Genomic DNA, 57671 nt, shown 5'->3' with positions numbered 1-57671 from the left:
GGGTCGAAGGTCGACGCGTACCCGGCGATCTCGCCGTACACCTGGTGCGTCCCGCGGGTGCGCGCCGCCTCGCCCTGTTCGAGCACCAGCATGCCGCCGCCCTCGCCGGGGACGTATCCCCGCGCCTCGACGTCGAACGGCAGGTAGGCGCGACGCGGATCGGTGGCGGTGCTGACCTGTCCGCTCGACACGTGCGCCAGCCAGCCCCACGGATCGAACGCGGAATCGACCCCGCCGGTCACCACGAGCGGAGTGCCACGGCGGATCGTGCGCCGGGCGTGCCCGATCGCGTCGAGCCCGCCCGCCTGTTCGGCGACCAGCGCGCTGCTCGGCCCGCGCATACCGTGCCGGATCGAGATCTGGCCGGTGTTCACCGCGTAGAACCACGCGAACGATTCGTACACGCTGACGTGCTGCGAGCCCTTCGACCAAAGTTTCTGGAACTCGCGGTGCGTGAATTCGAAGCCGCCCGACGCGTTCGAGGTGACGACGCCCATGTCGTAGTCGGTCACCGCGGACGGGTCGACCTTGGCGTCCGTCAGCGCCCAGTCGGCCGCCGCGAGTGCGAGCCGGGTGGAGACGTCGGTCTGGGGAAGCAGCCTCGAAGGGATGTGCTCCTTCGCGTCGAAATCGAGGATCTGCCCGGCGAGCCGCGCGGGCAGTGCCGACGATGCGAACCGCGTGAGCTCGCTGATGCCGCCCCGCCCGTCCAGTGTGGCGTCCCAGTACTTGTCGGCGCCGAGCCCGTTCGGGGCCGCGACGCCGATGCCGGTCACGTAGACGTTCATGCCTTCACCCCCGTTCCGGGACGGCGCAACACCATCGCGCTCTGGAAGCCGCCGAATCCGCTGCCGACGGTCAGTACGGTGTCCACCCGCTGTTCCCTGGCGACCAGGGGGACGTAGTCGAGGTCGCACTCCGGGTCGGCGGTGTGCAGGTTCGCGGTCGGCGGGATCACGCCGTGCTCGATCGCCAGTGCGGACGCGGCGATCTCCACCGAACCGATGGCCCCCAGCGAATGCCCGACCATCGACTTGATCGAGCTGATAGGGGTCTTGCGGGCGTGTTCGCCGAGACTCCGCTTGAACGCCGCTGTCTCGTGCCGGTCGTTCTGCTTGGTGCCGGAGCCGTGGGCGTTGATGTACCCGACCGCGGTGCCGTCGACCCTGGACTCGTCCAGCGCCGCCCGGATCGCCTCGGCCATTTCCCGGCCGTCGGTCTTGAGGCCGGTCATGTGGTAGGCGTTGCACCGCGTCGCGTAGCCGGAGATCTCCGCGTAGACGTGCGCGCCGCGCCGCTTGGCCGACTCGTATTCCTCCAGCACGAACATCGCGGCGCTCTCCGCGAGCACGAAACCGTTGCGGGAACCGTCGAACGGCCGGGAGGCGTGTTCCGGATCGTCGTTGTAGGTGGTGGTCGCCTTGATCGCGTCGAAGCAGGCCACCACGATCGGCGTGACCGGGGTGTCCGAGGCGCCGGCCAGCATGACGTCCGCGCTGCCTTCGCGGATCAGCGCGACCGCGTGGCCGACCGAGTCGAGACCGGAGGTGCAGCCGTTGGACACCATCGCCACCGGGCCTTCGGCGCCGACGGTCCAGGCGACCTCGGCGGGCATCACGCTCGGCACCAGGTAGTCGAACATGTGCGGCGACAGGTAGGCGGGGTCCACCTCCCACTTCTCGCCGTCGTTCGACATGACCCGGTATTCGTTCTCCAGGCTGGTGGCGGCCGCGACCGCGCTGCCGAGGGCGACGCCGATCCGGTGCGGGTCGAGCGCGCCGACGTCCAGCCCGCTGTCTCGGACGGCGTCACGCGCGCAGACCACGGCGAACTGGGAAGCCCTGTCCATCCTGCGGATCTCACGCGGGCTCAGGCCCTCGCGCTCCGGGTCGAAGTCGGCTTCACCGGCCACCTGGGAACGGTAAGGCGACGGGTCGAAGAAAGAGATGCGGCGAGTGGCTGTCCGGCCCGCGGTCAGCAGCTCCCAGAATTGCGCCGTATTCGCTCCTCCGGGTGCTCGCACACCGATACCCGTGATCACGACCCGGCGCGTCACCGGGCACCTCCGGCGACCTCGGAAATGGTCGAAAAGAGCATTTCGGCACTTCTCCTGTCACTATTTTCGGGCAACTGTCTTCAGCTGTTCCAGTACCGTCGCGGGGCGGGCATCGGAAATCCGTTTCCGATGCCCGCCCGGGACTCAGCCGACCGTGGTGGTGGAGAGCTTCACCGGCGCGGGCGGTTCGCACAGCAGCGGTCGCAACGTGCCGGGCGGGTCGCCGGGGGTCACGCTGTTGCGCATCCAGCGGAACGACGGGTTGTCGATGCCGGTGCCGCCGGTCGCGGACTGCGCCAAGCCGTTGCTGCCCGCCTTGAGTCCGACCAGCAGCGACGGCAGGTCGAACGGCGTGTTCGCCAGGAACGGGCCGGTCGCCTTGAGCACCAGCACGTTGCCCTTGCGTTCGACGGTCGTCTTGGAGCCGCCGAGACCGCTTCCGCCGAAGAGCGCGTAACCGAGCAGTGTCGTGTTGGCCGGCAGCTTGAACTGCAACTCGACGTCGCGCACGTCGCTCTGGAACGTCGGATTCGGCGTGATCACGGGCGGGTCGAACGCGATGCCGAAGAGACCCTGCGGTGCCACGGAGTTCGGTGCGGTGACCTTGAAAGTGAGGCTGTACGGCATGTTGGCGCTGCCGCCCGGGAACGTCACGAGGCAGCCGTAGTCGACCTTGACCTGTGAGCTCGCGTAGCCCTGCTGGGCGAAGTCGGCCGGTACGGGTGCCGCGGCGCTGGCCCCGGCCGTGGCCGCCGCCGGCACGACCGCCGCGAGCGACATCACCCCGACGGCGACCAGACGGGTCGCCCATTTCGAACCTACGGTCATTCGTCTTCCCTTTCCGTGGCGAATGTTTCGCGGCAGAGTGGCCGTCGATGACCGCCTTCGAGCACTGCCAGGAAGATTTGTAGACGGCGGGAATAGAACGGCGCATGAGCGCCGGTCAACGGGGACTCGGGCGGCCGGAACCGAATTACCCGTGGATTTCCGGGCCGAGCGGGGATCGAGTCGCGATCGAGTGAACGGGCCCATTCTGCGGCGAGACCAGGCCCAGCGAAGGAGGACGCCCGCGTGCTCGATCACCCGCTCACCCAAGACAGTCTTGCCAAGGCGACGGAAGAGGCCGCCGCCATCGCGGCCCGGTACGCCAAGGACGCCGAGACCGACCGGCGGCTCGCCCCGGAGGTCGTGCGTGCCGTGCTCGACGCCGGATACGCACGGCACTTCGTGCCCGCGGCTTGGAACGGTCGCGAAGGCGGCTTTCTCGACCTGGCCCAGGCGGTGGCCGTGCTCGGGGAAGCCTGCGCGTCGACCGCGTGGTTCGCCTCGCTGACCGCGAGCCTCGGCCGCATGACCGCGTTCCTGCCCGCCGAGGGGCAGGCCGAGATCTGGGCAGACGGCCCGGACACGCTCATCGTCGGCGCGCTCATGCCGATCGGCAAGGCCGAACCGGTCGAGGGCGGGTGGCGGTTGTCCGGCACCTGGCCGTTCGTCAGCGCGGTCGACTTCTCCGAGTGGGCGCTGGTGTGCGCGATGGCCGGACCGGAGGCGCGGTTCTTCGCCGTTCCCCGTGCCGCATACCGGATCGAGGACACCTGGTTCCCCGTGGGAATGCGGGGAACCGGCAGCAACACCCTCGTGATCGAAGAGGTCTTCGTGCCGTCGACGCACTCGTTCACCCGCGACCGGCTCGCGGCGGGCAAGGCCGCCGGATCGGCGGCATGCCACGTCACCCCGCTGCGTGCCGCCAACGGACTGACCTTCGCGGCTCCGGTGCTGGGTGCCGCCCGCGGCGCGCTCGCGGCGTGGACCGCGTACATCCGCGAGAAGACCCGGAACGCACCGGCCCGCAACGGAATCACCGGCGGCAGCCCGCAGACCCACGAGCTGACACTGGCCCGCGCGTCGGCCGAGATCGACTCGGCGCAACTGCTCCTCGAACGCGTCGCTCGCGTCGCGGACCAGGGTGCCGTCCCGGCCGCGCACATCGCCAGGAACACCCGCGACTGCGCCTTCGCCGTCGATCTGCTGGTCGACGCGGTGAACCGGCTGTTCCACGCGGCGGGCACCACCGGCCAGTCCTCGGCGAACGCCATCCAGCGGTTCTGGCGCGACGCGAATTCCTCGTCCAGCCACATCGTGCTCCAGTTCGAGCCCGCCGCCTCCGCGTACGCCGGCCACGTACTCAACGAACCCTTGGGAGAGAAATGATCGACGTCGACCGGACGGGCTTCGTCGCCCTGGTCACCATCACCATCGGCGACCCGGAAGCGCACGCTCCGCTGCTGGAACTGCTCGCCCGCGAGGTCGAGCAGTGGGTGCGGTTCCGGCCGGGGTTTGTCTCGGCCAACTACCACGTGAGCACCGACGGTTCCCGGATCATCAACTACGCGCAGTGGGACAGCGAGGAGGACTACCGGGAGTCGTTCAAGGCCAACCCCAACGCCGGCTCCCTGCGGGACGCGATCACCGCGATCGACGGTGTCGAGGGCCTGCAGATGGTCGGGTACACGCTCGTGAAGTCCGTCGCCGCTTCGAAAGTGCCCGCCGACAGCTGATTTCCTTACCTGACAAGGGAACCTGCCACCGAGCCGATAGTGTCGGCACCTCGGGTCGCGCCGGGTCTTCCGCGTGACCGAGTGGACGACACCTGTGATCAGACGGACGACACGTGTGACTGGACGGACGACACGATCGCGGCCGGGTCTCATCGCGAGTCGTCCGTCCAGTCACGTGTGTCGTCCGTCTGATCACACGAGTTGTCCTTCCAGTCACGCGAAGCGCGCTCCGGCAGCCAAGCGTTGCGAAAGCCACTTTCGCAACCTTCAGGGTTGCGAAAGTGGCTTTCGCAACACCCGAAGCCGGCCGGCACGCGAGCAGCCGAACACGGCAGTTTTGCCTTGAACCTCAAGAGAAGTACGTGATGGCCCCCTTCACTGCGCTAGACGCAATGAAGGGGGCCATCACGTACTTCCTCTAGCTCGCCGCCGCGGCCGATCCGAAGAGCTGGTCGTGCTCGACCCGCCGCGACCGGTTGAACAGCTCGCCGTCCTCCCACACGAGCACGTCGTACACCACGCAACTCGGGGCGATCGCGGGCTTTCCGCCAGGGCGAGTGGTGACCACCAGCGCGTACACCGTGGCACGGATCGTGTCGTCGTCCTGCGGTTCGAGGTTCATCATCCCGAACCAGTGCCTGCGCTGGACCGGATCGTCGTCGAACCGTTTATGGAATTCGTGCAGTTCGGCGCTGATGCCCGCGCGGGTGCGGGCGGGTTCCCGGCCGGGGGTGTGCCGGAACTCGCCGTCCTCGGTGAAGGTCTCGGCATAGGCCTCGAACGCGCCCCCGTCGAGCAGCTGCATCTGCCGGGCGTAGAACTGCTGGACCTCCGCGTACAGGTCGGTGCGGGAATACGTGCTGGGCATACGGCTCCTCCTGGTGGCCCGCTTGACTTTTCGCCTCCGTCCACGGTGGACCGGGTGGCTCGACGCCCGCTCGAACCGGGCACGGGCGGCACTTTCCAGGCCTGTTCGACCGCTGGTCGAGCCGTCCGGACGAGCATTCGCCCAGGAGACGGCTACGGAGGGAAAGACATGGCGGACAAGACCCGGCGCGTGGCTCTGGTCACCGGGGCCACCAGCGGCATCGGCCTGGACATCACCCAGCGCCTCGCCCGCTCGGGAATCAGCGTCTACATCTGCTCGCGACATGACGACGCGGTCGCCAAGACGGTCGAGGACCTGCGCGGACAGGGGCTCGACGTCGACGGCGGCAGCTGTGACGTGAGCGTGCCGGACCAGGTACGGCGGCTCGTGGCGAACGCCGTCGAGCGCTACGGCCCGATCGACATCCTCGTCAACAACGCGGGCCGCAACGGCGGCGGGATCACCGCGGAGATCGACGACGAGACCTGGTTCGACGTCATCAACACCAATCTCAACAGCGTGTTCGTGACGACGAAGGAGGTCCTCACCGCGGGCGGGATGCTGAAGCAGGACAGCGGCCGGGTCATCAACATCGCCTCGACCGGCGGCAAGCAGGGCGTACTGCACGGCGCTCCGTACTCGGCGTCGAAACACGGCGTCGTCGGCCTGACCAAGGCGTGGGGCCTGGAGCTCGCGAAGACCGGTGTCACGGTCAACGCGGTGTGCCCCGGTTTCGTCGAGACACCGATGGCCGAGCGCGTCCGCACGCACTACGCGGGCATCTGGGGCGTCGACGAGGAGGAAACCCACGCGCGGATCACCACGCGGGTTCCGATCGGGCGGTACGTGGAGCCACGCGAGGTGTCGGCGATGGTCGAGTACCTGATCGGCGAGGACGCGGGCGCGGTCACCGCGCAGGCGCTCAACGTCTGCGGCGGCCTCGGCAACTACTAGACCGATCCATTTTGGACGGAGAAAGGAGCGTCGATGACCTCCACCGACGAAATCGAGTACGCCGTCGACGGCGATGTGGTGTTCCAGGACGATTTCCGCGCGGGGCTGGACCACGAGGGCGCCGACGCCCGGTGGCGGATCCGCCCGTCGGGCGCGTTACCGCTGGGAGACGGCGTCTTCTGGCATTCGGCGGCCGGCCTGGTCGTCGAGCCGCCGGGCAGCGACCCGGTCACCGGCGACGCCGCGTTCGCCCTTCCGGGTCCCGGCGGGCCCGGCGAGCACATCCGCTGGGCGGCGTTCGCCGAGCGCACCTCCGCGGGCGGGGTGCTGGGCTTCGACGTGCCGCCCGAGGTGCCGCTCACCGCGAAGCTGGAGATGTCCGCGCAGTTCTTCGGACTCGACAAGCACGACCTCGGCGACGACGTCGACCTGGACTCGGATCTCCGCCTCGGGATGGCCGGGATGATCTGCGTGGACATGGAGTCGGGTCTGGTGTTCGACTTCGTCCTGACCCGGCGCCGGGTGTACGCGCTCTACGAGCGGTTGCCCCGGCCGGGGAAGACGCACGCGGTGTTCTCGTACGCCGTCCCGGTGGCCACGCGCGAGCCGGGCCATTTCCACGACTTCGCCGTCCGGCTCGATCCGGCGGCGCGCCAGGTGTGCTGGCTGCTGGACGGGGCCGAGGTGCTCACCGTCGACAAGATCGGACTGCGTTCACTCGACGCCGAGTATCTGAAGAAGAATCAGGACGGCCCCGAGGCGGAGATCCTGCCCAACCAGCTGAGCCTGGGGTTCGGGTTGTTCACCGACGGCGTGTTCGGGCAGGGCGCCCGGCTACGTGCCCGGCGCGCCTCGGTCACTCTCGGCTAGCACGGGTCGGTTTTCGAGAGGTCTTCGGTGAACCGGCTGAACAACCGGGCCAGTTCGGTCCGGTCGTGTTCGGACCAATGCGCGATCGCCTGGCCGAGGAACGCCTGCCGGAACTTGTGGGCTTCCTCGGCCAGTTTGGCGCCGGCGTCGGTGAGCCGCAGCTGGATGCGCCGCCCGTCCGTCTGCGAGGCCACTCGTTCGACGTAGCCGGCCTGGATCGCGCTCCCGACCATCCGGCTGGCGCGGGACGGGTCGAGCCCGATCCGTTCCGCGACCAGTCCCACGGTGACGCCTTCGGTGCCGGCCTCCGCGCCCTCCTCCACCGCGTACAGCACCGGGATCAGGCTCAGGTCGACCTGGGCCGGAGGGTGTTGCTCCGCGATCTTGCCGAGACTCCGCCGGGTCTGGTTGCGCCGCAATCGCCCCAGGGCGTGCTCGATGAGGGCTAGGGACGGGTCGTTCATGGCCATCAGGCTACCTGAACAGATGCGCATTGCAATTTATCTGCGCCGCGCATATATTTGCCGGAGTCACTTACTTGACCAGCGCACTGATACCGGTAGCCGATGGAGGCCCCATGAGCACCACCGAGATCAAGAACGACACGCGGCGCGGGCGTGGGCTCGTCGTCATCGCGGCGATCGTGACGCCCGTGGTGCTCTGGACGCTCGTCACCTACGCGTTCGGTTTCGGCATCACGGTCCCGGAGTCCTTCGGCTCGGACGCCCGCGCGGAACTCGAGCCGGTCGCGGTGGGGGTCACGGTCGTCGCGGCGGTGCTGGCGGGCTGGGCGTCGCTGGCCCTTCTCGAGCGATTCGTCGGCAAGGCGGGGCTGACGGTCTGGACGGTCATCGCCCTCGTCGTCTTCCTCGGGACCCTGCCGTACATGCCCGGATTCACCATCACCGAGCGCCTGCTGCTCGGCCTGATCCACCTTTCGCTGGCCTTGATCCTGATCGTCGGCATGCGCAGGACCAGCCGGTTCGCGCGGTCCGACGGCTGAGAAAGGCGAAGAACGTAACCAGGGGGCAAGAAAGATGAACCAGGACACAGGTCACCCGAAGCGGTGGCGGATCCTCGCGGTGCTGGTCGGCAGTCTGATGGCGGTCATCATCGACACCACGATCCTCAACGTGTCGCTCAAGACGCTGGCCGACCCGGTCGCGGGGCTCGGCGCGACACACAGCGAGCTGGAGTGGGCACTCAGCTCGTACACGCTGGTCTTCGCCGCCCTCCTCTTCAGCTGGGGCGTGCTGGCCGACCGGGCGGGGCGGAAGCGGATCCTGCTGATCGGCCTCGCCCTGTTCGGGCTGGCCTCGCTCGCCTCGGCCTACGCGCAGGACCCCGTCCAGCTGATCGTCGCGCGCAGTGTGATGGGGCTCGGCGCCGCGGCGGTCATGCCGTGCACCCTGGCCATCATCGCCGCGGTCTTCCCGCTACAGGAACGGGCGAAGGCGATCGGTGTCTGGACGGCCGCCATCGGGGTCGCCCTCGCACTGGGCCCGGTCACCGGCGGTCTCCTGCTGGAGAACTTCTGGTGGGGCTCGATCTTCCTGATCAACGTGCCGCTGGTCGCGCTGACGATCCTCGCGGTGGTGCTGGTCGTGCCGGAGTCCCGTGCCCCGTACCGCCGCAAGCTCGACATCGTCGGGATGCTGTTGTCCATCGCCGGTCTCGTGCTGATCGTGTACGGCGTCATCGAGGGTGGTCGTCTGGCGTCCTTCACCGCGCCGCTGGTGTGGGCCCCGATCGCGGCGGGCATCGTCGTGCTGGTGCTGTTCGTGCTGCACGAGAAGCGCATCGACCAGCCCGCCTTCGACATCGGTTTCTTCCGCAAGCCGGCGTTCACCGTCGCGATCGCCGCGGTGGGCTTCGTTTCCTTCGCGATGGCGGGGTTCCTCTTCTTCAGCGCGTTCTATCTCCAGTCGGTGCGGGGATACACCCCGCTGCAGGCGGGAGCGTGCATGCTGGCGCTGGCCTTGGCGATGATGGTCTTCGGGCCGCTCAGCTCGAAGACGGCCGCCCGGTTCGGGCCGAAGATCGTCTGTTCGGCCGCCCTGCTCGTGGTCGCGGCCGCGCTGGGTTCGCTCCTGCTGATCGAGGAGCAGAGCCCGCTGGCGGCGATCCTGCCGGTGTACTTCGTGCTGGGCACGGGGATCGCGAACGTCATGCCGCCCGCGGCGGTGTCGATCATGATGTCCATCCCGAGGGAGAAGGCCGCGGTCGGCTCGGCGATGAACAACACCATGCGCCAGGTCGGAACCGCGCTCGGGGTGGCGATCCTCGGTGCCGTGCTCGGCGCCGTCTACCGGTCCGAGATCGACGGAGACCTCGGCGCGCTCCCGGCGGCGCAGCGTGCCGCGGCGGGCGAGTCGATCGAGGCGACCCTCGCGGTGGCGCAAAAGGCAGGCGGCGGGGCGCCAGGCCTGGTGGATTCGGCCAGGGAGTCCTTCGTCTCCGCGATGCACGTGAGTTCGTTGTGCGCCGCGATCGTCGCGCTGATCGGAGCGGCGGTGGTGTTCCGCTGGTTCCCGGGCAAGCAGCCCGCGGGGAACGCCTGGGGCGGCGGCAACTGGGGCGCGGGCGCCGCGAAACCCGGACAGTCCTGGCAGCCCGCGAGCAAGCCGGACAGCGAAACCGAAAGCGCGCCCGTACAGACCGGAAACCACTGAAATCACCACAACCCAAAGGAGTGTCATGTCCAAAGCGGTCGTCTTCGCCACCTACGGCGGACCCGAGGTACTGGAGACCGTCGAGATCGAGGAGCCGCACGCCGGTGAGGGCGAAGTGCGGGTCCGGGTGCGGGCGGCCGGGGTGCAGCCCTTCGACACCATGGTCCGCCGCGGCGACGTCCAGGGGTACGTCGAGGTGTCCTTTCCCCAGACCACCGGCAACGAGTTCGCCGGCGTGATCGACGAGGTCGGCCCTGGCGTGACCGGCTGGGAAGCCGGTACCGAGGTCATCGCGTTCACCACGATGAACGCCGTCGGCGAGGTGGTGACGGTCAGCGCCGGCGACATGATCGTCAAGCCGGCGGGGATGTCCTGGGAGGACGCCGGGGTCCTGTCCGTCTGCGGGCAGACAGCGCATCTCGCGCTCACCGCGCTGAAGGTCGGCAAGGGTGACACCGTGCTGATCCACGGCGCGGCGGGCGGGGTCGGCACCATGGCCGTGCAACTGGCCCGCGAATGGGGCGCCACGGTCATCGGCACGGCGAGCGAGCGCAACCACGAGTACCTCCGTGAGCTCGGCGCCATCCCGGTCGCCTACGGCCCGGGACTCGTCGACAGGGTCCGCGCTCTCGCGCCGCAGGGTGTCGACGCCGCGCTCGACGCCGCCAGCAAGGACGCCATCGCCCCTTCCCTCGAACTCGTCGAGAACAAGGACCGGGTGGGGACCATCGGCGACTTCATGGGGTCGCGGCAGCACGGTGTCGCCATGCTCGGCGGCACTCGCACAGCGGAGCGGCTGAGCGAACTCGCGGAATTGCACACCGCGGGCAAGCTGCGGATCCACATCCAGGCGTCGTACCCGTTCTCGCGGGCCGCCGAGGCACATCGGGAGGTCGAAACCGGGCACGTGCGGGGCAAGATCGTCCTCGTCGCCGACTGACCACGGACTCGGCCGATCAAGGCCGTGAGGGCCACATCAAGGGACTCCGGGTCGCTCGATGTGGCCCTCGGGGTCGTCCGAGGATTCCTCATTCGACACCTGTTCCAGCGCCGTTCAAGCGGCCGCCAGCACAGTGGGACCACCACGCGCGGTACTCGCTGCGCCGGCCGAGGGAGGAGAAGACAGTTGCCGACCGACCAGAAATGGATCCTCGTATTCGGAGCCACCGGAAAGCAGGGTGGTTCGACCGCCCGCTACCTGTTGGAACGGGGCTGGGCCGTGCACGCCCTCGTGCGGAATCCGGACCATCCGGCGGCCGCGGACCTGCGGGCGAAAGGCGCGACGATCGTTCGCGGCGACATGGACGACGCCGCCTCGCTGCGCGCCGCGATGAACGGCGCTTACGGCGTTTTCAGTGTTCAGACACCACTCGGCGACGCCGGCGTGCCCGGCGAGGAGCGGCACGGACTCCTGGTCGCCGATGTCGCCAAGGAGGCCGGGGTCGAGCACTTCGTGCACAGTTCGGTCGGGGGCGCGGAGCGGCCGGAGGGGCTCCACTGGCGTGAGACCAAGCTTCGGATCGAAGAGCGGATCCGGGAGAACGGGCTTCCCGCGACCTTCCTGCGGCCCGCCTATTTCATGGAGAATCTCGCCAACGACATGTACCCGCCGCGGCTCGTCGGCGACGAACTGGTCTACCGGCGGGGGCTCGCCGACGGCGTGCCACTCCAGATGATCTCGGCGGCGGACAACGGGTTCTTCGCGGCCGACGCGTTCGACGACCCCGGCACCTACCTCGGGAAGAACATCGAACTGGCGGGCGACGAACTCACCGGCGAGCAGATCGCCGAGGTCTTCGAGCGCCACACCGGAATCCCAGCCAGGTTCGAGTCGGTCCCGATCCCGGAACTCGAAGAGACGAACCCGTGGCAGGCACTCGCTTACGACTGGCTCAACCGGATCGGTTACTCGGCGGACATCCCGGCGCTGCGGGTCCAGCACCCCGCGCTGGCGACACTCGAGCACTGGCTGAAAAAGACGGAATGGACGCCCGCCCCCGGCGGGGACTGAACGTCCGGAGTGGCCGGTGATTCCCGGTGCGGTCGACGTCGATGGCGACCGCACCGGGAATCACGCGGTCGACGCGAGCAGATCCCGGTGCAGGCGGCGGATCTCCGCCATCGGCTCCAAACCCAGCTCATCGTTCAGGATCCGGCGCAGATCCTGATACGCCTGCAACGCCTCGGCGCGCCTGCCGCCGTGGTGCAGTTCATTGATCAGCTGGCTGTGGAACCACTCGTTGAGCGGATAGGAGACCACGAGAGAGCGCAGCTCGGGAATCAGGTCGCGACGTTGCCCCCGCGCCCGGTCGGCCTCGATCCGCAATTCGAGTGCACGGATCCGTAATTCCTCCAGGTGGCTGATGTGCCCCCGCAGGACGTCACCGGCATCGACATTCGCCAATGCGGGGCCACGCCACAAGGCAAGGCCCTGCCGGAGAATGCTCCCGGCCTCCTCGGCGTCTCCCTCGCCGAGCAGCTCCCGGCCCTTGGCGACGGATCTTTCGAACACCTTCGTGTCGACCTGTTCCGCCGGCACCTTCAATTCGTAGCCGGGTGGCCGGGTGACCAGCGACGGCTTCTCCTCGCCGGTCTCGCAGGCCTGATCGAACATGCGACGGGTGTGGTAAACGTAGGTTTGCAAGGTGGTCAGCGCACTGCGTGGCGGGTTGTCGTCCCACAGTTCGCGGGTGAGCACGTCTACGCTGCTGACCTCGTTCCGCAGCAGGAGAATGCCGAGTATCTTGCACATCTTCTCCGAACTCGGTTCGAGAATCCTCCCGTCGGGCAGTACGATTTCGAGCGGTCCGAGCAGCCTGAATTGAAGCATACTTCCCCCCCATGGCATTTTCCCCATGAAAATCCCCCAGCACTGGACAATCGCCGCCCCCATTGCGGCCCCGTCGCCAGCGTAGCTTCGTTTACTCGAGCTTTGCAACCGGATGACCCAAACGGCCGCCGGACCTCCGGATTCGTGACCGATTCTCACGTTCTTGATCTTCTTTTCGAAACAGAAGTCGTTTCATAAATCGTTTGCGTGCGCATTCAGAAGCGGTGCGTGATTTCTGCTCAGAGACGCGAGAAGTAGCCGAATCCACTTTGAGGCGCGCTCGAGCAGGTCGCGACGGGATTCGGCGACGCTCGTCGCCATGACCGTAACTTCCAGTGCCACCACGGATGCTCGCCTGCACGAGGTCGCGGACGGGGTTTTCGCCTACATCCAGCCGGACGGCGGCTGGTGCCTGAACAACGCCGGGCTGATCGTTTCCGGCCGCGAGGCCGCGCTGGTCGACACCGCCGCGACCGAAGCGCGGGCGCACCGGCTTCGCGCACAGGTGCTGACCGTCTCGGCCACCGCACCGCGGGTGGTCGTCAACACCCATTCCCACGGAGACCACACGTTCGGGAATTTCGTCTTCCCCGAGGCGGTCGTCGTCGGACATGAGCGCACCCGCACGGAGATGGCCGAGATAGGCCTGCATCTGACCGGGCTGTGGCCGGAGGTGTGCTGGGGCGACATCGAAGTCGTCCTCCCGACTCTGACCTTCCGCGACCGCTTGACGCTGACGGTGGGGCGGACCAGCGCGGAAGTACTGCACCTCGGCGTCGCGCACACCACCAACGACAGCGTGGTCTGGCTGCCGGATCAGCGGGTCGTCTTCACCGGTGACCTGGCGATGTCAGGGGTGACACCGTTCGTGATGATGGGCTCGGTAACGGGATCCCTTGAGGTGACGGCGAAGTTGCGCGCCCTCGGCGCCGAGACCGTCGTGCCGGGGCATGGGCCGGTGTGCGGGCCGGAGATCTTCGACACCACCGAGCGCTACCTGCGCTGGGTCCGTGAAGTCGCCCGAAAGGGCATCGAGGACGGCGTACCCGCGCTGGAGGCCGCCCGAACGGCCGATCTCGGCGAGTTCGCCGGACTGCTCGACAGCGAACGGCTCGTCCCCAATCTCCATCGCGCCTACGCCGAGGAAGCGGGAGCGGAGCAAGGGGCGGCGCTGGACGTCGCGACCATGTTCGGCGAACTGATCGAGTACCACGGTTCCCTCCCCGCCTGCCACGCCTGATCGACGGCGGCCGCCCCGTCACCGGGCCGGCGCCGGAACTCCCGGCCAGACGGTGTAGGTCCGCCGTTGGTACAGCAGCGGAGCCGGCGACAGCACCTCCGCGGCGCCGACGTGACCGATCACGAGGTCGTGGTCGCCCGCCGCGACGATTCGGTCCACTGTGCACTCCGCGTAGGCCCTGATGTTCCCCAGCAGTACCGGGGCGCCGTTGGCGATCGGGGAAGGCCGCCAAGCGAGTCCGGCGAACTTGTCGCCGGGCCGCCCGGCGAACGACTCGGAAACCTCCTACCCGCCGTCGCCGAGGACGTGCATCACGAAACCCTGGGACGACCGCACCGCGTGCAGTGTCCTGGATCGGTGGTCGGCGCACACCAGCAGCAACGGGGGCTCCGCCGAGATCGCGGAGAACGCGTTGCAGGTGAAGCCCTGTGGTACGCCGTCTGCGCCGACGGTCGTCACCACGGCCACCGCGGTCGGGAACGAGCCGAACAAGTCTCGGAAGGTCGCACTGCTGACCGTCACTCCGGATCACCGCTTTCGCCCGGGTCAGTTTCAGGTGGGGCAAGTCTCGGGGTGGCCACTGGAACCGCGCTGGAACCACGCTCGGTTCTAGGGAGGATCTAGTCCGGTTGTAGCGGCCGAGGCGAAACTCGGCTCCACCACGGAGCCATGGTGCGTCGGGGAGAAGGTCAAAGGTGTCGTGTTCGGGTGAGATGGGCGATCACGCGTGATCAGGGACGTAACTCGCGAGTTACGCCTCTGAGCACGCGAGTTACGTTCCCGATCACGCGAGTTACGTCTTCGCGCACCTCGGGCTCGGAAACGGTGCCGCCTTTGCCTTACCTGTCAATATGCGAAGGGGTGGACATGACGATCGTCGAGGACCGGGCCGAGCCGGATGCCGGCTCACGCTTGCCCGATCTGCGCGAGCGGACGGCGGAATTGGCTCGGCTGCGCGAGGACGTGCACGCGGGGCCGAGTGCCAAGGCGACCGAAGCGCAGAAGTCCAAGGGAAAGCTGACCGCTCGCGAGCGGATAGAGCTGTTGTTCGACAAGGGCTCCTTCACCGAAGTGGAGCCGTTGCGACGGCACCGGGCGACCGGATTCGGCCTGGAGAAGAGAAAGCCTCATACGGACGGCGTCGTCACCGGGTGGGGGCTGGTGCACGGGCGCACGGTGTTCGTCTACGCGCACGACTTCCGGATCTTCGGCGGCGCGCTCGGCGAGGCGCACGCGCAGAAGATCCACAAGATCATGGACCTCGCCGAGTCGGCGGGCGCGCCGATCGTCGGGCTGTGCGACGGAGCGGGCGCGCGCATCCAGGAGGGTGTCACCGCGCTTGCCGGGTACGGCGGGATCTTCACCCGGAACGTCCGGAACTCCGGCGTCCTGCCGCAGATCAGCGTGATCATGGGGCCGTGCGCGGGCGGGGCGGCGTACTCGCCGGCACTCACCGACTTCGTGTTCATGGTCCGCGACACCTCGCAGATGTTCATCACCGGTCCGGATGTGGTGCACGCGGTCACCGGAGAGGTGATCAGCCACGACGGGCTCGGCGGCGCGGACGTGCACTCCGGAACCTCCGGAGTGGCCGGATTCGCTTACGACGACGAGGAAAACTGCCTGGAGGACGTCCGCTACCTCCTGTCGATGCTCCCGGCGAACAACCGCGAGCTGCCACCGCGGGTGCCGTCGGCCGATCCGGCGGACCGTCGCGGCGAGGCCTTGCTCGATCTGGTTCCCGCCGATCCGAACCAGGCCTACGACATGCGATCGGTGCTCGGCGAGGTCGTCGATGACGGCGAGTTCTTCGAAGTGCACGAGAACTGGGCGATGAACGTCGTGTGCGCACTGTCACGTTTGGACGGACACGTCGTCGGGATCGTGGCGAACCAGCCCTCGGTGCTGGCCGGCGTACTCGACATCGCCGCGTCCGAGAAGGCCGCGAAGTTCGTGACGATGTGCGACGCGTTCAACATCCCCCTCGTGTCCTTTGTGGACGTACCGGGGTTCCTTCCCGGTGTCGATCAGGAACACGGCGGGATCATCAGGCATGGGGCGAAGCTCTTGTACGCCTACTGCAACGCGACCGTGCCCCGGATCCAGGTGATCGTGCGCAAGGCCTACGGCGGCGCGTACATCGTGATGGACTCCCGGTCGATCGGCACCGACCTGTCGCTGGCCTGGCCGGTCAACGAAATCGCCGTGATGGGTGCCGAGGGCGCGGCGAACGTGGTTTTCCGGCGTGAGATCGAGGCCTCGGCCGACCCCGCGGGCACCAGGCGGGCGCGGGTCGACGAATATCGCGACGAACTCATGCATCCCTACTACGCGGCCGAACGGGGCCTGGTCGACGACGTGATCGATCCCGCGGAGACGAGGCCGCGGCTGATCGCGGCACTCGCGATGCTGCGGGCCAAGCACGTACCGGTGCCGACCCGCAAGCACGGGAACCACCCGCAATGACCGAGATCCGCGTGGTCCGCGGCGACCCGACGCCGACCCGGATCGCGGCCTTGACCATGGCCTTGCTCGCGGTGCCGCGGACGACGACAGAGCCACCGAAGAGCGCCGGTACGGCTCCCTGGTGCCGCGGCGGCGACGTACCGGACTGGGCGTCGAAATCACGACCTGGCTGGAAGACATGAACCACACCAAGGAATCTCGATGACAGTACGCACAGTCTTGATCGCCAACCGCGGCGAGATCGCGGTCCGGGTGGCGCGGGCATGCCGCGACGCCGGCCTCCGCAGCGTCGCCGTCTATGCCGACCCGGACCGCGACGCACCGCATGTGCGGGCCGCGGACACCGCGTTCGCGCTCGGCGGCGACCTGCCGTCGAACAGCTACCTGGACGGGCGGAAGATCCTGCGGGCGGCCGCGGAATCGGGCGCGGACGCGGTGCATCCCGGCTACGGTTTCCTCTCGGAGAACGCGGGTTTCGCCCAGGCCGTGCTCGACGCCGGCCTCGTCTGGATCGGCCCGCCGCCGCACGCGATCCGTTCCCTCGGCGACAAGGTCGCGGCCAGGCGCATCGCGAACCGGGTGGGCGCGCCGCTGGTGGCGGGTACGCCCGAGCCGGTGTCCGGGCCCGGCGAAGTGCTGGACTTCGCCCGCGCGCACGGGCTTCCGATCGCCATCAAGGCCGCGCACGGCGGTGGCGGCCGCGGCCTGAAGGTCGCACGGGACCTGGCCGAGATTCCCGAGCTGTTCGAATCCGCCGTGCGGGAGGCGGTCACGGCCTTCGGTTCCGGCGACTGCTTCGTCGAGCGCTACCTCGACCGGCCTCGGCACGTCGAAACGCAGTGCCTCGCCGACAGCCACGGGACCGTGGTGGTCGTCTCGACCCGTGACTGCAGTCTCCAGCGACGGCACCAGAAACTCGTCGAAGAGGCCCCTGCGCCGTTTCTCACCGAGGACCAGCGGGAACAGCTGCATTCCGCGTCCAAGGCGATCCTGCGCGAAGCGGGCTACGTCGGCGCGGGGACTTGCGAATTCCTCATCGGCGAGGACGGCACGGTGTCGTTCCTCGAAGTCAACACCCGGTTGCAGGTCGAGCACCCGGTGACCGAGGAGATCACCGGGATCGACCTGGTCCGCGAAATGTTCCGCATCGCGGACGGGGAGCCGCTCGGCTACGACGAGGTCCGCTCGCGCGGGCATTCGATCGAGTTCCGGATCAACGGCGAGGATCCCGGACGCGGGTTCCTGCCCGCGCCGGGAACGATCACGCGGCTGGCGTTCCCCAGCGGGCCGGGAGTCCGCGTCGACACCGGGGTCGAGACGGGCACGGTGATCGGACCGGCCTGGGATTCCCTGCTCGCCAAGCTCATCGTCACCGGGGCCACCCGCGAGCAGGCCCTGCGCCGCGCGCGGCGCGCGTTGCTGGAGTTCGAGGTCGACGGGATGGCGACCACCCTGCCGTTCCATCTTTCCGTTGTGGACGATCAGGCGTTCGCCCCCGAGGTGCACGGCCTCGACAGTGCCTTCAGCGTGCACACGCGGTGGATCGAGACCGAATACGTGAACACCGTCCCGCCGTTCGACGCGGTACCCGCCGAGCAGGAGCCGGCGGAACCGCGGCGGACGGTCGTGCTGGAGGTCGGCGGGGAACGGCTCGAAGTGTCGCTGCCGGCGAGCCTGGTCGGCGACGCGCCCACCTCGGCGAGACCGCCAACGCGGCGTTCCGCGCGAAGCGGCAAGGCGACGGCCGCCAATGGCGACGCGGTCGTCGCCCCGATGCAGGGAACGGTGGTGCGTGTCGCGGTCGACGAAGGCGCTTCGGTGGCCGAGGGCGACCTCATCACCGTCCTGGAGGCGATGAAGATGGAGCAGCCGCTGCACGCGCACCGCTCGGGAACCGTCACCGGGTTGACGGCCCTGCCGGGAGCCACCATCGCCGGCGGCACCGTCGTCTGCGAAATCCGGGACTGATCTAGGCCGTGGGAGCCGGGTCCCAGTTGCCGTGGAAGCCGTTCGGCACCCGGTCCGGAAGGTGCACGGCTCCCACGGTCTCCAGCGTTCCGGCGTCCAAAATGGTCAGATCGCTCTTCTGCGTCGCGGGATCGTAGACGAAACCCATCAGCACGCCCTCGTCTTCGCCCGCGTCCGCCGAGGACGGAACGAACACGAACTCCCCCACCTGCGCGCCGGCGCCGAACTCCCTCGACTCGACCGAGCGCTTCCACAGATCGTGTTTGAGCAAGGCACCCGAGGACGCCGATCCATCCTTTGTGGACACCGAGTAGCCGAAGCGGTGCGGCCTCCCGAGCAGCCGCTCGTCGACGCGCGGGAACTCCTGGCCCTGGTCGTCGATGCGTTCCTCGACGACCTTGCCCGCGGCCAGGTCGACGGTCCAGCGGTCCAGGGTCGGCGGCCCCTCGGCGGGCCCCTGCAGTTCGGTGGCGAACATCTTCGGATGCCGGACGACGTCGAGCACGATGGAGTCGCCGTCGTCGTAGGCGTTCATCGGATGGAACACGTAGCACGGCTCGACCTCGAACCAGCGGATGTCGCCGTTGCCGCCCTCCCGCGGCATGACCCCGATCCGCGCCGGGTACTTCGGGTTCCAGCGATACGGCAGGCCCGCGTTGCCCGAGATCCGCTGCCGCAGCTTCGCTCCGAACGGATCCGGCACCTTCACCCTGCCCACGAGCGCGGACACCACGAGCCGGGCAGGTGTGCGCAGGAACGCCGGGACCGACGTGGCGACGGCCTGTTCGCTCTCGAACGTGACCGGGAGGTCGTAGAAGACGACGTGCTTCTCGGTCAGGGAGAAGTCGTGCATCATCGGCGAACCGGTGACCTCGACGTCGACCGTGCGCTTGGCGCGACCCTGGGCGTCGATCACCGAGTACTGCACCTTGTTGCCCCAGCCGAAGAAGTACGACACGGCGTGCAGTTCGCCGGTCTCCGGGTCACGCTTCGGATGGGCGGTGTAGCCGCCGGGGAGCGTGCCGTCGAAATCGCAGGCGCCGACGGTGTCGAGCTCGTCGGTCAGCTCGAAGCTCGTCGCGCCGCCCTCGATCAGCGCGAGGGTCTTGCCGGCGTGGCCGATCACGTTCGTGTTCGCCCCCATGGAGGCGACCCCGGGAACGGATCCGCCTTCCCAGCGCTCGCCGAGTTCCCGCGAAAGCCGGGGGTTGCGCACCCAGCGGTTGCGGTACCACTCGGCGCGGCCGTCGCGCAGCCGGACGCCGTGCACCATGCCGTCGCCCATGAACCAGTGATAGGTCGCCGGGTCCACTTCGGACAGCGGGTTCGGCCCGTTCCGCAGATAGCGCCCGTCCAGGTACTCCGGGATGTGCCCGGTGACGCGCAGTTCGGTGATCGTGTGCTCACGGTTGACGGGGGCGAAGTTGCCCTCGAGGAACTTGTTACCCATCACGGGCCCCCTGATTCGGTGACTATAACGTGGTTATGGAAACATTTATAACAGGGTTATGGGATACTGGCAAGCATGTCACCGAAACCCGCCGCCGCCGAGGTCAAGGCCAAGCTGATCGAGGCGGCGATCCGGCTCCTCGCCGACGGCGGCCCGGAGTCGCTCCAGGCCCGCAAGCTGGCGGCCGAGATCGGCGCGTCGACCATGGCCGTGTACACCCACTTCGGCGGGATGGGAGCCTTGGTGGACGAAGTCGCGCGCGAGGGCTTCCGGCGGCTGTCAGCGAATCTCGGCGGGGTCGAGGAGACCGAGGACCCGTCGGCCGACATCCTCACCCTGGCGCTGGCGTACCGGCGGACCGTGGTGGACAACCCGCAGCTCTACGCGGTGACCTTCGGCCAGAGCGCGCCCGACGGGCAGAAGGCGGCGCTGGGCGACATGACCAGCGAGGAGAGCCGCCAGAACGCCAGCGAAGAGGGCGTCGAGGCCTTCGGCTACCTCGTCCGTGCCGCGAAACGGGTGATCGACGCCGGACGGTTCCGCCCCGCCTCGGAGTTCGAAGTCGCCGCTCAGCTCTGGAGCGCCGTACACGGCTACATCACACTGGAGGTCGCCGGCCACTTCGGCGACGGCCGGAATGGCGTGGACCACATCCTGATTCCCCTGGCCACCGCGCTCGGCGTGGGTTTGGGCGACACTTTCGAGGCCGCGACGCGGTCCGCGCAGGTCTCGATCGACGCCTGGCGCGCGAAAGAGGGAAACATCGGCACCTGATCCGGCGATACCCCGGTCACAGGTCGGTGAATCGTGCAACCTTCCAGCGAGAACGCACGTCTGTCCTGGTAGAAGATCAACGGGGGAACGGGGACGGGTGAACGAGGACGACCAGGGGCACGCGACGCTGCCGGGGGTGCATGGCGCACGCCGCTGGCTGAGCCGTCGTTCCGTGCTGATCGCCGGGGCCTCCGGTCTCGGCGTCGCGGGGCTCGCCGCCGGAACGGCCACCGGAGCCCTTCCGTTCAGCGAAGCGCTTCAGCGGGCACTCGGCGTCGCTTCGCCGACCCCGGCCACCCAGCTCGGCAGCCCCCGCGTCGAACGCGTGTACTCCGAAGCCCGCGGGCGCGAGGTCGACCTCGTCCTGCTGCTGCCGACCAAGGCGCCGCCCAAGGGCCTGCCGATGTCGCTGATGCTGCACGGCCTCCACGGCACCGCGCGGCACGCCGCCCCGACCGGACTGCTCAAGCAACTCGGCAGCGACGTCGCCCGCAAGGCGGTGCCCCCGTTCGGCTTCGTCGCGGTCGACGGCGGCGACCACTACTGGCACGAGAACCAGCCCGGGGACAACCCGATGGCGATGCTGCTGGAAGAGGTACCCCGCTGGCTGGCCGCCCGCGGCCTCGGCGGCCGGGACGGGCTGCCGTTCGCCGCCACCGGGCTTTCGATGGGCGGTTTCGGCGCGCTTCTCTACACGCGGCGCCGTCTGGAACGCCGTCGCCCGCCCGCCGCGGTCGCGGCACTCGCGCCCGCCCTGATCACGTCGTGGCCGGAGATGAGCAAGCGGCGCGCGTTCCGCGACGCCGCCGACTGGGGCTCGCTGGACCCGTTGCGCCACATCGACGTCACCAAGAGCGTGCCGACCGGGATCTGGTGCGGGACCGAGGATCCGTTCATCGGCGGGGTGCGGAAGTTCATCTCCGAAGCACGGCCGACGGTCGCGCACACCGCGCGCGGCAAGCACGGCGACGCCTTCAACCGCACCGTCGTGCCGAGCCTGGTCGCCTTCCTCGGCAAGCACGTGCCCAAGAACGCTTAGGCCGTCAGGCGCGGAAGAACACCCGGGTCACGGTCGCCCCCGGTCTGAGGTACTGCCGGACCAGATCGGCGACCTGGTTCACCAGCACCAGACCACGTCCGCCGATCTGCCCCGGCGACGCGGGTCTGCGGCCCGCCAGCGGATCGCTCAGCGTTCCTTCGTCGACGACCTCGCAGAGCACGTGGCCCTCCTCGCGCCAGACACGGACCACACCGTGTCCCGCGCCGTGCAGCACGCTGTTGGCGGACAGTTCCGCCACGGCCAGGACGAGGTCCTCGACCCGCTCCGGGGCGAGGCCGCATTCCTCGGCTCTCTCCTGCGCGAAGTGCCGCACGGCGGAAAGCCTGCCGAGGTCGAAGCGGAACTCCTCGGCCGCCCGCGGTTCGGGCAGCGGCAGGTTGTACTTCTCGACGACCGAGTCGGGGGCGTACTCCGCGCTCGGGCGATCACCGTCGGCACCGGAGAGGGTCGGATGGGTCCGTTCGACGTCGGCGAGGACGTCGTCTTCGAGACCGGTCCGGTCGTACGGGCACAGCATGCGGAGTTCGCGGTCGCCGAAAGCGAAGTTGATCAGTGCCTCGTGCTGCGCGCACGCCGGGTACTCGACGGCCGAACGCCCCGCCCAGATCGGCTCGCCGACGATCCGGACCGGCCCCGGCCGGTTGTCCGCGAACGCGAGGAGCACGCCGGGGAGGATGCGGCCCGGATTGCGGCCCGCTTCGGTCATGTCGATGAGTTCGACGTCGGCGGCGGAATCGCCCAAGGCCGCTTCGATCAGCGTCAGATTCCGGCCCGGGACGGCCACCGCGACGGGCTCGTCGAGCTTCAACCCTTCGAGGATGTACGGAACCGTACCGGTCAGGTACTCGGTGTCACCGGAGTAGAGCAGGCCCACATGGGAGAAGGGACCCGCGGTGACTGCCACGGACTCGTCTTACCCCGTGCAGAGGATTCTGAAACCCCGCTAACGGAGGAAAAACCGAAAACCGTCCGCGGGACCGTTCAGCTCAGCCAGCGACCGGCCATCGAGATCAGCCAGAATCCGGCGAGCGTCGCACCGGTGAACAGTCCTGTCCAGCGGACGAGCGCCTGGTTCGCCTCCGCGTCGCGCGCCGCCTTGATCCGGACGAGCGCGTACGCCGAACCGGCGAACAGCGGCAGCGGGATCAGCGGCAGCGGCGACAACCGGACGACGCCCGCCACCAGGCAGGTCGCCACCAGGACGCCCAGCGCGATAGTCAGCGCGCGCGGGATCCACGGATGCCCGCGATAGGCCCCGAGGACGATGCGTTCGGTGAGTTCGACGAGTCCCCTGACCTCGCGTGGACTCGCGGCTGCCAGCTCGGAAGCCTCGTTCTCGTCCTTCGTGGAAGTCAACGGCACCATCGCATCCTATCCCGGTCCGGTCACCGGCCGGACCGGGCCGGAGAAACCGATGCCCCGGCGCGGTGGGATCCGGCCGGGGCATCGATGAGGAAAGATCGCCGCTCAGGCGGACTTCTCGCCGCGCTCGCTGTTGCGACGGCGTGACGGCTGACGCGCCACGATCGTCGGGTTCACGTTCTCGCGGACGGTCTGCTCGGTGATGACGACCTTCGCGACATCGTCGCGGCTGGGGATGTCGTACATGACCGGCTGCAGGACCTCTTCCATGATCGCGCGCAGGCCACGGGCGCCGGTGCCGCGGAGCACGGCCTGGTCGGCGATGGCCTCGAGCGCGGTCTTGGTGAACTCCAGCTCGACGTTGTCCATCTCGAAGAGCTTCTTGTACTGCTTCACCAGCGCGTTGCGCGGCGTGGTCAGGATGCTGACCAGCGAGTCCTTGTCCAGGTGGGTCACCGTCGCCACGACCGGGAGGCGGCCGATGAACTCCGGGATGAGCCCGAACTTGATCAGGTCCTCCGGCATGGTGTCGGAGAAGATGTCGCTCTCGTCGATCTCGGCCTTCGTGCGGATCTCCGCGCCGAAACCGAGGCCGCGCTTGCCGACCCGCTCGTTGATGATCTTCTCCAGCCCGGCGAACGCGCCGGCCACGATGAACAGCACATTCGTCGTGTCGATCTGGATGAACTCCTGGTGCGGGTGCTTGCGACCGCCCTGCGGCGGCACCGAAGCGGTGGTGCCCTCGAGGATCTTCAGCAGCGCCTGCTGCACGCCCTCGCCGGACACGTCGCGGGTGATCGACGGGTTCTCGGACTTCCGGGCGATCTTGTCGACCTCGTCGATGTAGATGATGCCCGTCTCGGCCCGCTTGACGTCGTAATCCGCCGCCTGGATCAGCTTGAGCAGGATGTTCTCGACGTCCTCGCCGACGTACCCGGCTTCGGTGAGCGCCGTCGCGTCCGCGATCGCGAACGGGACGTTGAGCATCTTCGCCAGCGTCTGGGCCAGGTAGGTCTTGCCGCAGCCCGTCGGCCCGAGCATCAGGATGTTGGACTTCGCCAGTTCGACGGTCTCGTCCTTGGAATCCTTCGGCCCGGCCTTGTCGTCGGACTGCACACGCTTGTAGTGGTTGTACACCGCCACGGCCAGCGAACGCTTCGCGTCGTCCTGGCCGATGATGTACTGCTCGAGGAACTCGTGGATCTCGGCGGGCTTGGGCAGCTCGTCGAGCTTGACCTCACCGGCCTCGGCCAGTTCCTCTTCGATGATCTCGTTGCAGAGATCGATGCACTCATCGCAGATGTAGACCCCGGGGCCGGCAATGAGCTTCTTCACCTGCTTCTGGCTCTTGCCGCAGAAAGAACATTTCAGCAGGTCGCCGCCGTCACCGATCCGTGCCATGGCCGTTGACCTCGTCCCCTCCGGCGCTTTCCTTCGCGCCTGCACTGTCGTGCTGACTGTCGTACCCCGGTCACGGATGACCTCTCGGAGCCTCACACACTGCCACTGACGGTACCCGTCCGATGCCGTCGGCGGGAGAACCAACGTCACATCTGAGCACGCCAGAAGCTGACCTTAGACCAGGGATCCGGTGCGTGTCGTCTCCCGACACGCACCGGTCCCTCCCGCGATCAGCTGCTCGAGGCCTTGCGGTACTCGAGCACCTCGTCGACGATCCCGTACGCCTTGGCCTCGTCGGCCGTCAGGATCTTGTCGCGCTCGATGTCCTTCTTGACCTCGTCGGCGTCCTTGTTCGTGTGCTTCGCCAGGATGACCTCCATCTGGCGCCGCACTCGCTGGATCTCGTTGGCCTGGATCTCCAGGTCCGACACCTGGCCGTAGGTGCCCTCGGTGGCGGGCTGGTGGATCAGCACGCGCGAGTTCGGCAGCGTGAACCGCTTGCCGGGGGTACCGGCCGCCAGGAGCACCGCGGCGGCCGAAGCGGCCTGCCCGATGCACATGGTGACGATGTCGGGGCGGACGTACTGCATCGTGTCGTAGATCGCCATCAGCGCGGTGAACGAGCCACCGGGCGAGTTGATCAGGATCATGATGTCGCGGTCCGGGTCCTCGTGCTCGAGGTGCAGCAGCTGGACCATCACGTCGTTGGCCGACGCGTCGTCGATCTGCACGCCGAGCATGATCTGACGCTCTTCGTACAGCTTGTTGTACGGGTTCGATTCCTTGATGCCGTAGCTCGTGCGCTCGACGTACGAGGGCAGGACGTACCGCGACTGCGGCAGCTGGAGCCGCGACTGCATCCCCGGCGCCTGCGACCCGTTCGGAAGCTGGAAGTTGCTCATTGAAATTCTCCTGTGTGCCGGCGCGGATCAGCTGTTGGGAAGCGGGTTCTCGCGCGTGAGGACCTGGTCCACGAAGCCGTAGTCCTTCGCCTCCTGCGCGGTGAACCAGCGGTCGCGGTCACCGTCCTTGACGATCTGCTCGACCGTCTGACCGGTCTGCTCGGCGGTGATCCGGGCCAGCTCCTGCTTCCACTTGCCGAACACCTCGGCCTGGATGGCGATGTCGGAGGCGGTACCGCCGACACCCGCCGAGGGCTGGTGCATGAGGATGCGCGCGTGCTGCAGCGCGTACCGCTTGCCGGGCGTGCCGGACGAGAGCAGGAACTGCCCCATCGACGCGGCCAGGCCCATCGCGTAGGTCGCGACGTCCGGGCGGATCAGCTGCATGGTGTCGTAGATCGCGAAACCCGCGGTGACCGAGCCACCGGGCGAGTTGATGTAGAAGCGGATGTCCGACTCGGAGTCGTCTGCGTCGAGCAGCAACAACTGGGCGGTGATCCGGTTCGCGACCTCGTCGTTGACCTCGGAGCCGAGGACGACGATGCGCTCCTGGAGCAACCGCTCGAAGACCGAGTCGGTGAGGTTGAGCCCCGCGGTTCCGGTCCGCGCCTCGGGCATGTGCTGCGTCACGTCTGCCTGCCTTTTCGCCGACGGCGGCCAGCCGTGCCTCGGCCGCCGCTGTATGTCCAGATGCTGTGTCCAGGTGCTGAGGATCTTGCAACCGACCCTAACGAACTTGGGCGGTGCAGAATGCCTGACACCGCCCAAGTTCGCTTACAGCTTTACGGTCCGTTTCGACCGGACCGGGTATTCCCTACTCGGCCGCAGTCTTCGCGGTTTCGTCGGTGACCTGCGTCTCCTCGGCTGCGGGGCCGAAGAGCTCTTCGAGGTCGACCGCGGTACCCGAGGCGTCGGTCACGGTGGTCTTGCGGACCACCGAGGCCAGCGCCTTGCCGCGACGGACGTCGGCATAGATCGCGGTCAGCTGACCGGACTGCTGCGCCCGCTGGACGTACTCGTCCGGGCTGACGCCGAAGCGCTGGGCCTGGTAGATGATCCGCTCGGTGAGCTCGCCGTCGTTGACCGACGTCTGCTCGGCGTCGGCGATGCTGTCCAGCAGCAGCTGCGTGCGGACCGCCTTCTCCGACTCCTCGCGCACCTCGGTGTCGAACTCTTCGAGGGTGCGGCCTTCGGCTTCGAGGGCCTTGGCGAACTGCGCCTCGTCGTGGTCGAACGGGTGGATCGCGTCGTGCTTGCGGTTCTCGATCTCGGCTTCGAGGACCTTCTCCGGGATCGCGACCTCGGTGCGCTCGAGCAGCTCCTCGAGGACCTTGTCGCGGGCCTGGACGCCCTGCTGCATCTTCTTGACGCGGCCGAGGCGCTCGCGAAGGTCGCCCTTCAGCTCGTCGATCGTGTCGAACTCGCTCGCCATCTGGGCGAACTCGTCGTCCGCCTCGGGCAGCTCGCGCTGCTTGATGGTCTGCACGGTGACGGTGACGTCGGCGTCCTTGCCGGTGTGCTCGCCGGCGACCAGCTTCGTGGTGAAGGTCTTGGTCTCGCCCGCGTTCGCGCCGATGATCGCCTCGTCGATGCCGTCGACGAGCTGGCCGGAGCCGATCTCGTAGGACAGGCCGGTGGTCGAGGCCTCCTCGACCTCCTGACCGTCGACGGTGGCCGCGAGGTCGATCGAGACGAAGTCGCCGTTCTCGGCCGCGCGCTCGACACCGGTGAGGGTGCCGAAGCGGGCGCGCAGCTCGTCGAGCTGCTCGTCGACCTCGGCGTCGGTCAGTTCGACGTCGTCGACGCTGACCGCGAAGCCTTCGAGGTCGGGCAGCGAGATCTCCGGGCGGATGTCGACTTCGGCGGTGAACTCGAGGACCTCACGGTCCTCCAGCTTGGTCACCTCGAACTCGGGCTGGCCCAGCGTGCGGACCTCGCCCGCGCGCACGGCTTCCATGTACTTGGCCGGAATGACCTCGTTGACGACCTCGTCGAGCACCGGGGCTCGCCCGATCCGGCTTTCCAGCACGCGAGCCGGCGCCTTGCCCGGACGGAAGCCGGGGATGCGCACCTGCTGGGCGATCTTGCGGTAGGCGCGGTCGAAGTTCGGCTTGAGCTCGTCGAACGGCACCTCGACATTGATCTTGACTCGCGTCGGGCTGAGCTGCTCGACGGTGCTCTTCAACGTATTCTCCTCGAGCGGTAAACGATGTGTTTGAGCATCCGCATACGGTCGGCAGCGGATGCGCCCTGGCCAGCTTGCAGACCGGGCCGTCCGAGTCTAGGCCCCGGGGCTCATCGGGCCGGTCCCGGGGCCATCAGCCCGCCTTCCCGGACCGATCACAGCTTTCGAGAGCTGTCCGAGTAACCGGCCCCGGACCACCCGATCGGACCAGTTTTCGGTTCTTCTCTGTTACGAAGCGGCCCTTTCCTGGACACGGATGCGCGTCGCGCCGCACCATCGGGCGCCGTGACGAGGCGTTTCAGCAGCCAGATGAAGTTTACAAACCAGTACTAGTTGTCTACGGTGTGACAGCTTGTTTCGGTAGCATCGACCGAGGGGAACGATCGATGGCCGTCGCCGTAACCCGGTCCGAGGACACGGATGGAATTCCCGCGCAGAAGCTGAGACGCGGGGTGCCCAACCCGCGGATCCCGCTGCCGGTGGTCTCGGTGCCGACAGTGTTGCTGTTCACCGGCGGCCTCATGGTCTGGGCCGGCGCCACCTGGCTGGTGGTCAACGACGCCGCGCCGCTCTGGGTGACCATTCCCCTGCACGCGCTCGTCACCTTCACGATGTTCACCGTGCTGCACGAGTCGACGCATCACGCCGCCGGGCAGCTCACCTGGGTCAACGAACTGCTCGGCAGGCTGGCGATGCCGTTCGTCGCCGGTTACGGCTCCTTCCCCCTGGTGCGCTACATCCATCTGGAGCACCACCGCAACACCAACGAGGACGCCCACACCGATCCCGACGCCTGGACCGCGCACGGCCCCTGGTGGCAGCTGCCGTTGCGCTGGCTGACCATCGACTTCTGGTATGCCCGCTTCTACGTGGCGCGGCAGCGCACGCGGCCGCCGTCGGAGCGGATCGAGACCGCGGCGGTCGTCGCGCTGAGCTTCGCCGCGTTCGCCTGGCTGACCGTGACCGGGCACGGCTGGGAACTGTTGGTGGCGTACCTGATCCCGCAGCGTGTCGGGCTGGCCGTGCTGGCCTGGTGGTTCGACTGGCTCCCGCATCACGACCTCGGCGAGCAGCGGCAGAACCGGTTCGGCGCCACCCGCGTCCGCGTGGGGCTCGAATGGCTGATGACGCCGATCATGCTGTGCCAGAACTACCACCTGGTGCACCATCTCCACCCGGCGATCCCGTTCTACCGGTACCTGCGCGCGTGGCGGGACAACCGCGACGCCTACCTCGCCAGGGACGTCCCGATCGCGACCGCGTGGGGCCGCGAACTGACGTCGACGGAGTACCGCGAATGGCGTCAGCTCACCGGCTCGTTCGACGAGGAGCCGCCCGCTCCGCAGCCCCGGCCGCCGGGCCGGTTCCATTCGCTGCGGGTCTCCGAGGTCCGGCAGCTGTGCGAAGGCGCCGTCACGGTGACGTTCGACGTGCCGGAGCGGCTGCGGGAGACCTTCCGGTTCACCCCCGGCCAGCATCTCGTCATCCGCGCGGAGGTGGACGGGGAAGAGGTGCGGCGCGCCTACTCGATCTGCTCGACGCCGGACTCGGGAGTGCTGCGGATCGCGATCAAGCACCAGCTCGGCGGCGTGTTCTCGACGTTCGCCACCACGGAACTCGAGGCGGGCGACGTGCTGGAAGTGCTGCCCCCTGACGGAGTGTTCACGCTAACGCCGGCACAGGGCCGCTCCGGCCGTTACGTCGCGCTCGCCGCGGGGAGCGGGATCACGCCGATCCTGTCGATCCTGACCTCGACGTTGCAGAACGAGCCCAACAGCAAGGCGACCTTGCTGTACATCAACACCTCCGGCGCCAGCACGATGTTCGCGACCGAACTGACGGCGCTGGCCACGCGGTTGGGCGGGCGGCTGCACGTCGTGCACTACCGCACCGACGAACGCGACCCGGACCTGCGCACGCAGCGGCTCGAGAAGCCGTTCGACATCGTCGGCGAGGCGCTGGCGATCTCGCACGAGCGCTATCAGCGCGGCCGCCTCGACGGCACCCGCCTGCGGGCGCTGCTGCAAGCGCGGCTGCACCCGGCGAAGGTGGACGAGTGGTTCCTGTGCGGGCCGCGCGACCTCGTCGACATGGCCCGGCGGACTCTTTCCGACCGGGACGTCCCCGAGGAGAACGTCCACTACGAACTGTTCCAGGGCGCGCTGCCCGTCCGGCCCTCGCGGCGGCCGGGCCCGACGCTGACGGTGACAGCGGGCGGGAAGACCGCCGAAGTCCCCGCGACGGTGGGCGAAACCGTCCTCAGCGCCGCGCTGCGTCACGGCGTCGACGCGCCGTACGCGTGTATGGGCGGGGCTTGCGGCACGTGCCGGGCGACCGTCGTGCGCGGCAGCGCGCGGATGGACGTGCGCTACGCGCTCGGCGACGAGGACGTCACCGCGGGGCGGATCCTGACCTGCCGGGCGGTGGCGACCTCGGCCGAACTGAGCGTGGACTACGACCGCTGATAGCGACGCGGCACGGACCCGGCCCGGCCCAGGTGGTCGTGAGTGGCGATTCGGGTCGTTGCGCGGTAGGCAAAGGTGTCCTGTGGGGCGTCAAGTGTTCGGCGGTGATCGGCGCGGTGAAGGGGTTTTCCCTCATCGCACGAGCGGAAAGTCCCCTTCGTCGAGGGTTTTGCGTTCTCGTGGGGCGGAGTCCTCGAAGCGTTGCGAAAGCCACTTTCGCAACCTTCAACGTTGCGGAAGTGGCTTTCGCAACACCTGAGGTCGGCGTGCGAGCGAGGGAAGGAACACGCCACATTTGCCTTACCCTCAAATAGAACACGAATCGCCACTCACGACACCGCACGACTAATGGCCGGGCGGCGTCCCTCCGGAACCACCGTCGCCGCCGGAAGGCGGTCCCTGGTCCTCCCCCGTCGACTCCCGCACCGACTGCGCGGTCGCGGTCGTGCCGGAGGTCGTGGCGACGACGGTGACCGTGTCCCCGGTCGCGACGCCGTTCACCACCGACGCGTCGATCGTGTAGACCTTGCTGTAGCCGTCGTCGCTCACCGCGGTCAGCGACGTCGCGCTCAGCTCGGTCACCTTCCCGGTCTGTGTGAGTTGCGTGGTGTACCCGCCGTTGCCGTCCGAGACGACGTACTCGCCGTGAAGGGCACGGGAACCGCCGGGGCCGCCCATGCCCGCCCCGCCGCCCGGAGCGCCGCCCGGAGCCGCGGACGCGGTGTCGGCCGACGAACCGGCGGCCCAGATCGCGGCCCCGCCACCGACGGCGAGGACAGCGGCGGCCGCGCCCGCGACGACGGCTTTGCGTTTCCCGCCACGCGAAGACGCCGGAGCACCCCAGTCCGAAGTGGACGGAGTGGCGGGAGTGGCCGGAGTGGACTGCGTGGTTTCGTTCATGGTCTTCGACTCCTGTGGTCTCGTCGGTGACTCCACCGTCCGCACCGCGGCTGTGCCCGGCCTGTGCCCGCCGTCAGACCTTTCTGTGACACACGCGCACAGCGGGCTCACAGGTGGGACACAACGCGTACATACGACCTCGGCGCACGCTCGTGTCCATGGCAACCGGTTCGGCCCCGACCACCGGCCCGCGCCGGTGGTCCCGGCCCGGGCGGCTTTCCCTGCGCGCCAAACTGACCGGGTCGATGGTGCTGTTGCTCACCTTCGTCTGCCTGGTGATCGGCGTCGCCAGCGAGATCGCGCTGCGGTCGTTCCTCACCGGCCAGATCGACGACCAGCTCTCGGCCGCGTCGTCCCGCGCCCACGACTTCGCGAACCGGCCACCGGAGGACGGTCGCGGTCCCAACCCGCTCAACGCGCCGGGCCAGGCCTCCGGGACGCTCAGCGTGCGCTACTCCGGTGACCGGGTGCTCTACGCCGGAGTCCTTACCGTGCAAGGACTTCCCCAAGGGCTGTCGACCGAGCAGGAATCCGGCCTGTTCTCGATCCCGGCGGACCGGCCGCCGATGACGATGACCCTCGGCGGTCTCGGCGACTACCGCGTGCAAGCCGTCTCGATCCCCGGCGGCGTGGTCGTCACCGGGCTCCCGCTCGGAGCGATGCAGGACACCCTGACCACGGTCGGGTGGATCCTGTTCGGGGTCGCGGCGGCGGGCGTCACCGGCGCCGGATTCCTCGGCGCGTTCGCGGTCCGGCGCACGCTGCGGCCGCTCGACCGGGTCGCGGCGACCGCGGGCCGGGTGTCGGCGATGCGGCTGGACCGCGGCCAGGTCGCGCTTTCCGTGCGGGTGCCCGAGATCGACACCGATCCGCGCACCGAGGTCGGCCAGGTCGGTTCGGCGCTGAACCTCATGCTCGGGCATATCGCGCAGGCGCTGGAGGCCCGGCACGCCAGTGAGACCCGCGTCCGCCGGTTCGTCGCGGACGCGAGCCACGAACTCCGCACCCCGCTCGCGGCGATCCGCGGGTACGCCGAACTCGCCGGCCGCGGCAGCGCGCTGGTCACGCCGGAGGTCGCGCGTTCGATGTCGCGGATCCAGTCCGAGGCCGCCCGGATGACGACCCTGGTCGAGGATCTCCTGCTGCTGGCGAGACTCGACGCCGGACGACCGCTCGAAGCGGGCCAGGTCGACCTCGCCAGGCTGGCCGCGGACGCCGTCGGTGACGCGCACGTCGCCGGTCCGGACCATCACTGGGAACTCCGGCTCCCCCGCGAACCCGTGCTCGTCAGCGGCGACGTCCAGCGCCTGCACCAGGCGCTGGCGAACCTGCTGTCCAACGCGCGCACGCACACGCCACCGGGCACCACGGTGGTCACCGCGCTGAACCGCTCCCGCACCGGGGCGGCGGTGCTGACCGTCACCGACGACGGGCCCGGGATCGCGCCCGAACTCCTGCCGAGCGTGTTCGAACGCTTCGCCCGCGGTGACTCGTCCCGCTCACGCGCGGCGGGCAGCACCGGGCTCGGGATGGCGATCACGTCGGCCATCGTCGTGGCCCATCACGGCACGATCGAGGTGCACAGCCGCGCCGGGCACACCGAGTTCGCCGTCCATCTGCCGGTGATCGGTTCCTCACAGCGGGTGCACAGGTTCGGCACAACCACACCCCAGGTCGGCATCCGACCCTGAGGCCATGACCCTCCTCGCCTCCCGCGACGAAGCCGATCGAACCGATTCCCCCGCCCGAGGCACCACGGCGGACCCGCGCTGGGTCCGGCCCGCACTGGCCGCGCTTCTGCTCGCCACCGCCGTCCTCTATCTGTGGAACCTCGGCGAATCCGGCTGGGCCAACGCCTTCTACTCGGCGGCCGCGCAAGCCGGATCGTCGAGCTGGAAGGCGTTGTTCTTCGGCTCCAGCGACGCCGCGAACGCGATCACGGTCGACAAGACACCGGCCGCGTTGTGGGTGATGAGCCTGTCCGCGCGCCTGTTCGGCGTCAACACCTGGAGCATCCTGGTACCGCAGGCGCTGATGGGCGTCGGCTCGGTGGCGCTGCTGTACGCCGCGGTGCGCCGGACTTCCGGCCCGGCCGCGGGTCTGCTGGCGGGCGCCGTCCTCGCGCTCACTCCGGCCGCCGCGCTGATGTTCCGGTTCAACAACCCGGACGCGCTGCTCGTCCTGCTCCTGGTCGCGGGCGCCTACTGCGTCGTCCGCGCGCTGGAGAACGCAAGCCCGCGCTGGCTGGCGCTGGCCGGGGTCGCCGTCGGCTTCGGGTTCCTCGCCAAGATGCTGCAAGCGTTCCTGGTGCTGCCCGCGTTCGCGCTCGCCTACCTGATCGCCGCGCCGACGTCGATCGGCAAGCGTCTGCTGCATTTGCTCGGAGCGTTGGGCGCAACCCTCCTTTCAGCCGGCTGGTACCTCGCCGTCGTCGCGCTGTGGCCCGCCGCCGACCGGCCGTACATCGGCGGCTCGCAAGAGAACAGCCTGTGGGAACTCGTCTTCGGCTACAACGGTTTCGGCCGCATCACCGGGGACGAGGTCGGCAGTGTCGGCGGAGGCGGCAACGGCGGCTGGGGCGGAACCGGCTGGGACCGGTTGTTCGGCAGCGAGATGGCGGGCGGGATCGCCTGGCTGCTCCCCACCGCCGTGATCGCGCTGGGCGCCGGGCTGTGGTTCACCCGCCGGGCCCCGCGCACCGACCGCGGCCGCGCGGCGCTGATCGTGTGGGGTGGCTGGTTCCTGGTGACCGCCGTGGTGTTCAGCTACATGGGCGGCATCATCCACGCCTACTACATGATCGCGCTCGGCCCCGCGATCGCCGGGCTCGTCGGCATCGCGGGCACACAGTTGTGGCGTGCCCGGGGAAATCCGGCCGCCGCGGGCACCTTGAACACCGGGGTCGCGTTGACAGCGCTGACGGCGTATCTGCTGCTGTCGAGGCAATCCGACTGGCTTCCCGGACTCGCGGTCGCGATCCTCGTGGCCGGCCTGCTGTGCGCGTTCTTGGTCTTCTTCGCCGCACGATTACCTGACGCGGCAAGGCGTCTGGTCGCCGCCGGCGCACTGGTCACCGTGCTCGCGGGCACCGGCGCGTACACGGTCGCGACCGCGGCCACCCCGCATTCCGGCGCGTTGCCCTCGGCGGGTCCGGCGACCGGACGCGGGATGGGGCCGGGCGGCGGCGGGATCGTCATAGGCGGGCGAGGTGGGCCTGGCGGCGCGGGCGGAGGGCTGCTCGGGACGAGCCTGCCCGGCGACAGCCTGGTCGCGCTGCTCCGGAAAGACAGCGAGAAGTACACCTGGGCCGCGGCGACCGTCGGCTCCAACAACGCGGCGGGCTACCAGCTCGGCAGCGGGAACCCGGTGCTGGCCGTCGGCGGGTTCAACGGCACGGATCCGGCTCCCACGCTGGAAAAGTTCCAAGATTACGTCCGAAATGGACAGATCCACTATTTCCTCGGCGACGGCATGATGATGCGCGGGGAGACCGGCAGCGACGCCGCAGAGCGGATCGCCGAATGGGTCTCGGAAACCTACACACCGACCACTGTGGACGGTGTCACCGTCTACGACCTGAGCCGGTGAATCCGTGCCAGGACACAGCGACAGCACAGCTCGGACACAAGCCGACCTCAGCGCGGTGGCCGAAATTGAGGACATGACAGCCGCGATCCTCTCCGGCGCCGAAACCGGCCGCCGCCCCGCCATCGCCCCGACCGGCTCCCCCGTCCTCGACGTCGTCATCCCGGTCTACAACGAGGAAACCGACCTCGAACCGTGCATCCGACGGCTGCACGCGCATCTCGCGGAGCAGTTCCCGTACCCGTTCCGGATCACCGTCGCGGACAACGCCAGCACCGACGGCACACTACGCGTCGCGGAACGGCTGAGCCGCGAGTTCGACGACGTCGAAGTCCACCACCTCGACGAGAAAGGCCGCGGCCGCGCACTGCGTGCCGTCTGGTCCACTTCGGACGCTCCGGTGCTCGCGTACATGGACGTCGACCTCTCGACCGATCTGGCCGCGCTCGGCCCCCTCATCGCGCCGCTGCTGTCCGGGCACTCCGACCTCGCCATCGGCAGCAGGCTCGCCCGTGGCGCGAGGGTGGTGCGCGGACCGAAGCGGGAGTTCATTTCCCGCTGCTACAACCTGATCCTGCGCGGCACGCTGGCGGCGAGGTTCAGCGACGCGCAGTGCGGGTTCAAGGCGATCCGCGCCGACGTCGCCGAGCGACTGCTCCCCCACATCCAGGACACCGGCTGGTTCTTCGACACCGAATTGCTCGTGCTGGCACAGAAAGCCGGGCTGCGGATCCACGAGGTCCCGGTGGACTGGGTGGACGACCCGGACTCGTCGGTGAACATCGTCGCCACCGCGACCGCCGATCTCAAAGGCATCGCACGGTTGACCAAGGCGACGATGACCGGCCGGATCCCGATCAGCGATCTGCGCGAGCAGCTCGGCCGCGCACCGATCCAGGTACAGGCGCCGGGAGTGGCACCGAGCCTGGTGCGGCAGCTGGTGCGGTTCGCCGCCGTCGGCGTCGCCAGCACCATCGCCTATCTCGTGCTGTTCCTGCTGCTGCGGACGTTCACCGGCGCCCAGGTGGCGAACTTCGTCGCCCTGCTGGTGACGGCGATCGGCAACACCGCGCTCAACCGGCGCCTGACGTTCGGCATCCGCGGCCGGGAAAGCGCTGGGCTGCACCAGTTCCAAGGACTCGTCGTGTTCGGTCTCGGCCTCGCGCTCACCAGCGGCGCGCTGGCGCTGCTGCACCTGATGACCGCGCCGGGCCTGCCGCTCGAGATCACCGCGCTCGTGCTCGCGAACCTCGCGGCCACCGTACTGCGCTTCCTGTTGCTGCGCGGCTGGGTCTTCCGCCGCCGGCCCGCCACCGAGATGGAGAGCTGACCCCATGACCACCGCACTCGCTTCCCGGGTGGAACCCGGCCCTGTCGCGGAAAACGTCGCGAAGCCACCGGGCCGCTGGGTCCGTCCCGCGGTCTTCTGCCTGCTCGCCGCCACCGCGCTGCTGTACTTCTGGAACCTGACCGCCTCCGGCTACGGCAACTCGTTCTACGCCGCGGCGGTGCAATCCGGCACGCAGGACTGGAAGGCCTGGTTGTTCGGCTCACTCGACGCCGGGAACGTGCTGACCGTCGACAAACCCCCGGCCGCGCTGTGGGTCACGACGGCGTTCGCCCGGCTCTTCGGGTTCTCCAGTTTCACGGTCCTGGCCCCGCAGGCACTGATGGGGGTCGCTTCGGTCGGCCTGCTGTACTTGACGGTGAAGCGGACTTCCGGCCCCGTGGCCGGTCTGTTCGCCGGGGCCGCGCTCGCGCTCACCCCGGTCGCCGCGCTGATGTTCAAGTTCAACAACCCGGACGCGCTGCTGACGCTGCTCCTGATCGCCGGCGCGTACTGCACGGTCCGCGCGATCGAGAAGGCCAGCCCGCGCTGGCTGGCGTTCGCCGGTGTCGCCATCGGATTCGGCTTCCTGACCAAGATGATGCAGGCGTTCCTCGTGTTGCCCGCGTTCGGGCTCGCCTACCTGGTCGCCGCGCCGACCTCGCTGGGCAAACGCTTGCTGCACCTGGCCGGAGCGGTGGTGTCGGTGGTCGTCTCGGCGGGCTGGTTCATCGCGCTGGTCGATCTGTGGCCCACGGCCTCGCGTCCGTACATCGGCGGTTCGACCGACGACAGCCTGCTCGAACTGGCGCTGGGCTACAACGGGCTCGGCCGGATCTTCGGTGGCAGCGGTGGCGGGGGCGGCGTGATGGTCGGCGGCATGGGCGGCGGAAACGTCGGCTTCGGTGGCGAGAGCGGCCTGACCCGGATGTTCGGCGCCAGCTTCGGCGGCGAGGTGTCGTGGCTGCTGCCCGCCGCGCTGATCGGACTGGTCGCGGGGCTGTGGTTCACCAGGCGGGCCGCCGGGACCGACCGGACGAGGGCGGCGCTGATCGTCTGGGGCGGCTGGATGCTCGTCACCGCGCTGGTGTTCAGCTACATGAGCGGCATCGTGCACCCGTACTACGCCGTCGCGCTGGCGCCGTCGATCGCCGCCGTGGTGGCGATCTCCGGGACCTCGCTGTGGCGCGGCCGGGCGCATCTCGCGCCGCGGGTGTTCCTGTCGCTGATGATCGCGGCCAGCGCGGTCTGGGCGTACATCCTGCTCGACCGGAACGCCGACTGGCTGCCCGCGCTGCGCTGGGTCGTCGTCGGTCTCGGCCTGGTGACCGCGACCGTCGTGCTGGTGGGCGTCCCGCCGATGCGCAAACTGGTCGCCGTCGTCGCGACGGTCGCCGTGCTGACCGTCGGCCTCGGTACCACCGCGTACGCCGTCGAGACCGCTTCGCAGGCGCATTCCGGCTCGATCCCGATCTCCGGTCCCGCCACCGGTGGTGAGCGCGGCATGGGCGGTCCGGGCATGGAAGAGAGCGCGTCGACGGAACTCGGGACCGCGCTCGCCGCGACCACGACGAAGTGGGCGGCGGCGACGTCGAGTTCGCAGTCGGCGGCGAGCCTGGAACTCGCGAGCGGGAAGTCGGTGATCGGCATCGGCGGCTGGAGCGGTTCGGATCCGGCGCCGACGCTGGCGGAGTTCCAGCAGTACGTGGCCGACGGCGAGATCACCTACTACGTCGAGGGCGGCCGAGGCGGTGGCCCCGGCGGCGGCTCGAACGAGATCTCCGAATGGGTCGCGGCGAACTTCACCGCCACCACCGTCGGCGACCAGACGGTGTACCGGCTGCTTTCCTGAAAATGTTTCGACAAGTGTTGGGGCGCACGGGAATCCTGGACGGCGTGAATCGGCCGTACCGCTGGGACCTCGTGCGCCCCGACCAGCTCGGGACGCTGGTCGAGCGCGCCGGAAAACCTTCGCTGTGGTTCCTGGACGAGCTGATCGAATGCGCCGCGAAGGTGATCGCCCGCGCCGGCGACGCGGACCTGTACTTCGTCGGGCGCTCGGCGGACAGCGTGCACGATCTGCTGAGCGGAACGCCGTGGCGGGACCGGATCCACCAGCTGCCGCTGTCGTTCGCGGGAGCGCGCGGAGGCCTGACGGCGGCTGATGTCGTCCGGTTGCGAGCCAACCTCACGGCCGCTGGGTTGAGCCCGTACGACCTGGCGCGCGGGCGGCCGAAGGTCTTCGTCGATCTCGTCTACACAGGACAGACGTTCACCGAGCTGTACCGGCTGTTGCGCAGCTGGATCGACGATGAACGCGAGGCCTGGAGCATCATCCGCGGCAGGCTCCGGTTCCTCGGGATCACCATCCGCGAGGACACGAGCCCGTCGGCGTTCCGCTGGCAGCAGCACTTCGGCTGGCCCGCCGAACTGCCGTCGAACGGCGTCCGGAACATCTCGCTCGCCTGGCCGGTCTGGCACTACTTCGGTGACATGCAGGAGAAGCTGACCGCCTCCTTCCCCCGGCCGCGCTGGTCGGACGAGAACGGCCAGGCACCGGAGCATTCGGAGGAGCGGCTGCGCGGGCTGGCCGAGGCGGTCGCGATCGTCGAGGCCGGGCGGTCGAAGGCCGCGCGGGATCTGCTGGTGCGGCATCTGCGGCGTGAACCCGCGATGGCCGAGAGCTGGCTGCGGACGCTGATCACGCGCCTGCGGTAGCGCTTCCCGGTCGTGAGTGGCAAGTGGGGTTAGAACGACACTTACCACTCACGACCACCTCGACCGACAGCTGTCTTTCACCCTGCCCTCAGCCCCCGCACAGGATCCGGGCGCACTCTGGAAGCAGGGCATCACCCAGGGGTGAGGAGAAGACCATGAGGGAGCTTCCACACTGGCACACGGCGAGCGCGCGGGGGCCGCGCGAGCACAACGCGGACGCCGTCGGGGCGTACGCGGCCGCGGGCGGGGCGGGAATCGTGTTCGCGCTGGCCGATGGAGTCGGAGATCACCCGAACGCGGCACACGCGGCGCGGACGGCGGCCGCGGCGGCGGCCCGGAACCCGGTCGGGCAAGGCGCGGTCGCGGCGGTTTTGGCTGCTCAGCGCGCTGTGCTCGCCTCCGGATGGAGTGGTGACTGCGTCCTCGTCGTCGCCGTCCAGACCGGCGAGGGGTATGGCATCGCGTGGGTCGGGGACGCCCGGGCGTACGCTTGGGATGGTTACACCGTGCGGCAGGTGACGAAGGACCATACGCTCGCGCAGTACTTCCGCGACCACGACCAACCCGTGACACCGCGGATGGAACACGTCGTCACCACCAGCGTCCGCACGGCCGGTGTTCACGAGATCGGCACGGCCACCGTCACGACCGGAGGGCTCGTGCTCACCAGCGATGGCGTGCACAAGACGCTCAGCGGGCCGGTCATGCTCGACATCCTCGGGATGCCGGACAGGGCCGCCGCGGAACTGGTGCGGACGGCGATCTCGCTCGGTGGCTCCGACAACGCCACCGCGATCGTGGTGGATCCGCCCAGCGCGGATCTCGTCACGGAGAAGCTTCGCGTCGCGGCCTGAACCGGGCGGTCAGGCCGCGACGCGATCCCTCTTGAGTTGCCGGTACTCGCGCAGCACCAGCACGACGATCACGACGTCGAGGGCGGCGAAGAACGGCAGCGCGAGCGAGTGCGTGTGGATCGCGCGGAAGATCTCGTAGACCACGAACGCCGAAAGCACGACGGCGGCCACGGGGTAGGCGCGCAGCACCTTGCGCGCCAGCGCCCAGACCAGGCCGAGCTTGATGAGCCCGTGCGCGACGAGGTACACGCCGGCGAACGTCCGGCCCTCGACGAAATGACCGGCCGCGAGTTCGAGGTGCCGGGCGAGCGTCCCCTCCGGGTCGCCCAGCAGGTCACGGGTGACCACAGCGTGCGCGAAACCGGTGACGGCCGACGCCGGGACGATCATCAGGACGAGCCCGCCCACCAGCTGCAACGCACCGTCGAGCCCCTTCAGGGTGATGGCGATCCGGAACAGCTTCTCGGTGCCCATGGGCGCTCCCTCCGCGATCACCTCACCTTGCCGCACCCCTCCGCCGCCCGCAGCCGCCGTCACCGGAACAGGCGTCACGCCGTGTAGGTGACCCGCCCGTTCATCACGGTGGCGGTGACGGGGATGTCACGAAGCCCGGCCGGCGACAGCCGCGACGGATCCACCGCGGTGACGACCAGGTCCGCGACGTCCCCGACGGCCACCCCGGTCCGGCCGCCGGACGACGCCGCGAGCGCGGCCTCCAGCGGCATGGCCTGCTCGGGATGCCACGGCGGACGGTGGTCGTCGGTGCGGCTGACCGCCGACGCGATCGCGTCCCACGGGTCCAGCGGCGCGACCGGCGCGTCCGAGCCGAACTCCAGGGTCACCCCGGAGCGATGCAAAGCGCCGTAAGGGAAGGCCCGGTCGGTCCAGCCGTGCCAGTGCCGGTCGGCGACGTCGCGGTCGTCCGGTTGGTGGGCGGGCTGCACGCTCGCCACGACACCCAGGGCGGCGAACCGCGCGACGTCCTCGGCGCGCAGCAGCTGCGCGTGCTCGATGCGGCCCGCGCAGCCGACGCTCGCGAAGGCGTCGAGCGCGATCTTGTTGGCGTGGTCGCCGATCGCGTGCACCGCGGGCGAGAGCCCGCTTTCGGAAGCCTTGCGCATCAACGGTTCCAGCTCCTCGGGCGGCAGTTCGAGCAGCCCGTGGGAGTCGGTTCCGGCGTAGTGCCCCACGCAGTACGCCGTCCGGGTGTTGAGCGAACCGTCGACGAACAGCTTGAACGGGCCGACCGTGAGCAGCCCGCCGGTGTCTTCGAGGACGTCGCCGGTGCGGTGGCCGCGTTCGACGGCCGTGTCGAGCAGATACTTCGCGATCACGCAGGAAACCCGGACCGGCAAGGGTTTCCTGGCCAGCCGTCGCCGCCAGTCGGTGACGGTGTCGGCGTACTCGTAGTCGACGATCCTGGTGACGCCGCGGGCGGCCGCCGCGGCGAGCGCGTCGGCGACCCAGCCGTCGATGACGTCGTCGGGCGCGACGGGGAGTTCGGCCGTCGCGCTCATGCAGTCGTTCTCCAGCAGCACGCCGGTCGGGTGCTCGCGGCCGATGAGCTTCAGCGCGGCGGGACTGAGCCACAGCGTGTGGAGGTCGGCGCTGAACAGGGCGACGGGGTGCCCGGGAAGCGCCTTCTGCAGCAGGTCCTTGTGCGGCGCGTCGGGCCAGAGGCCGTCACGGAACCCGGCGCCGAGCACGAGGTCGCCGGGAGGCACGGGATGCGCCAGCAGGTGGGCGAGCACGAGGTCGACCGTGTGCGCGGCGGACGTCGCCTCCCCCAACGGGATCCGGCGGCGCGCGGCCGACCACTGCGCGGTGTGCACGTGCGCGTCGACGAGACCGGGCAGCAATGTGCCGCCGTGTCCGTCCAGGCTCTCCGACGCCTCACCCGCTTGCCCCGGGCCCGCGATGGCCGCGATCCGGCCTGCTCTGATCAGTACGTCCGACAGGGAACCCGCCAAGCCGACCCGGACCCGGCGCACCAGAAGATCGTCCACGCGTTCACCTTGCCAGCCTGACCGCGTTTAGTCCTCTGAATGCGGTAGTCGCACACGCAAGGACCGCATTCAGAGGACGAAATGCGAGGGGTCAGGAGCGGGCGAAGGTGAGCTTTCCGAGCGCGGCGACCAAGGGCGCGAGCTCGGGGAGTTCCTCGGCGGCGGCCAGCGCCTCGGTGAGGACGGCGTCGTGCGTCGGCCGCGCGGCCGCGAGCAGTTCCTGCCCCGGCGGCGTGACCTCCGTGTAGATCCCCCGGCGGTCGTCCGGGCACAGGTACCGCTGCAGCAGGCCCCGGCCCTCCAGCCGCGTCACCAGCCGCGTCGTCGCCGACTGGCTGAGCACGACGGCGTTCGACAGCTGGTTCATCCGCAGGTGGAAGCCGTCCTGGCGGGCGAGCACGTCCAGCACGGTGTACTCGGTGACGGACAGTTCGTGCTTCTGCGCCAGCGCACGCTCCAGCGCGTCCTCGATCCGCGCGTGCAGTGCGGCGAGGGTCCGCCAGCCCTGCGCGCGTGCCTCCACGGCGTCGTCGGCCAGTGACACGGTTCACCCCTTCCCCGGTTGCCCGGGCTTCGTTGCGTCGTGCATCATCAAGCGTGTGCAATATACGGCGCGTGCAACTATTTCAGACGCCCGTAGTTGCCGACGCCAGTTAACACCACTCTACGGGAAGAAGTGAGCCTCCAATGCCTGCCGCTCTGCTCGCACTGGCGATCAGCGCCTTCGGTATCGGCACCACCGAGTTCGTGATCATGGGCCTGCTGCCCGAGGTCGCAGGCGACTTCGGCGTCTCGATCCCCTCCGCGGGGCTGCTGATCTCCGGATACGCGCTCGGCGTCGTGGTCGGCGCCCCGCTGCTGACCGCGCTCGCGTCGCGGGTGCCGCGCAAGACGGTCCTGGTCGGCCTGATGGTCCTGTTCATCGCCGGGAACGTCGTTTCCGCACTGGCCCCGACCTACGGCCTGCTGATGACCGGCCGCGTGGTCGCCGCGCTCTCACACGGCGCGTTCTTCGGCGTCGGCGCCGTTGTCGCCGCGTCGCTGGTGGCGCCGGCCAAACAGGCCAGCGCCATCGCGATGATGTTCACCGGGCTGACCGTCGCCAACGTCCTCGGCGTCCCCGCCGGGACCGCGCTCGGCCAGGCGCTCGGCTGGCGTTCGACGTTCTGGGCCGTCAGCGTCCTCGGCGTGGCAGGCCTGATCGGGATCCTCACGCTGGTCCCCGCGCAGGCGACGACGAAGAGCGCGGGACTGCGCAGCGAACTGGCCGTGTTCCGGCGTCCGCAGGTGTGGCTCGCGCTGGCGATGACCGCGCTCGGGTTCGCCGGGGTGTTCGCGTCCTTCACCTACATCGCCCCGATGATGACCGAGGTCGCGAGCTTCTCCCCCGGCGCGGTGACCTGGCTGCTGGTGCTGTTCGGCGCCGGGCTGTTCGTCGGCAACCTGCTCGGCGGCAAGGCGGCGGACCGGTCGCTGATGCCCAGCCTGTACGTCATCCTCGCGGTGCTCGCGGCGGTGCTGGTCGTGTTCGTCTTCACCGCGCACGCCCAGCTCCCCGCCGCGATCACCATCGCCGTCTTCGGCGCCGCCGGTTTCGCGACCGTCGCGCCGTTGCAGGCCCGCGTCATGGACAAGGCCGAAGGCGCGCCCGCGCTGGCGTCGGCCGCCAACATCGCCGCGTTCAACCTCGGCAACGCCGGGGGTGCGTGGCTCGGCGGCAAGGCCATCGACGCGGGTCTCGGCTACACCGCGCCCAACTGGATCGGCGCCGCGCTCGCGCTCGCCGGGCTGCTGGTCGCGGTCGTGTCAGGCATGCTCGATCACGGGCGGCGAAAGGCTCGTCGCGCCGAACTGGCCCCCGCCGCCTGACCCGCAGAACACCCACGAAAGGAAAGCAAGTGACCGACATTCCCACCGTCAAGCTCACCAACGGGGTGGAGATGCCGCAGCTCGGGTTCGGCGTCTTCCAGGTACCGGACGAGGAGACCACCGCCGCGGTCAAGGCCGCGCTGGACGCGGGCTACCGCAGCATCGACACCGCCGCCGTCTACGGCAACGAAGCGGGCGTCGGCAGGGCCCTCGCCGAGTCCGGGATCGCCCGCGACGAGCTGTTCATCACCACCAAGCTGTGGAACAGCGAGCAGGGCTACGACGCCACGCTGAAGGCGTTCGACGTCAGCCTGGCGAAACTGGGCCTGGAGAAGCTGGATCTCTACCTGATCCACTGGCCCACGCCCGAGCGCGACCTCTACCTCGACACGTGGAAGGCCTTCGAGAAACTCTACGCCGACGGCCGAGTGCGCGCGATCGGCGTGTCCAACTTCCAGCCCGCCCACCTCGAGCGGCTGCTCGACGCCGGCTCGGTGACCCCGGCGGTCAACCAGGTCGAGGTGCACCCGTACCTGCAGCAGGCCGAGGTGCGCGAGTTCGACGCGAAGCACGGCATCGCGACCGAGGCGTGGAGCCCGCTGGCCAAGGGCGGTGACCTGCTCGGTGAGGCCGCCGTGACCGCGCTGGCTTCGAAGCACGGCCGGACCCCGGCGCAGATCGTCCTGCGGTGGCACCTGCAGCTGGGCAACGTCGTCATCCCGAAGTCCGTGACGCCGTCGCGGATCAAGGAGAACCTCGACGTCTTCGGGTTCACGCTGTCGGACGAGGACATCGCTTCGCTGTCCGTGCTGGACCGCGGTCAGCGGACCGGGCCGGACCCCGACACCTTCAACGTCGCGTAAGCCACAAGTCCGTGAAGGACTCCTTGAGGGACCCAGAGTCCCTCAAGGAGTCCTTCACGGACTTTCGCAGGTGGCGGGTGTAGCTCTTCGTTCTCGCACGGGGCCGCTGCGTAGCCGGTTACTATTCGGCCGCACAGACGGCACTTGTGCGAAAAGAGGTAACCGGACGATGCAGGCCCGAGGACGCGCCGTCCTCGCGACACTTCTGCTCGTGGCGTTCCCATTGGTGGTCGTCGCGCTGGGTGTCGCCAGTGTGCTGGCGGGCCTGCGAATTCCGGGCAAAACCGGCATTTACGTCATGCTCGGCGGGCTCGCGATCATGATCGCGCTCGGCTTCGGGCTGGTGAGCGCGTTGCGGGCACGGCGTCCCCCGATCGAAGGGCCGCGGCTGCACCGCGACGCCCATCCCGCGCTGTGGGAGATGATCGACGACCTCGCCGCCCAGGTGAGAACGCGGCCGCCGGACGAGATCGTGCTGATCGGTGAGATCAACGCGGCGGTCAGCGAGGACGCCCGCTTCCTCGGCCTGCGGCCGGGCCGCCGCACGATGCTGATCGGGCTGCCGTTGCTGGCCGCGATGAGCGTGAGCGAGCTGCGCTCGGTGCTCGCGCACGAACTCGGGCACTACAGCGGCGGCCACACCCGCCTGCTCGCGCTGACCTACCGCGGCACCCAGACGCTCGCCTTCACCGTCGACCGGCTGGACGGCGGCCCCGCCAGGGCCCTGCTCTCCGCCTACTCGAAGCTGTACCTGCTGGTCGCGCGGTCGGCGAACCGGCGGCAGGAACTTCAGGCCGACGAGGCTTCCGTGCTCGCCGCGGGAAGCCGGACGGCGGCCGCCGCGCTGCGGAAGGCCGCGACGCTGAGCCCGCTCTGGAAGGACTACGCCGAGCGCTACCTCTCGCTCGGCGCGACGGCGCGGCGCACGCCCGCGGTGCTGCTGGGATTCCGTTCGTACCTCAACCATCCGGTCCAGCGGGACTGGGTGGCCGAGTACGCCGAAGACATCCTCGACGGCGAAGAGCTGTCGAGGTACGACAGCCATCCGCCCACGAAACGCCGGATCGCCGCGCTGGCCGGAGTCCCGGACAACCCGGTGAAGCCGGACGCGCGGCCGGGCTGGGCGCTGCTGGGCGCGCCGAAGGTCGACGTGCCCGAGGCGGAACTGGACGTGCTGGTCCGCGACGTCGGGCCGCGGGCGGATTGGGACGAGGTCGTCAAACGTGCGGGCCGCGCTTCGGTCGCGGAGGGCGCGAGGCTGCTGACCTCCGCCGGGATCGAAAGCAGGCTGGCGCCGCGCGGCACGATCGGCGAGGTCGTCCGGGTCCTGCGGGACGGCGACGCCGACGCGCTCGCCAAACCCCTGCGGGCCCCGTCCCGTGAAGAGGGCCGCGCACTGCTGGCCGAACTGTTCGCCGACACCGTCACCGCCGCGATGATCGACAACGGGGTCGCCGCGCACCGCCTGAACTGGGGCGGCGGCTGGGAACTGTGCCTGGGCGACGGCGAGCCGTTCGACGTCGTCGAGCTGGTCACCCCGGCGGTGCAGAGCCCGCGCGCGGTCGACGAACTGGTCAACAACCTGCAACTGCTGAACGTGCCCGCCGGGTACTTCTGCAAACAGGAACCCCACCGCGAGCCCGATCCGGCCGATGCCCGGATGCTCGGCATGTTCACCGCGATGAAGGCCAAGCGGAGCCTTCACGACCTGATCGTCTGCGATACCGAAGTGGTGCTCCTGCCGATGTCGCGCTCGGTGCTGATCCGGCGCGGGGTCGCCGGCCTGATCGGGGCGCGCGGGGTGTCGGACCGCAAGCGGATCCGGAAACTGCGGGAACGCGGCCTCGACGACCTGCGTGCCGAACCCGGCGCGCGGCGGATCCCGTTCACGGACATCGTCGCGGGCGGATTCTCCCGCCGGAAGCTGACCGAGTACCTGACGCTGGAACTGTCCGACGGCGAGACGCTGGAACTCGCGATGACCCCCAGCACCGAGGACTTCGGGACCGCCCACGACGAACTGACGGCGTTCTTCAGGTCGCTGAAGGCTTGATTCACGCCGCCGAGGCGAGTGGGTCGAGGTACCGAACTGAGGTTTTCGTGTGACTGAGTGGACGGCACGTGTGATCAGATGGACGACACGCGTGACTGGCTGGACGACACGCTCGCCGTCGGGTCCCACCACGTGTCGTCCATCTGATCACGCGAGACCGCGCGACTGTAGGTACCTAAGACACGCTTGGCTCTGACCCGAATCGCCACTCACGACCACCCGCACCGAGCTGGGTCAGCTCCGCGTCGCTCTTGCAAGGTGTGAAGGTCGAGTTTCCTCGGCTGAGCCGCGTGAAGGGGGCCTTCACGCGGCGTTGCTGTGACTGCTGGTGCACCTGGGACGAGCGTGGCGGTCTCGAAGGTAGGCAAGGAGGCCTTCACGGACCTACGACAGGGTCGGCTGAGTCGCAAAGGGCAGCGGTTAGGGCTTGATCCCCACGCCGCCGAGGCTCAGGTGGTTCAGGCGGGTCAACGGAGCGAGACGCGGGCCTTCCGGCCACCATTCGTGCAGGTGCACGAGGCCGGGTTCGAGCATCTCCAGCCCGTCGAACAGCGACTCGATCTCCTCGCGGCTGCGGTGCACCGTGGGGTAACCGATGTCGCCCATCAGGCCGTCGAGCTTCCGCGCGAACGCGCCATACGGCCCCTCGCCGTCGGTGTAATAGTGCGTGAGCAGCAAATAGGACCCGGGGGCGAGCGCGTCGAGATAGCCGCGGACGATGTCTTGCGCCTTGCCGAGGTCTTCGATGTGGTGCAGCACCGCGTTGAAGAGAACCGCGACCGGGCGGTCGAGTTCGAGATGCTCGGCGATCACCGGATCGTTCAGCGTCTGCTCGGGATCGCGCAGATCCGCGCCGCTGACGTGCACGAGGTGGTCTTCCAGCAACGCCAATCCGTGTGCTTGGACCACCGGGTCGTCGTCGACGTAGATGACCAGCGCGTCGGGGTTGTACCGCTGCGCCGTCTGATGCGTGTTCTCGATGTAAGGCATGCCGGAGCCCAGATCGAGGAACTGGCCGACCTCACGGGTGCCGGCGAGGAACCGGACCACCCGGCTCGCCCAGGACCGGAACTCCTTGGCCACCGCGGCGCCGTCGGGAGCCACCGTGAGGAAGGCCTCGACGGCTTGCCTGTCGATCTCGTAGTGGTCGTGTCCTCCGAGGAGGGCGTCCTTCATCCGGGCGAGATTGGGTTTGCTGTAGTCGAGGGGTGGCAGCGGGCGCCTCGGCACCGACCGGACCTCGTCCGAAGTCATGGACACGCTCCACCCTTCAGCCGCGTGCGGATCGCGACGAACACGGTCCACGGGCTCCCTCGACATCGACGGACAGTGCACAGGCTACGACATGGCGTGCACCCAAGTGAACCTCCCCAGGGCCTTGCCCACCTGCAATTTTTCCGGACAGGGTGACGGCGGGATCACGCGAAAAGAAGTTCGCGCCACGTGCCGCCGCCGTCGACAGTGCGGTAAACGGCCGAGCCCCCTTCGGCGTCCGGCAGCCCGTCCACCACCACCCCGACCCGCTCGTCCGGGAAGTCCAGGTCGTTGAGGCAGACCCCGCGGCCGCTGAGCACGGTCGTCGTCCAGGTCACCCCGCCGTCGATGGTGCTGTGCAGGAATCCGGTGCCACCGCCTTCCGCCGCGACGGTCGCCGCCGTGGGCGAAGCGGCGCTGAAGCTCTGGTTGATCCCGAGCGTGGGAGCTTGCTCCGTTCCGGTGAACCGCCCGCCGAGCTTCGGCGCCCTCCACAACCGGCGGACGGTCGCGCCCGGCTGCGGTGTCCCCGGTCCCCCGCTGCACAGAGCCAGCACGCGTCCCCGCCGGATTCCGCTCAGCAGAGCCGAACTGTCCGCCGGGCACGGCGGCGGCGCGGCCGCGAAGGTCAGGCCGTCGGACGAGGTCCAGTACTTCTGGACGTGGTAGTCCGCCCCCATCGACACCTGCACCCCGCCGCTGGTGGCGACGTCGCCGTAGGTCGCGGAGCCGGTGACGGTGAACCCCGGGACCGGCAGGAGGACCCGCGTGCCGGAGAGCCCGGCGTACAGCGTCGTCGTCGACGGGCTGCCGAAACCGGTGACCATCGCGAACACGCGCGGTCCAGCTTCGGTGATTTTCGAAATATAGAAGGGTTCCCGGACTCCGGCGAGCCGGACGCCGGACCACGTGCCGCCGCCGTCGTGGCTGGACAGCAGCCTGGTGCCGTCGGAGAGGAACATGTCGTGCTCGTCGATCACGGCGAGTTTGACCTGATTGTGGTTGTCCGGCAAGGAGATCGGCGGGGCACCGACGCGCCGCCACCGCTTGCCGCCGTCGGTCGTCGACAGCAGGGACGCGCACCATCCCGGCTTCCCGCACGGCGAGTAGCCGAGCACGAACCCGCGCGACGCCCCGGTCCAGCTCGTCGACGCCGGAGCGAAACCCTTGGGCACCAGCGAATCGGCGGCGGCGGACGGGGTACAGACGGCGACGGCGGTCAGTGCGGTGGCGGCGAGCGCGGCCCACCGGTTCGGCTTCATGACAACGGGACGCCCGGCCCTCGCGAGGGTTGTCCGCCGTTCGGGGTGAACCCTCAGATCATCTCCGGTACGCTCTCAAACCTTGTTTCGCCCGGGGCCGGACCGGGTACTCGGCGTTCGGCCGGTGAGACGGAGGTAGCACCGATGGACGACGCGGGTTCGCGCGACGCCGACGAGGAGCCCGATGCCGGGACCACGGAACGCCGTTTCAGCCTGAACGTCCACGATCCGGACCATCTGCCCCGCAGGCTGGCCGGCCGGTACGAGGTCGGCGACCTGCTCGGCCGCGGCGCGACCGCCCGGGTCTTCCGCGCCCGTGACCTGCTCGAACGGCGCGAGGTCGCGCTGAAACTGTTCCACGCGGACACGATGACCCGCGACGAGCGCCGCCGGGAACAGGAGATCCAGACCCTCAGCGCGGTACGCCACCCCGGGCTCGTCCCGCTGTACGACGCGGGCTCCGACGACGGCTACACCTACCTCACGATGCGCCTGGTCGAAGGGCCGAACCTGGCCCAGCGCCTGCGGTCCGGCCCGCTCTCCCAGGACGCGGTCGTCGAGCTGGCCACCCGGCTGACCGACGCGCTCGCGCACGTCCACGCGCACGGCATCACCCACCGTGACCTGAAACCGGCGAACATCCTGATGGCCGACGACGGCCCGCTGATCGGCGATTTCGGGGTGGCGCACGCCTTCGACGCGACCAGGGTGACCGAGACCGGCGGCGTGGTCGGCACGGCGGCGTACATGGCGCCCGAACAGGTCCGCGGCGAGAACATCGGCCCGCCCGCCGACATCTACTCGCTCGGCCTGGTCCTGCTCGAATGCCTGTCCGGGGAGCGGGAGTACACCGGGACGCCGGTCGAGGCCGCGGTCGGGCGACTGCACCGGCCGCCCCGGATCCCGTCCGGGATGTCGGTGACCATGACGACGCTGTTGCGCGGGATGACCGCGCAGAAACCGTCCCAACGCCCGACAGCGGCGGCGATCTCCCGGATCCTGCTGGAGGACTCCACCGGGACGAAGGTCGTGCGGCTGGGCGCGAACACCCGCAAGCGGGCGGCCGTCGTCGCCGCCATCAGCGCTCCCGCCGCCGCGATCACCGTCGGCGTCATGCTGGCGCTCAACCAGACCGGGGCGGCTCCGCCGGTCCAGCCGGGCGGGACGCTTTCCCCCGCGGTGAGCGGAACCCCCGGTCCGGTGGCGGGGCCCGGACAGCAGTCCTCGGAAGCCGTCGAAGTGCCCACCCAGGGCGGGAAGGCGACGCGCGGCACGGTCGTGGTGACCGAAGCCGTCCCGGTCTCCGCGAATCCGCCCCGCACCGAAGGCGCCGGCGTCACGGCGACGCCGGACGACTCGACCGCTTCGAGCGGCGATCCGAGCACCTCGGACAAGCCGAGCAAGACCAAGACCAGGACCAAGACGAAGACCAGGACCCAGCCCCCTGGTTGAGCATCCGCCCGGCCAGGGTGTCCACTGTGGACGATGACGGGAGACGGCGATGACCTATCTCAACGATCCGCGTGAGCCACAGGAAGAAATCGTCGAACGAACGCCGGCGAGGATCCGCGTCGTGCGCGTCGTCAACGCCCTCGTCCACGCGGTGTGCTGGATCTTCGCGCTGGTGCTGATCGTGCACATCCTGCTCGTGTTCGGCGAGGCCAATCCCGGCAACGGATTCGCGCAGCTGATCGACCAGTGGTCGCGCGGGGTCTCGCTCGGACTGCGCAATCTGTTCACCCCGGACGGCCCCAAGCTCCGAACACTGTTCAACGACGGCCTGGCCGCGCTGCTCTGGCTGATCATCGGCGGCGTCGTGACCGACCTCGTCTCACGGATCGGCCTGCCCGGCCCGAAACGGGTCTGGTACCGGCGGCCGCTCAGCTGAGCGAACCCGGTGTCCCCGCCGGACCGTCACCGGCCTGGGCCTGCTCGGCCCGGGCGTCGGTGACGTCCGGAGTGGCCTTGGCGTCCGCGGGCTGCTTCCGGTCCTGGTCGTGCTCGTGCTCGGTATCGAAATGCTCGCGGCACCACCGGCCGTAGCGTCTGGCATGCACGGTCATCGCGGCACCTCCTCCTCTGCCACCACGATCCCCCATCACTGTGACGCGCGCCACTCGTTTATCCGGCGAATTCGGCCACGATCGCCGCGCAGAACGCGGGCAGGTCACCGGGATTCCGGCTGGAGATCAACCCGTTGTCGTTGACGACCTCCTGGTCGACGACGGTGCCGCCGGCGTTGCGGATGTCGGTGCGCACGCTGGGGTACGACGTGAGCGTGCGGCCGCGGACGACGTCGGCCTCGACCAGCGTCCACGGTCCGTGACAGATGACCCCGACCGGTTTGCCGCTGTTCACGAAATCGCGGACGAAGCGCACAGCGTTCTCGTCCGCGCGCAGATTGTCCGGATTCATCGTGCCGCCGGGGAGCACGAGCGCGTCGAAGTCGTCGACCGTGACGTCCTTGACGACACGGTCCACAGTGAACTTGTCCGCCTTGTCGATGTCGCCGTTCATGGCCTGGATCTCGCCGGGTTCCAGCGAGACCACCTCTGCCGTCGCCCCGGCGTCGGTGACCGCCTTGCGCGGCTCGACCAGCTCCACCTGCTCCACGCCGTCCGCGGCGAGGATGGCCACGCGGCGTCCGTTCAGCGCTTTCACCACTGCGGTCCTCCCTGAGTCGTCCTCTTTCCGGACTACCCCCGGCAGGGCCCGCCGAACCCTCGTGCCCCCACGGGTCAAGGAGCGGGTCGTGAGGCCTCGATGGCGAGGACGGCGATGTCGTCGTGCGTCCCGCTGCCGAGCCACTCCCGCACCGCGGAGCGGACGCGGGCGACCACCTCGCGGCCGGACAGCCCCCGGCAGCCGGTCAGCAGTTCGCGCAGCCGCTCGTCCCCGAACAGGTCCGACGGCCGCTCGTGGTGCCGCGCTTCGGTGATCCCGTCGGTGTAGAGGAGGCAGACGTCGCCCTCGGCCAGCCGGACGGTCGTCTCGGCGAACCGGGCCTGCGGCGAGATCCCGACCAGGGTGCCGGGCAGGGTGATCTCGTCGACCCCGCCACGGCGGCGCACCACCAGCGGCGCGGGATGCCCGCCGGAGGCCAGGGTGACGCCGAGGTCGTCTTCACCCGCCAGGACCGAACCGAGCACCAGCGTGGCGAACCGGCCGCTGCCGCCGGTGATCAGCAGGGAGTTGAGCAGGCTCAGCAACGTCGTGTTGTCGTGTTCGACGAGATCGAGCGCGGCGAGGGTCTGCCGGACCCGGCCGGTGAGCGCGGCCGCCTCGGCGCCCTTCCCGCAGACGTCGCCGAGGACGAACATCGCGCCGCCTTCGTCCCTCGGCAGGACGTCGTAGAAGTCGCCGCCGACGTCGAGCAGCCCGCTCGACGGCTCGTACCAGACGTCGAACTTCACGCCGGGGACCTCCGGCGGCGGCGTCGGGCGCAGCGTCGTCTCCAGGCCGCGCGTGGCCTCTTCCTGGCGGGCGTAGCGGTGTGCGTTCGCCAGCGCCGTCCCGGCGGCGCGGGCGAACTCGGTCACCGCGCGTGAGTGGTCTTCGCCGAACGAGGGCGCGCCACGTCGGCCGAGCACGACCGCGCCGGTGACCCCGGCACCGCCGTCGGAGCCCAGCGAGACCACGGTGACCGAGGAATGGACGGCGAGCCGCTCCGCGACGACGGCGGGCAGCGTCGCGACCTCTTCGTCTGGGACCGTCTTGGCTTCGAGTTCCTCTGTGGCGGCGAAGGTGCCCGCGAGCACCGGCGCCAGCTGGGCCGGGACACGGCGGATCCGGCCGTGCCCGTGGTGGGTGCGGTGGTCGCAGCTCCACCACTCCCACCGGCCGCGGGTGGTGGGCAGGAGGACGAAGACGCAGTCCGCGAGTTCGGCGGCGGCGAGTTCGGCGATCACCTTCGCCGTGCCGTGCCGTCCTCGCGCGGAAGCCAGCCGGGGACCTGAAGAGGCGAGGAAGCCGTCCACGCGCGGGCCGTCGGCCGCGACCGCGGAGGTCACCGTCCACGCGTGCCAGCCGCCGGGCAGCGTCCGGATCCGCGCGGGGAACCGGCGGCCGGTGTGCTCGACGTGGCCGACGTCGGGACCTTCGGCGGTCAGCACCGGGCGGACGCCGCCGAACAGCTCGCGGGCGGCGGGATTCGACCAGCGCAACGCCCCGCCGACGTCCTGCACGAGCACGGCGTCACGGACGTCTTCGAGCAGCTCGCGCCAGAACCTCCCGGATTCGGGCAGCGCGCTTTCACTCGTCCCTGCCGACGGCTCCGAGGGGAGCGACGTCGAGGCCGGGGCCGGCCGTGACACCATTCCCGGACCTCCTCCTGCCTGGCGGGTAGCGCAGCGTGAGCGGGCGGACTGGCTCGAAGTGTAGGTCGAATCATGGCACGCTGATGCGACGACCATGGCTTGGCATGCGTGGTGGAGAGGGTCGACACAGATGACACAGCACTCCCAAAGGCATCGGACCCCCGTGGAAGGTGGTGGCGGCCAGGTGGACGAAGCGACCCTGGAACGCCTGCTCTCGGCGGCTCGTGACCTCGGGGACGGCAACTTCCGGCGCCGGTTCGTGGCACACGGCGACGGGCTCGCGGCCCAGCTCGCGGGTGCCTTCAACGACATCGCCGAACGCAACCAGCGGCTGGTGACCGAACTCCTGCGCGTCCGCGAGGCGGTCGGCAAGGAGGGCAGGCTCACCGAACGTGTCGCGGCCGAGATCGGCCCCGGCGGCTGGGCCACCGCGGTCGACGTCGTCAACGGGCTGATCGAGGACGTGAGCAGGCCCACAGCCGAGCTCAACCGGGTCCTCGGGGCGGTCGCCGAGGGCGATCTGTCCGAGCCGATGCCCCTGGAGGTCGGCGGGCGGCCGTTGCAAGGTCAGTTCGCCGAGGTCGCGAAGACGGTCAACGGCCTGATCAAGCAGCTTTCGCGATTCGCGACCGAAGTCACCAGAGTGGCCCGCGAGATCGCCACCGAAGGACGGCTCGGCGGACAGGCCGAGGTCCCGGGCGTGGCGGGCACCTGGCGTGATCTCACCGACAACGTCAACGTGATGGCCAGCAACCTGACCGACCAGGTCCGCAACATCGCCCAGGTCACCACCGCCGTGGCGCGGGGCGATCTGACCCAGAAGATCAACGTCGACGCGCGCGGCGAGATCCTGGAACTGAAGAACACCGTCAACATCATGGTCGACCAGCTTTCGTCGTTCGCCGACGAAGTCACCCGGGTCTCGCGGGAGGTCGGCAGCGAAGGTCGTCTCGGCGGGCAGGCGCAGGTCCCCGGCGCGGCGGGCACGTGGCGTGACCTCACCGACTCGGTGAACCTGATGGCGGACAACCTGACCGACCAGGTCCGCAACATCGCCCAGGTGGCCACCGCCGTGGCGAAGGGCGACCTCTCGCAGAAGATCAACGTCGACGCCAAGGGCGAGATCCTCGAACTCAAGAACACCCTGAACACCATGGTCGACCAGCTCTCGTCCTTCGCGGATGAAGTCACCCGGGTCGCCCGCGAGGTCGGCAGCGAAGGCCGTCTCGGCGGGCAGGCGACAGTGCCTGGTGTGGCGGGCACGTGGCGCGGGCTCACCGACTCGGTGAATCAGATGGCGGACAACCTGACCGACCAGGTCCGCAACATCGCCCAGGTCACCACCGCGGTGGCCAAGGGCGACCTGACGCAGAAGATCACGGTCGACGCGCGCGGCGAGATCCTCGAACTGAAGACGACCGTCAACACCATGGTCGACCAGCTGTCCTCGTTCGCCGACGAGGTCACCCGGGTAGCCCGCGAGGTCGGCACCGAAGGTCAGCTCGGCGGCCAGGCTCAGGTTCCGGGCGTCGCCGGGACCTGGCGCGACCTCACCGGGTCGGTCAACTTCATGGCGAACAACCTCACCGCGCAGGTGCGGAACATCGCCCAGGTGGCGACGGCGGTGGCGAAGGGCGACCTTTCGCAGAAGATCGCCGTCGACGCCAAGGGCGAGATCCTCGAACTGAAGAACACGCTGAACACCATGGTGGATCAGCTTTCCGCGTTCGCCGACGAGGTCACCCGGGTCGCCCGCGAGGTCGGCAGCGACGGCCGGCTCGGCGGCCAGGCCGCCGTGCCCGGCGTGGCCGGGACGTGGAAGGACCTCACCGACAACGTCAACTTCATGGCGAACAACCTGACCGACCAGGTCCGGAACATCGCCCAGGTCACCACCGCCGTCGCGAAGGGCGACCTGACGCAGAAGATCATCGTCGACGCGCGCGGCGAGATCCTGGAACTCAAGAACACCGTCAACATCATGGTCGACCAGCTGTCGGCGTTCGCCGACGAGGTCACCCGGGTGTCCCGCGAGGTCGGCACCGAAGGCAAACTCGGCGGGCAGGCACAGGTGCGCGGCGTCGCCGGGACCTGGAAGGACCTCACCGACAACGTCAACGTCATGGCCACCAACCTCACCGACCAGGTCCGCAGCATCGCCACGGTGACGACGGCGGTGGCGAACGGCGACCTGTCGAAGAAGATCGCGATCGACGCGCAGGGCGAGGTAGCGATCCTCGCCGAGACGATCAACAGCATGGTCGAGACGCTGCGCGCGTTCGCCGACGAGGTCACCCGCGTCGCCCGCGAGGTCGGCACCGAGGGCACCCTCGGCGGCCAGGCCCGCGTCCCGAACGTGGCGGGCACGTGGAAGGCGTTGACGGACAACGTGAACGTCATGGCCGACAACCTCACCGGCCAGGTCCGCAGCATCGCGACGGTGACCACCGCGGTGGCGCAGGGCGATCTGTCGAAGAAGATCGACATCGACGCGCGCGGCGAGATCCTCGAACTCAAGACGACCATCAACACGATGGTCGACCAGCTGTCGTCCTTCGCCTCCGAAGTCACCCGTGTCGCGCGCGAGGTGGGCACGGACGGCACGCTCGGCGGCCAGGCGGAGGTGCCCGGTGTCGCCGGCACGTGGTCGCGGCTGACCGAGAGCGTGAACCAGCTGGCCGGGAACCTGACCACCCAGGTGCGGGCGATCGCGCAGGTGGCCACCGCGGTGACCGCGGGCGACCTGACCCGGCACATCACCGTCGACGCGTCCGGGGAGGTGGCCGAACTCAAGGACAACATCAACCAGATGATCGCGAACCTGAAGGAGACCACCCGCGCGAACCGGGAGCAGGACTGGCTCAAGACCAACCTCGCCCGGCTGTCCGCGCTCATGCAGGGTCACCGCGATCTCGCGTCGGTGGCGTCGCTGATCCTGTCCGAGCTGACCCCGCTCGTGTCGGCGCAGCAGGGCGCGTTCTTCCTCGCCCGCGAGGACGAGCAGGAAGAGGTCGTTCTCGAAAGCATCGCCACCTACGGGCTGGCGAAATCCCAAGCGGGCCTTCGGTTCTCGCCCGGCGAGTCGCTCATCGGGCAGGCCGCGGTCGACCGGCGCACGATACTGGTCCACGAAGCTCCGCCGGAGTACGCGCTGATCTCGTCGGGGCTGGGTTCGGCCGCCCCGGTGAACGTGATCGTGCTGCCGGTGCTGTTCCAGGGCGAGGTGCTCGGCGTGCTGGAACTGGCGACGATCAACGCCTTCAGCACCGTCCACATCGACCTGCTGGAGCAGCTGAAGGAGACCATCGCGGTCAACGTCAGCACCATCCAGTCGAACTCGCGCACCGAGGCGCTGCTGACCGAATCCCAGCGCCTGGCGCAGGAACTGCGCGCGCGGTCCGAGCAGTTGCAGGCGCAGCAACGGGAACTGCGCCGATCCAACACGGATCTGGCGGAGAAGGCGGCGCTGCTGGCACAGCAGAACCGCGACATCGAGGTCAAGAACAGCGAGATCGAGCAGGCGCGGCAGGAACTCGAAGAACGCGCCGGGCAGCTGACCATGGCGTCGCAGTACAAGTCCGAGTTCATGGCGAACATGTCGCACGAACTGCGGACCCCGCTCAACAGCGCGCTGATCCTCGCGAAACTGCTGTCGGAGAACCCGGACGGGAACCTGTCGGAGAAGCAGATCCAGTTCGCGCGGACGATCTACTCGGCGGGCAGCGACCTGCAGCAGCTGATCAACGACATCCTCGACATGGCCAAGGTCGAGGCGGGACACCTGGACCTCCAGATGTCCGACGTCACGCTGCCGGAACTGGTCGAGTACGTCGAATCGATCTGCCGCCCGCTCACTTCGGACAAGGGCCTGGAGTTCGCCGTCCTGATCGACCCGCCGGTGCCGTCGTCGATCCACACCGACGAACACCGCGTGCAGCAGGTGCTGCGGAACCTGCTGTCCAACGCGGCGAAGTTCACCGACGAGGGCGGCGTGCGCCTGCACATCCGGATGGCCGATCCGGGCGAGGTCGAAGCCGACTCGCTCCGCCAGGCCCCCGGCGTCCTCGCGTTCGCCGTCGAGGACACCGGGATCGGCATCGCGCCGGACAAACTCGCGATCATCTTCGACGCGTTCCGCCAGGCCGACGGCACCACGAGCCGCAAGTACGGCGGCACCGGGCTGGGCCTGTCGATCAGCCAGCAGCTCACGGAACTGCTCGGCGGCGAGCTGCGCGTCCGCAGCGATCCCGGCAAGGGCAGCACGTTCACCCTGTACCTGCCGGTGAGCGCGTCGAACCTGATCGTCCCGACCACGCAGGCGAGCGGCGTCCCGCTGATCATGGCCGTCCCGCAGGTGATCCCCGTGTCGCCGTCGCTGCGGTTCCACGGCGAGAAGATCCTGATCGTCGACGACGACCTGCGCAACGTCTTCGCGCTGGCCGCCGTTCTGGAGCGCAACGGCCTGGAGGTCATCTACGCCGAGACCGGCGTCGCGGGCATCCGGGCGCTGGAACGGCACGAGGACACCGCGCTCGTCCTGATGGACGTGATGATGCCCGAACTGGACGGCAACGCCACGATCA

49 protein-coding genes and 1 pseudogene (2 of these 50 running past the window's edge) are annotated in these 57671 nt (G+C 69.2%); 27 read left to right on the top strand and 23 right to left on the bottom strand.

All coding sequences use genetic code 11. The annotated features are described in order from the left end of the window. The 3 genes from B0293_RS38090 to B0293_RS38080 all read right to left on the bottom strand — a co-directional run. Positions 1-788, bottom strand: the 5' portion of a protein-coding gene (locus B0293_RS38090; RefSeq protein WP_005158459.1) for a ketosynthase chain-length factor. The gene continues 430 nt to the left of window position 1, outside the view; 788 of the gene's 1218 nt are visible here — the first part of the coding sequence; the start codon lies at positions 786-788; its stop codon lies off the left edge, out of view. Then, positions 785-2056, bottom strand: a complete 1272-nt coding sequence (locus tag B0293_RS38085; protein ID WP_005158456.1) for a beta-ketoacyl-[acyl-carrier-protein] synthase family protein — start codon at positions 2054-2056, stop codon at positions 785-787. The genes B0293_RS38090 and B0293_RS38085 overlap by 4 nt, the downstream gene beginning before the upstream one ends. Positions 2057-2200: 144 nt before the next feature. Beyond that, positions 2201-2884 carry a hypothetical protein gene (locus B0293_RS38080; RefSeq protein WP_005158454.1) on the bottom strand — a complete coding sequence of 228 codons (684 nt, stop codon included), beginning with the start codon at positions 2882-2884 and terminating at the stop codon, positions 2201-2203. Positions 2885-3127: 243 nt separating this feature from the next. Between B0293_RS38080 and B0293_RS38075 the strand changes: the two genes are divergently transcribed. Both B0293_RS38075 and B0293_RS38070 read left to right on the top strand, forming a co-directional pair. Further along, the gene (locus B0293_RS38075) at positions 3128-4267 is read left to right on the top strand and encodes an acyl-CoA dehydrogenase family protein (RefSeq protein ID WP_005158452.1); all 1140 of its coding nucleotides are present in this window, start codon (positions 3128-3130) and stop codon (positions 4265-4267) included. Then, entirely contained in the window at positions 4264-4614 is a 351-nt protein-coding gene (locus tag B0293_RS38070; protein WP_005158450.1) for an antibiotic biosynthesis monooxygenase family protein, read from the top strand. Before B0293_RS38075 ends, B0293_RS38070 begins: the two co-directional genes overlap by 4 nt. A 418-nt stretch (positions 4615-5032) precedes the next feature. Here the strand turns inward: B0293_RS38070 and B0293_RS38065 are convergent, their stop codons facing one another. Then, the gene (locus B0293_RS38065) at positions 5033-5482 is read right to left on the bottom strand and encodes a nuclear transport factor 2 family protein (RefSeq protein WP_005158448.1); all 450 of its coding nucleotides are present in this window, start codon (positions 5480-5482) and stop codon (positions 5033-5035) included. Positions 5483-5650: 168 nt separating this feature from the next. On the opposite strand from B0293_RS38065, the gene B0293_RS38060 reads away from it, so the two are divergent. Both B0293_RS38060 and B0293_RS38055 read left to right on the top strand, forming a co-directional pair. Continuing rightward, positions 5651-6436 (top strand): SDR family NAD(P)-dependent oxidoreductase, encoded by a 786-nt coding sequence (locus B0293_RS38060; RefSeq protein ID WP_005158447.1) that lies wholly within the window; start codon positions 5651-5653, stop codon positions 6434-6436. Between the two features lie 33 nt (positions 6437-6469). Then, the gene (locus tag B0293_RS38055; RefSeq protein ID WP_005158445.1) at positions 6470-7306 is read left to right on the top strand and encodes a DUF6081 family protein; all 837 of its coding nucleotides are present in this window, start codon (positions 6470-6472) and stop codon (positions 7304-7306) included. On the opposite strand, the gene B0293_RS38050 is transcribed toward B0293_RS38055, so the two are convergent. Continuing rightward, a complete protein-coding gene (locus tag B0293_RS38050) occupies positions 7303-7770 on the bottom strand; it encodes a MarR family winged helix-turn-helix transcriptional regulator (RefSeq protein WP_209437293.1) in 468 nt (155 codons plus the stop codon). The two genes, B0293_RS38055 and B0293_RS38050, sit on opposite strands and share 4 nt — an antisense overlap. A gap of 113 nt (positions 7771-7883) precedes the next feature. On the opposite strand from B0293_RS38050, the gene B0293_RS38045 reads away from it, so the two are divergent. The 4 genes from B0293_RS38045 (at position 7884) to B0293_RS38030 (ending at position 11989) form a co-directional block, all read left to right on the top strand. Continuing rightward, positions 7884-8309 carry a DUF6069 family protein gene (locus B0293_RS38045; RefSeq protein ID WP_005158436.1) on the top strand — a complete coding sequence of 142 codons (426 nt, stop codon included), beginning with the start codon at positions 7884-7886 and terminating at the stop codon, positions 8307-8309. Positions 8310-8343: 34 nt separating this feature from the next. After that, a complete protein-coding gene (locus B0293_RS38040) occupies positions 8344-9978 on the top strand; it encodes an MFS transporter (protein ID WP_005158434.1) in 1635 nt (544 codons plus the stop codon). 25 nt (positions 9979-10003) lie between these two features. Then, on the top strand, positions 10004-10918 hold the full coding sequence (locus B0293_RS38035) for an NADP-dependent oxidoreductase (protein WP_005158432.1): 915 nt from the start codon (positions 10004-10006) through the stop codon (positions 10916-10918). Positions 10919-11104: 186 nt separating this feature from the next. Further along, a complete protein-coding gene (locus tag B0293_RS38030) occupies positions 11105-11989 on the top strand; it encodes an NmrA/HSCARG family protein (protein ID WP_005158430.1) in 885 nt (294 codons plus the stop codon). Between the two features lie 60 nt (positions 11990-12049). Here B0293_RS38030 and B0293_RS38025 read toward each other — a convergent pair whose 3' ends face one another. Then, entirely contained in the window at positions 12050-12808 is a 759-nt protein-coding gene (locus tag B0293_RS38025) for an AfsR/SARP family transcriptional regulator (RefSeq protein WP_005158427.1), read from the bottom strand. 319 nt (positions 12809-13127) lie between these two features. Between B0293_RS38025 and B0293_RS38020 the strand changes: the two genes are divergently transcribed. Beyond that, entirely contained in the window at positions 13128-14048 is a 921-nt protein-coding gene (locus B0293_RS38020; protein ID WP_005158424.1) for an MBL fold metallo-hydrolase, read from the top strand. 18 nt (positions 14049-14066) lie between these two features. Here B0293_RS38020 and B0293_RS44540 read toward each other — a convergent pair. Further along, positions 14067-14570 (bottom strand): annotated as a pseudogene (locus tag B0293_RS44540) (flavin reductase family protein). A gap of 345 nt (positions 14571-14915) precedes the next feature. On the opposite strand from B0293_RS44540, the gene B0293_RS38010 reads away from it, so the two are divergent. The 3 genes from B0293_RS38010 to B0293_RS38000 are packed head-to-tail and all read left to right on the top strand — an operon-like array spanning position 14916 to position 18482. Then, a complete protein-coding gene (locus B0293_RS38010) occupies positions 14916-16514 on the top strand; it encodes an acyl-CoA carboxylase subunit beta (RefSeq protein WP_039918255.1) in 1599 nt (532 codons plus the stop codon). Then, the gene (locus tag B0293_RS38005) at positions 16511-16696 is read left to right on the top strand and encodes an acyl-CoA carboxylase subunit epsilon (RefSeq protein ID WP_077241494.1); all 186 of its coding nucleotides are present in this window, start codon (positions 16511-16513) and stop codon (positions 16694-16696) included. Before B0293_RS38010 ends, B0293_RS38005 begins: the two co-directional genes overlap by 4 nt. A 19-nt stretch (positions 16697-16715) precedes the next feature. After that, the gene (locus tag B0293_RS38000; protein ID WP_005158420.1) at positions 16716-18482 is read left to right on the top strand and encodes an acetyl/propionyl/methylcrotonyl-CoA carboxylase subunit alpha; all 1767 of its coding nucleotides are present in this window, start codon (positions 16716-16718) and stop codon (positions 18480-18482) included. A gap of 1 nt (position 18483) precedes the next feature. Here B0293_RS38000 and B0293_RS37995 read toward each other — a convergent pair whose 3' ends face one another. Beyond that, a complete protein-coding gene (locus tag B0293_RS37995; RefSeq protein ID WP_039918252.1) occupies positions 18484-19932 on the bottom strand; it encodes a carotenoid oxygenase family protein in 1449 nt (482 codons plus the stop codon). A 75-nt stretch (positions 19933-20007) separates the two neighbouring features. Here B0293_RS37995 and B0293_RS37990 point away from each other — a divergent pair, with 75 nt between their 5' ends. Both B0293_RS37990 and B0293_RS37985 read left to right on the top strand, forming a co-directional pair. Continuing rightward, positions 20008-20706, top strand: a complete 699-nt coding sequence (locus B0293_RS37990) for a TetR/AcrR family transcriptional regulator (protein WP_005158414.1) — start codon at positions 20008-20010, stop codon at positions 20704-20706. Positions 20707-20803: 97 nt separating this feature from the next. Further along, on the top strand, positions 20804-21745 hold the full coding sequence (locus B0293_RS37985; protein ID WP_005158410.1) for an alpha/beta hydrolase-fold protein: 942 nt from the start codon (positions 20804-20806) through the stop codon (positions 21743-21745). Between the two features lie 4 nt (positions 21746-21749). On the opposite strand, the gene B0293_RS37980 is transcribed toward B0293_RS37985, so the two are convergent. The 6 genes from B0293_RS37980 to tig all read right to left on the bottom strand — a co-directional run bounded on the left by B0293_RS37980 (position 21750) and on the right by tig (position 27616). Further along, the gene (locus tag B0293_RS37980; protein ID WP_245191961.1) at positions 21750-22670 is read right to left on the bottom strand and encodes a sensor histidine kinase; all 921 of its coding nucleotides are present in this window, start codon (positions 22668-22670) and stop codon (positions 21750-21752) included. Between the two features lie 77 nt (positions 22671-22747). Then, complete coding sequence (locus tag B0293_RS37975) at positions 22748-23131, bottom strand: hypothetical protein (protein WP_039918248.1); 384 nt, start codon at positions 23129-23131, stop codon at positions 22748-22750. 102 nt (positions 23132-23233) lie between these two features. Further along, positions 23234-24529, bottom strand: coding sequence for an ATP-dependent Clp protease ATP-binding subunit ClpX (clpX, locus tag B0293_RS37970; RefSeq protein ID WP_005158397.1), 1296 nt, complete (start codon positions 24527-24529; stop codon positions 23234-23236). Positions 24530-24759: 230 nt separating this feature from the next. Then, on the bottom strand, positions 24760-25431 hold the full coding sequence (locus B0293_RS37965) for an ATP-dependent Clp protease proteolytic subunit (protein WP_005158392.1): 672 nt from the start codon (positions 25429-25431) through the stop codon (positions 24760-24762). Between the two features lie 27 nt (positions 25432-25458). Next, the gene (locus B0293_RS37960) at positions 25459-26061 is read right to left on the bottom strand and encodes a ClpP family protease (RefSeq protein ID WP_007034748.1); all 603 of its coding nucleotides are present in this window, start codon (positions 26059-26061) and stop codon (positions 25459-25461) included. 184 nt (positions 26062-26245) lie between these two features. Further along, entirely contained in the window at positions 26246-27616 is a 1371-nt protein-coding gene (tig, locus tag B0293_RS37955; RefSeq protein ID WP_005158387.1) for a trigger factor, read from the bottom strand. 452 nt (positions 27617-28068) lie between these two features. On the opposite strand from tig, the gene B0293_RS37950 reads away from it, so the two are divergent. Then, a complete protein-coding gene (locus B0293_RS37950) occupies positions 28069-30081 on the top strand; it encodes a fatty acid desaturase (RefSeq protein ID WP_039918348.1) in 2013 nt (670 codons plus the stop codon). Positions 30082-30426: 345 nt separating this feature from the next. On the opposite strand, the gene B0293_RS37945 is transcribed toward B0293_RS37950, so the two are convergent. After that, positions 30427-30981 (bottom strand): hypothetical protein, encoded by a 555-nt coding sequence (locus B0293_RS37945; RefSeq protein WP_077241493.1) that lies wholly within the window; start codon positions 30979-30981, stop codon positions 30427-30429. Between the two features lie 158 nt (positions 30982-31139). Between B0293_RS37945 and B0293_RS37940 the strand changes: the two genes are divergently transcribed. The 6 genes from B0293_RS37940 (at position 31140) to B0293_RS37915 (ending at position 39465) form a co-directional block, all read left to right on the top strand. Continuing rightward, positions 31140-32672 (top strand): sensor histidine kinase, encoded by a 1533-nt coding sequence (locus tag B0293_RS37940; RefSeq protein WP_005158377.1) that lies wholly within the window; start codon positions 31140-31142, stop codon positions 32670-32672. A 4-nt stretch (positions 32673-32676) separates the two neighbouring features. Next, positions 32677-34569: a glycosyltransferase family 39 protein gene (locus tag B0293_RS37935; RefSeq protein WP_005158374.1), complete on the top strand. Its 1893-nt coding sequence runs from the start codon at positions 32677-32679 to the stop codon at positions 34567-34569. Between the two features lie 73 nt (positions 34570-34642). Then, the gene (locus tag B0293_RS37930; RefSeq protein ID WP_039918244.1) at positions 34643-35896 is read left to right on the top strand and encodes a bifunctional glycosyltransferase family 2/GtrA family protein; all 1254 of its coding nucleotides are present in this window, start codon (positions 34643-34645) and stop codon (positions 35894-35896) included. Between the two features lie 4 nt (positions 35897-35900). After that, on the top strand, positions 35901-37745 hold the full coding sequence (locus B0293_RS37925; protein ID WP_005158370.1) for a glycosyltransferase family 39 protein: 1845 nt from the start codon (positions 35901-35903) through the stop codon (positions 37743-37745). A gap of 44 nt (positions 37746-37789) precedes the next feature. Beyond that, a complete protein-coding gene (locus B0293_RS37920) occupies positions 37790-38611 on the top strand; it encodes a hypothetical protein (RefSeq protein WP_005158369.1) in 822 nt (273 codons plus the stop codon). A gap of 155 nt (positions 38612-38766) precedes the next feature. Beyond that, positions 38767-39465 (top strand): PP2C family protein-serine/threonine phosphatase, encoded by a 699-nt coding sequence (locus B0293_RS37915; RefSeq protein WP_005158368.1) that lies wholly within the window; start codon positions 38767-38769, stop codon positions 39463-39465. A 9-nt stretch (positions 39466-39474) separates the two neighbouring features. Here the strand turns inward: B0293_RS37915 and B0293_RS37910 are convergent, their stop codons facing one another. From B0293_RS37910 to B0293_RS37900, 3 genes are all read right to left on the bottom strand, one after another. Further along, entirely contained in the window at positions 39475-39939 is a 465-nt protein-coding gene (locus B0293_RS37910) for a DUF2127 domain-containing protein (RefSeq protein ID WP_005158367.1), read from the bottom strand. Between the two features lie 74 nt (positions 39940-40013). Continuing rightward, complete coding sequence (locus B0293_RS37905; protein ID WP_005158366.1) at positions 40014-41471, bottom strand: amidohydrolase; 1458 nt, start codon at positions 41469-41471, stop codon at positions 40014-40016. Between the two features lie 91 nt (positions 41472-41562). Then, positions 41563-42015: a MarR family winged helix-turn-helix transcriptional regulator gene (locus B0293_RS37900; RefSeq protein ID WP_005158365.1), complete on the bottom strand. Its 453-nt coding sequence runs from the start codon at positions 42013-42015 to the stop codon at positions 41563-41565. 143 nt (positions 42016-42158) lie between these two features. Here B0293_RS37900 and B0293_RS37895 point away from each other — a divergent pair, with 143 nt between their 5' ends. The 3 genes from B0293_RS37895 to B0293_RS37885 all read left to right on the top strand — a co-directional run bounded on the left by B0293_RS37895 (position 42159) and on the right by B0293_RS37885 (position 46256). Further along, positions 42159-43340, top strand: coding sequence for an MFS transporter (locus B0293_RS37895; protein WP_005158363.1), 1182 nt, complete (start codon positions 42159-42161; stop codon positions 43338-43340). A 29-nt stretch (positions 43341-43369) separates the two neighbouring features. Then, positions 43370-44203, top strand: a complete 834-nt coding sequence (locus tag B0293_RS37890; RefSeq protein WP_005158360.1) for an aldo/keto reductase — start codon at positions 43370-43372, stop codon at positions 44201-44203. A 211-nt stretch (positions 44204-44414) separates the two neighbouring features. Next, positions 44415-46256 (top strand): M48 family metalloprotease, encoded by a 1842-nt coding sequence (locus tag B0293_RS37885; protein WP_245191960.1) that lies wholly within the window; start codon positions 44415-44417, stop codon positions 46254-46256. Between the two features lie 420 nt (positions 46257-46676). Here B0293_RS37885 and B0293_RS37880 read toward each other — a convergent pair whose 3' ends face one another. Continuing rightward, on the bottom strand, positions 46677-47510 hold the full coding sequence (locus B0293_RS37880) for an SAM-dependent methyltransferase (protein WP_005158356.1): 834 nt from the start codon (positions 47508-47510) through the stop codon (positions 46677-46679). Positions 47511-47674: 164 nt separating this feature from the next. Then, positions 47675-48772 carry a WD40/YVTN/BNR-like repeat-containing protein gene (locus tag B0293_RS37875; RefSeq protein WP_005158353.1) on the bottom strand — a complete coding sequence of 366 codons (1098 nt, stop codon included), beginning with the start codon at positions 48770-48772 and terminating at the stop codon, positions 47675-47677. 144 nt (positions 48773-48916) lie between these two features. On the opposite strand from B0293_RS37875, the gene B0293_RS37870 reads away from it, so the two are divergent. Both B0293_RS37870 and B0293_RS37865 read left to right on the top strand, forming a co-directional pair. After that, positions 48917-50224 carry a serine/threonine-protein kinase gene (locus tag B0293_RS37870; protein WP_005158350.1) on the top strand — a complete coding sequence of 436 codons (1308 nt, stop codon included), beginning with the start codon at positions 48917-48919 and terminating at the stop codon, positions 50222-50224. Between the two features lie 49 nt (positions 50225-50273). Further along, positions 50274-50660, top strand: coding sequence for a hypothetical protein (locus B0293_RS37865; RefSeq protein ID WP_005158347.1), 387 nt, complete (start codon positions 50274-50276; stop codon positions 50658-50660). Here the strand turns inward: B0293_RS37865 and B0293_RS37860 are convergent. The 3 genes from B0293_RS37860 to B0293_RS37850 form a co-directional block, all read right to left on the bottom strand. Beyond that, positions 50653-50835, bottom strand: coding sequence for a hypothetical protein (locus B0293_RS37860; RefSeq protein ID WP_005158344.1), 183 nt, complete (start codon positions 50833-50835; stop codon positions 50653-50655). The genes B0293_RS37865 and B0293_RS37860 overlap by 8 nt on opposite strands. A 58-nt stretch (positions 50836-50893) precedes the next feature. After that, positions 50894-51436 (bottom strand): type 1 glutamine amidotransferase domain-containing protein, encoded by a 543-nt coding sequence (locus B0293_RS37855; RefSeq protein ID WP_005158342.1) that lies wholly within the window; start codon positions 51434-51436, stop codon positions 50894-50896. A gap of 74 nt (positions 51437-51510) precedes the next feature. Beyond that, positions 51511-53088, bottom strand: a complete 1578-nt coding sequence (locus B0293_RS37850) for a SpoIIE family protein phosphatase (RefSeq protein WP_005158338.1) — start codon at positions 53086-53088, stop codon at positions 51511-51513. Positions 53089-53272: 184 nt separating this feature from the next. Here B0293_RS37850 and B0293_RS37845 point away from each other — a divergent pair, with 184 nt between their 5' ends. Then, positions 53273-57671: the 5' portion of a HAMP domain-containing protein gene (locus B0293_RS37845; protein WP_005158328.1), read on the top strand. 239 nt of this gene lie beyond the right edge of the window; the window shows 4399 of its 4638 coding nt (coding positions 1-4399); the start codon lies at positions 53273-53275; the stop codon falls past the right edge of the window.

Source organism: Amycolatopsis azurea DSM 43854 (genome assembly GCF_001995215.1).
Classification (GTDB): Bacteria; Actinomycetota; Actinomycetes; order Mycobacteriales; family Pseudonocardiaceae; genus Amycolatopsis; species Amycolatopsis azurea.
The sequence above is the reverse complement of the archived record's forward strand: the minus strand, read 5'-3'. Positions and strand labels throughout refer to the sequence as shown.

Excerpts from the sequence above, each read along its gene's own strand:
- B0293_RS38080 (WP_005158454.1), bottom strand. The coding sequence starts at position 2,884 with ATGACCGTAGGTTCGAAATGGGCGACCCGTCTGGTCGCCGTCGGGGTG.
- B0293_RS38070 (WP_005158450.1), top strand. The coding sequence starts at position 4,264 with ATGATCGACGTCGACCGGACGGGCTTCGTCGCCCTGGTCACCATCACC.
- B0293_RS38065 (WP_005158448.1), bottom strand. The coding sequence starts at position 5,482 with ATGCCCAGCACGTATTCCCGCACCGACCTGTACGCGGAGGTCCAGCAG.
- B0293_RS38060 (WP_005158447.1), top strand. The coding sequence starts at position 5,651 with ATGGCGGACAAGACCCGGCGCGTGGCTCTGGTCACCGGGGCCACCAGC.
- B0293_RS38055 (WP_005158445.1), top strand. The coding sequence starts at position 6,470 with ATGACCTCCACCGACGAAATCGAGTACGCCGTCGACGGCGATGTGGTG.
- B0293_RS38050 (WP_209437293.1), bottom strand. The coding sequence starts at position 7,770 with ATGAACGACCCGTCCCTAGCCCTCATCGAGCACGCCCTGGGGCGATTG.
- B0293_RS38045 (WP_005158436.1), top strand. The coding sequence starts at position 7,884 with ATGAGCACCACCGAGATCAAGAACGACACGCGGCGCGGGCGTGGGCTC.
- B0293_RS38040 (WP_005158434.1), top strand. The coding sequence starts at position 8,344 with ATGAACCAGGACACAGGTCACCCGAAGCGGTGGCGGATCCTCGCGGTG.
- B0293_RS38035 (WP_005158432.1), top strand. The coding sequence starts at position 10,004 with ATGTCCAAAGCGGTCGTCTTCGCCACCTACGGCGGACCCGAGGTACTG.
- B0293_RS38025 (WP_005158427.1), bottom strand. The coding sequence starts at position 12,808 with ATGCTTCAATTCAGGCTGCTCGGACCGCTCGAAATCGTACTGCCCGAC.
- B0293_RS38020 (WP_005158424.1), top strand. The coding sequence starts at position 13,128 with ATGACCGTAACTTCCAGTGCCACCACGGATGCTCGCCTGCACGAGGTC.
- B0293_RS38010 (WP_039918255.1), top strand. The coding sequence starts at position 14,916 with ATGACGATCGTCGAGGACCGGGCCGAGCCGGATGCCGGCTCACGCTTG.
- B0293_RS38005 (WP_077241494.1), top strand. The coding sequence starts at position 16,511 with ATGACCGAGATCCGCGTGGTCCGCGGCGACCCGACGCCGACCCGGATC.
- B0293_RS38000 (WP_005158420.1), top strand. The coding sequence starts at position 16,716 with ATGACAGTACGCACAGTCTTGATCGCCAACCGCGGCGAGATCGCGGTC.
- B0293_RS37995 (WP_039918252.1), bottom strand. The coding sequence starts at position 19,932 with ATGGGTAACAAGTTCCTCGAGGGCAACTTCGCCCCCGTCAACCGTGAG.
- B0293_RS37990 (WP_005158414.1), top strand. The coding sequence starts at position 20,008 with ATGTCACCGAAACCCGCCGCCGCCGAGGTCAAGGCCAAGCTGATCGAG.
- B0293_RS37975 (WP_039918248.1), bottom strand. The coding sequence starts at position 23,131 with ATGGTGCCGTTGACTTCCACGAAGGACGAGAACGAGGCTTCCGAGCTG.
- clpX (WP_005158397.1), bottom strand. The coding sequence starts at position 24,529 with ATGGCACGGATCGGTGACGGCGGCGACCTGCTGAAATGTTCTTTCTGC.
- B0293_RS37965 (WP_005158392.1), bottom strand. The coding sequence starts at position 25,431 with ATGAGCAACTTCCAGCTTCCGAACGGGTCGCAGGCGCCGGGGATGCAG.
- B0293_RS37945 (WP_077241493.1), bottom strand. The coding sequence starts at position 30,981 with ATGAACGAAACCACGCAGTCCACTCCGGCCACTCCCGCCACTCCGTCC.
- B0293_RS37940 (WP_005158377.1), top strand. The coding sequence starts at position 31,140 with ATGGCAACCGGTTCGGCCCCGACCACCGGCCCGCGCCGGTGGTCCCGG.
- B0293_RS37935 (WP_005158374.1), top strand. The coding sequence starts at position 32,677 with ATGACCCTCCTCGCCTCCCGCGACGAAGCCGATCGAACCGATTCCCCC.
- B0293_RS37930 (WP_039918244.1), top strand. The coding sequence starts at position 34,643 with ATGACAGCCGCGATCCTCTCCGGCGCCGAAACCGGCCGCCGCCCCGCC.
- B0293_RS37925 (WP_005158370.1), top strand. The coding sequence starts at position 35,901 with ATGACCACCGCACTCGCTTCCCGGGTGGAACCCGGCCCTGTCGCGGAA.
- B0293_RS37915 (WP_005158368.1), top strand. The coding sequence starts at position 38,767 with ATGAGGGAGCTTCCACACTGGCACACGGCGAGCGCGCGGGGGCCGCGC.
- B0293_RS37910 (WP_005158367.1), bottom strand. The coding sequence starts at position 39,939 with ATGGGCACCGAGAAGCTGTTCCGGATCGCCATCACCCTGAAGGGGCTC.
- B0293_RS37895 (WP_005158363.1), top strand. The coding sequence starts at position 42,159 with ATGCCTGCCGCTCTGCTCGCACTGGCGATCAGCGCCTTCGGTATCGGC.
- B0293_RS37880 (WP_005158356.1), bottom strand. The coding sequence starts at position 47,510 with ATGACTTCGGACGAGGTCCGGTCGGTGCCGAGGCGCCCGCTGCCACCC.
- B0293_RS37875 (WP_005158353.1), bottom strand. The coding sequence starts at position 48,772 with ATGAAGCCGAACCGGTGGGCCGCGCTCGCCGCCACCGCACTGACCGCC.
- B0293_RS37870 (WP_005158350.1), top strand. The coding sequence starts at position 48,917 with ATGGACGACGCGGGTTCGCGCGACGCCGACGAGGAGCCCGATGCCGGG.
- B0293_RS37865 (WP_005158347.1), top strand. The coding sequence starts at position 50,274 with ATGACCTATCTCAACGATCCGCGTGAGCCACAGGAAGAAATCGTCGAA.
- B0293_RS37860 (WP_005158344.1), bottom strand. The coding sequence starts at position 50,835 with ATGACCGTGCATGCCAGACGCTACGGCCGGTGGTGCCGCGAGCATTTC.
- B0293_RS37850 (WP_005158338.1), bottom strand. The coding sequence starts at position 53,088 with ATGGTGTCACGGCCGGCCCCGGCCTCGACGTCGCTCCCCTCGGAGCCG.